General features: G+C 38.7%; 35 protein-coding genes, 9 tRNA genes and 1 rRNA gene. 34 read left to right on the top strand and 11 right to left on the bottom strand.

What is annotated here, in order from left to right:
- The first annotated feature begins 273 nt into the window (after positions 1 to 273).
- The 18 genes from rrf to GH754_RS18935 all read left to right on the top strand — a co-directional run bounded on the left by rrf (position 274) and on the right by GH754_RS18935 (position 11,398).
- Positions 274 to 389: ribosomal RNA gene (gene rrf / locus GH754_RS19020) — 5S ribosomal RNA — on the top strand.
- 103 nt (positions 390 to 492) lie between these two features.
- Positions 493 to 567 (top strand) — tRNA-Asn (locus tag GH754_RS19015).
- A gap of 3 nt (positions 568 to 570) precedes the next feature.
- Positions 571 to 643: transfer RNA gene (locus GH754_RS19010), tRNA-Thr, on the top strand.
- A gap of 22 nt (positions 644 to 665) precedes the next feature.
- A tRNA-Glu gene (locus tag GH754_RS19005) sits at positions 666 to 737 on the top strand.
- A 35-nt stretch (positions 738 to 772) separates the two neighbouring features.
- Positions 773 to 848: transfer RNA gene (locus GH754_RS19000), tRNA-Val, on the top strand.
- 15 nt (positions 849 to 863) lie between these two features.
- Positions 864 to 948, top strand: a tRNA-Tyr gene (locus GH754_RS18995).
- Positions 949 to 955: 7 nt separating this feature from the next.
- A tRNA-Gln gene (locus tag GH754_RS18990) sits at positions 956 to 1,030 on the top strand.
- Between the two features lie 41 nt (positions 1,031 to 1,071).
- Positions 1,072 to 1,144: transfer RNA gene (locus GH754_RS18985), tRNA-Lys, on the top strand.
- Positions 1,145 to 1,155: 11 nt separating this feature from the next.
- Positions 1,156 to 1,230 (top strand) — tRNA-Gly (locus GH754_RS18980).
- A gap of 16 nt (positions 1,231 to 1,246) precedes the next feature.
- A tRNA-Ala gene (locus GH754_RS18975) sits at positions 1,247 to 1,322 on the top strand.
- A gap of 438 nt (positions 1,323 to 1,760) precedes the next feature.
- Positions 1,761 to 2,663 (top strand): arginase, encoded by a 903-nt coding sequence (gene rocF / locus GH754_RS18970; protein ID WP_153730232.1) that lies wholly within the window; start codon positions 1,761 to 1,763, stop codon positions 2,661 to 2,663.
- Positions 2,664 to 2,967: 304 nt separating this feature from the next.
- Entirely contained in the window at positions 2,968 to 3,531 is a 564-nt protein-coding gene (gene sigW / locus GH754_RS18965; RefSeq protein WP_153730231.1) for an RNA polymerase sigma factor SigW, read from the top strand.
- 198 nt (positions 3,532 to 3,729) lie between these two features.
- A complete protein-coding gene (locus tag GH754_RS18960) occupies positions 3,730 to 4,350 on the top strand; it encodes a zf-HC2 domain-containing protein (protein ID WP_153730230.1) in 621 nt (206 codons plus the stop codon).
- A gap of 179 nt (positions 4,351 to 4,529) precedes the next feature.
- Positions 4,530 to 5,348, top strand: coding sequence for a diadenylate cyclase CdaA (gene cdaA / locus GH754_RS18955; RefSeq protein ID WP_153730229.1), 819 nt, complete (start codon positions 4,530 to 4,532; stop codon positions 5,346 to 5,348).
- Positions 5,341 to 6,576 carry a CdaR family protein gene (locus GH754_RS18950; protein ID WP_153730228.1) on the top strand — a complete coding sequence of 412 codons (1,236 nt, stop codon included), beginning with the start codon at positions 5,341 to 5,343 and terminating at the stop codon, positions 6,574 to 6,576. Before cdaA ends, GH754_RS18950 begins: the two co-directional genes overlap by 8 nt.
- Before the next feature lie 165 nt (positions 6,577 to 6,741).
- Complete coding sequence (glmM, locus tag GH754_RS18945; protein ID WP_153730227.1) at positions 6,742 to 8,097, top strand: phosphoglucosamine mutase; 1,356 nt, start codon at positions 6,742 to 6,744, stop codon at positions 8,095 to 8,097.
- A gap of 456 nt (positions 8,098 to 8,553) precedes the next feature.
- Positions 8,554 to 10,359: a glutamine--fructose-6-phosphate transaminase (isomerizing) gene (gene glmS / locus GH754_RS18940; protein ID WP_153730226.1), complete on the top strand. Its 1,806-nt coding sequence runs from the start codon at positions 8,554 to 8,556 to the stop codon at positions 10,357 to 10,359.
- A gap of 673 nt (positions 10,360 to 11,032) precedes the next feature.
- The gene (locus GH754_RS18935; RefSeq protein ID WP_153730225.1) at positions 11,033 to 11,398 is read left to right on the top strand and encodes a hypothetical protein; all 366 of its coding nucleotides are present in this window, start codon (positions 11,033 to 11,035) and stop codon (positions 11,396 to 11,398) included.
- Between the two features lie 148 nt (positions 11,399 to 11,546).
- On the opposite strand, the gene GH754_RS20020 is transcribed toward GH754_RS18935, so the two are convergent.
- Together GH754_RS20020 and GH754_RS18925 are read right to left on the bottom strand one after the other, a co-directional pair.
- A complete protein-coding gene (locus GH754_RS20020) occupies positions 11,547 to 12,485 on the bottom strand; it encodes a DMT family transporter (RefSeq protein ID WP_323742116.1) in 939 nt (312 codons plus the stop codon).
- 89 nt (positions 12,486 to 12,574) lie between these two features.
- The gene (locus GH754_RS18925) at positions 12,575 to 13,129 is read right to left on the bottom strand and encodes a prolyl-tRNA synthetase associated domain-containing protein (RefSeq protein WP_153730224.1); all 555 of its coding nucleotides are present in this window, start codon (positions 13,127 to 13,129) and stop codon (positions 12,575 to 12,577) included.
- Positions 13,130 to 13,257: 128 nt separating this feature from the next.
- Here GH754_RS18925 and GH754_RS18920 point away from each other — a divergent pair, with 128 nt between their 5' ends.
- Positions 13,258 to 14,127, top strand: a complete 870-nt coding sequence (locus GH754_RS18920) for a LysR family transcriptional regulator (RefSeq protein WP_153730223.1) — start codon at positions 13,258 to 13,260, stop codon at positions 14,125 to 14,127.
- 552 nt (positions 14,128 to 14,679) lie between these two features.
- The gene (locus tag GH754_RS18915; RefSeq protein ID WP_153730222.1) at positions 14,680 to 14,880 is read left to right on the top strand and encodes a hypothetical protein; all 201 of its coding nucleotides are present in this window, start codon (positions 14,680 to 14,682) and stop codon (positions 14,878 to 14,880) included.
- A 1,323-nt stretch (positions 14,881 to 16,203) separates the two neighbouring features.
- Here GH754_RS18915 and GH754_RS18910 read toward each other — a convergent pair.
- Together GH754_RS18910 and GH754_RS18905 are read right to left on the bottom strand one after the other, a co-directional pair.
- Entirely contained in the window at positions 16,204 to 16,500 is a 297-nt protein-coding gene (locus GH754_RS18910; protein WP_153730221.1) for a nuclease-related domain-containing protein, read from the bottom strand.
- A 147-nt stretch (positions 16,501 to 16,647) separates the two neighbouring features.
- Complete coding sequence (locus GH754_RS18905; protein WP_153730220.1) at positions 16,648 to 18,000, bottom strand: N-acetylmuramoyl-L-alanine amidase; 1,353 nt, start codon at positions 17,998 to 18,000, stop codon at positions 16,648 to 16,650.
- A 313-nt stretch (positions 18,001 to 18,313) separates the two neighbouring features.
- On the opposite strand from GH754_RS18905, the gene GH754_RS18900 reads away from it, so the two are divergent.
- The 14 genes from GH754_RS18900 to GH754_RS18835 all read left to right on the top strand — a co-directional run bounded on the left by GH754_RS18900 (position 18,314) and on the right by GH754_RS18835 (position 32,633).
- Positions 18,314 to 19,663, top strand: coding sequence for a sodium-dependent transporter (locus GH754_RS18900; protein WP_153730219.1), 1,350 nt, complete (start codon positions 18,314 to 18,316; stop codon positions 19,661 to 19,663).
- Between the two features lie 13 nt (positions 19,664 to 19,676).
- Positions 19,677 to 21,071, top strand: coding sequence for an MFS transporter (locus GH754_RS18895; protein WP_153730218.1), 1,395 nt, complete (start codon positions 19,677 to 19,679; stop codon positions 21,069 to 21,071).
- 123 nt (positions 21,072 to 21,194) lie between these two features.
- Complete coding sequence (locus tag GH754_RS18890; RefSeq protein WP_153730217.1) at positions 21,195 to 21,770, top strand: sigma-70 family RNA polymerase sigma factor; 576 nt, start codon at positions 21,195 to 21,197, stop codon at positions 21,768 to 21,770.
- On the top strand, positions 21,763 to 22,827 hold the full coding sequence (locus tag GH754_RS18885) for a DUF4030 domain-containing protein (RefSeq protein WP_153730216.1): 1,065 nt from the start codon (positions 21,763 to 21,765) through the stop codon (positions 22,825 to 22,827). The genes GH754_RS18890 and GH754_RS18885 overlap by 8 nt, the downstream gene beginning before the upstream one ends.
- 81 nt (positions 22,828 to 22,908) lie before the next feature.
- Positions 22,909 to 23,316 carry a secondary thiamine-phosphate synthase enzyme YjbQ gene (locus tag GH754_RS18880; RefSeq protein ID WP_153730215.1) on the top strand — a complete coding sequence of 136 codons (408 nt, stop codon included), beginning with the start codon at positions 22,909 to 22,911 and terminating at the stop codon, positions 23,314 to 23,316.
- A gap of 188 nt (positions 23,317 to 23,504) precedes the next feature.
- Complete coding sequence (locus tag GH754_RS18875; protein WP_153730214.1) at positions 23,505 to 23,951, top strand: MarR family winged helix-turn-helix transcriptional regulator; 447 nt, start codon at positions 23,505 to 23,507, stop codon at positions 23,949 to 23,951.
- A 118-nt stretch (positions 23,952 to 24,069) separates the two neighbouring features.
- Complete coding sequence (locus GH754_RS18870) at positions 24,070 to 24,927, top strand: VOC family protein (protein ID WP_153730213.1); 858 nt, start codon at positions 24,070 to 24,072, stop codon at positions 24,925 to 24,927.
- 116 nt (positions 24,928 to 25,043) lie between these two features.
- The gene (gene yfkAB, locus GH754_RS18865) at positions 25,044 to 26,177 is read left to right on the top strand and encodes a radical SAM/CxCxxxxC motif protein YfkAB (protein ID WP_153730212.1); all 1,134 of its coding nucleotides are present in this window, start codon (positions 25,044 to 25,046) and stop codon (positions 26,175 to 26,177) included.
- A gap of 517 nt (positions 26,178 to 26,694) precedes the next feature.
- Positions 26,695 to 27,711 (top strand): GTP 3',8-cyclase MoaA, encoded by a 1,017-nt coding sequence (gene moaA, locus GH754_RS18860; RefSeq protein WP_153730211.1) that lies wholly within the window; start codon positions 26,695 to 26,697, stop codon positions 27,709 to 27,711.
- 155 nt (positions 27,712 to 27,866) lie between these two features.
- Entirely contained in the window at positions 27,867 to 28,928 is a 1,062-nt protein-coding gene (locus GH754_RS18855; RefSeq protein ID WP_153730210.1) for an NAD(P)/FAD-dependent oxidoreductase, read from the top strand.
- 553 nt (positions 28,929 to 29,481) lie between these two features.
- On the top strand, positions 29,482 to 30,534 hold the full coding sequence (locus tag GH754_RS18850; protein ID WP_153730209.1) for a fatty acid desaturase: 1,053 nt from the start codon (positions 29,482 to 29,484) through the stop codon (positions 30,532 to 30,534).
- Positions 30,535 to 30,605: 71 nt separating this feature from the next.
- A complete protein-coding gene (locus GH754_RS18845; RefSeq protein WP_153730208.1) occupies positions 30,606 to 31,730 on the top strand; it encodes a sensor histidine kinase in 1,125 nt (374 codons plus the stop codon).
- Between the two features lie 12 nt (positions 31,731 to 31,742).
- Positions 31,743 to 32,342, top strand: a complete 600-nt coding sequence (locus GH754_RS18840; protein ID WP_153730207.1) for a response regulator transcription factor — start codon at positions 31,743 to 31,745, stop codon at positions 32,340 to 32,342.
- Between the two features lie 72 nt (positions 32,343 to 32,414).
- Positions 32,415 to 32,633: a hypothetical protein gene (locus GH754_RS18835; protein WP_153730206.1), complete on the top strand. Its 219-nt coding sequence runs from the start codon at positions 32,415 to 32,417 to the stop codon at positions 32,631 to 32,633.
- A 44-nt stretch (positions 32,634 to 32,677) separates the two neighbouring features.
- On the opposite strand, the gene GH754_RS18830 is transcribed toward GH754_RS18835, so the two are convergent.
- The 7 genes from GH754_RS18830 to qoxA all read right to left on the bottom strand — a co-directional run bounded on the left by GH754_RS18830 (position 32,678) and on the right by qoxA (position 40,222).
- Positions 32,678 to 34,579 (bottom strand): PTS fructose transporter subunit IIABC, encoded by a 1,902-nt coding sequence (locus GH754_RS18830; RefSeq protein WP_153730205.1) that lies wholly within the window; start codon positions 34,577 to 34,579, stop codon positions 32,678 to 32,680.
- An 11-nt stretch (positions 34,580 to 34,590) separates the two neighbouring features.
- Positions 34,591 to 35,508, bottom strand: a complete 918-nt coding sequence (gene pfkB, locus GH754_RS18825; protein ID WP_153730204.1) for a 1-phosphofructokinase — start codon at positions 35,506 to 35,508, stop codon at positions 34,591 to 34,593.
- Positions 35,505 to 36,257 carry a DeoR/GlpR family DNA-binding transcription regulator gene (locus GH754_RS18820; RefSeq protein ID WP_153730203.1) on the bottom strand — a complete coding sequence of 251 codons (753 nt, stop codon included), beginning with the start codon at positions 36,255 to 36,257 and terminating at the stop codon, positions 35,505 to 35,507. The genes pfkB and GH754_RS18820 overlap by 4 nt, the downstream gene beginning before the upstream one ends.
- Positions 36,258 to 36,430: 173 nt before the next feature.
- Entirely contained in the window at positions 36,431 to 36,715 is a 285-nt protein-coding gene (gene qoxD / locus GH754_RS18815; RefSeq protein WP_153730202.1) for a cytochrome aa3 quinol oxidase subunit IV, read from the bottom strand.
- A 1-nt stretch (position 36,716) separates the two neighbouring features.
- Positions 36,717 to 37,313 carry a cytochrome (ubi)quinol oxidase subunit III gene (locus tag GH754_RS18810; protein WP_153730201.1) on the bottom strand — a complete coding sequence of 199 codons (597 nt, stop codon included), beginning with the start codon at positions 37,311 to 37,313 and terminating at the stop codon, positions 36,717 to 36,719.
- Positions 37,310 to 39,259 carry a cytochrome aa3 quinol oxidase subunit I gene (gene qoxB, locus GH754_RS18805; protein WP_153730200.1) on the bottom strand — a complete coding sequence of 650 codons (1,950 nt, stop codon included), beginning with the start codon at positions 39,257 to 39,259 and terminating at the stop codon, positions 37,310 to 37,312. The genes GH754_RS18810 and qoxB overlap by 4 nt, the downstream gene beginning before the upstream one ends.
- Positions 39,260 to 39,328: 69 nt before the next feature.
- Positions 39,329 to 40,222: a cytochrome aa3 quinol oxidase subunit II gene (gene qoxA / locus GH754_RS18800; RefSeq protein WP_153730199.1), complete on the bottom strand. Its 894-nt coding sequence runs from the start codon at positions 40,220 to 40,222 to the stop codon at positions 39,329 to 39,331.
- Between the last annotated feature and the right edge of the window lie 665 nt (positions 40,223 to 40,887).

The raw sequence follows: 40,887 nt of genomic DNA, 5'->3' as shown, positions 1-40,887 counted from the left end.
TGAGGTAGATAGGTCCGAGGTGGAAGCGTGGTGACACGTGCAGCTGACGGATACTAATCAATCGAGGACTTAACTTAAAACCAAAAGCGGAGACGACCGGTTAGGTCCGACCGCATAAGCAGAATACCTGTAGTGGCGGTCTATGCCACGGAAGGGATTATGCTTATGACGGCGAGGACCTGGGAGTCGGAGCTAGCCGCACAAACGCAAACGTCATCTTGATTCACTTCTTATCTAGTTTTGAAGTTACTAAAAAAACTTCAAAAACATATGTCCAGTAGCAATAGCGGAGAGGTCACACCTGTTCCCATTCCGAACACAGAAGTTAAGCTCTCCAGCGCCGATGGTAGTTGGGGTTTTTCCCCTGCGAGAGTAGGACGCTGCTGGGCTAGATATTATAAGTTATGACAACTTAGGTGTGAGTCAAGCACATTACAACTTGAGTTTTACAGCTATAACTATGAATTGCTAGTACCATATTTTTGAGATTATTCCACCGTAGCTCAGTGGTAGAGCAATCGGCTGTTAACCGATCGGTCGTAGGTTCGAATCCTACCGGTGGAGCCATATGCTTCCATAGCTCAGTCGGTAGAGCGCTTCCATGGTAAGGAAGAGGTCGTCGGTTCAAGTCCGGCTGGAAGCTCTCAAAATTTCATTTTAAGAATGGCCCGTTGGTCAAGTGGTTAAGACACCGCCCTTTCACGGCGGTAACACGGGTTCGAATCCCGTACGGGTCATCAAAACATTAATAGGATTATATATCCTATTTTTCGGAGGATTAGCTCAGCTGGGAGAGCACCTGCCTTACAAGCAGGGGGTCGGTGGTTCGAGCCCGCCATCCTCCACCATTAATTTAAATAGTTGGAGGGGTAGCGAAGTGGCTAAACGCGGCGGACTGTAAATCCGCTCCCTCTGGGTTCGTAGGTTCGAATCCTACCCCCTCCACCATTTATATTGGGCCATAGCCAAGCGGTAAGGCATCGGGTTTTGATCCCGTGATGCGCTGGTTCGAATCCAGCTGGCCCAGCCATTTTTATTTTTGTAAAGCAATTGTTCCACTATATTAAATACGAGCCATTAGCTCAGTTGGTAGAGCATCTGACTTTTAATCAGAGGGTCGGAGGTTCGAATCCTCCATGGCTCATCACATCACCTGCGGAAGTAGTTCAGTGGTAGAACACCACCTTGCCAAGGTGGGGGTCGCGGGTTCGAATCCCGTCTTCCGCTCCAGAGTATACATAATTATGGGGCCTTAGCTCAGCTGGGAGAGCGCCTGCCTTGCACGCAGGAGGTCAGCGGTTCGATCCCGCTAGGCTCCACCAATACATATAATAGAACAAACTGACACGATTCTTAAACCGTGTCAGTTTTTTTATATTTATACCGCGGATGTTAAAGTGACATTAGATACATTCCTATTTCAGCATTTATCCACCGCTTTTTAGTTAATAAAAATCTGACTTTGGTAAAATACCGCATATTTTTAGCATAAAACTACACATCTTTAGCTGAAATTCAACTCTTCAGCAAACTATCTATTATCTTTAGCGATAGTCTTATGATGTTTAGCACATGTCACTCCCGCCACTCCCCTGTCCCACACCACAACCCATTCTCCCTCACCACGACCACCTCGCAACCGCAAGCGCTCCAACCTAATAGCATCACGCACGCCGTATATATATACAAAATCCTGTCCAGTTGAATCATTCCACCAAGTCTATCTAAAATAAGAGTAGAACATAGTAGGAGGAGTTTTTATGAAAAAACATATTTCAATTATTGGGGTACCTATGGATTTAGGACAAAATCGACGAGGAGTCGATATGGGACCAAGCGCAATTCGGTATGCTGGAGTGATTGATCGATTAGAGCGTTTAAAATACAAGGTAGAAGACCTAGGAGATATTCCAAGTCCCACCCCAGGACGGAATCAAAAAGATGATGAAAGTAACTTGAGGAATTTAAATGAAGTGGCTGAAGGAAATATCAACTTGGCTAAGACTGTAAGCGATTCCTTTTCAAAGGGGCATTTTCCACTTGTGCTAGGTGGCGACCATAGTATAGCTATTGGTACACTTGCGGGTGTTTCAAAGCACGCAGATCAATTAGGGGTCATATGGTACGATGCCCATGGTGATTTAAATACTGGTGAAACCTCACCATCAGGTAATATTCATGGCATGCCTTTAGCTGTAAGTTTAGGCATCGGGCATGAAAAGCTTACTCAAATTGGGGAGTCAGGTCCAAAAATTCGTCCGGAAAACATTGTTATTGTTGGGGCACGCTCTTTAGATGAAGGAGAGAAAGAATTAATCAAAGAAAAAGGCATTAAAGTTTATACGATGCATGAGGTTGATAGACTGGGAATGTCTCAGGTTATGAGTGAAACGATTGATTATTTAAAGGAAAGAGTACAACATGTTCACCTCAGTTTAGATTTGGATGGATTAGACCCAGAGGAAGCACCTGGTGTCGGTACACCAGTTGTGGGTGGCCTTAGCTATCGTGAAAGTCATTTAGCGATGGAGATGCTGGCAGAGGCAGATATCATTACTTCAGCTGAGTTTGTCGAGGTCAATCCAATATTAGATGAAAAAAATAAAACTGCATCCATTGCAGTTGATTTAATGGGTTCTCTATTTGGTGAAAAATTGCTATAATTGAAAATGTTAGGAAGCGCAGGGTGATGTTAATAGCCTTTGTTTTTCTTATTCATTAATCCAACTTCAGCAACTTGTGTGTACACAGGTTGCTGGTTTTTATGTTTCTACTATCGGAATATAATTTTATAATAGCAAATTGAGGGCGCATGCGTTCTCTTAATGGTATATGGTATAAAAGTATTTAAAGTTGTTATCACCTTAGGTTCAAACTTCTGGCCAAAAAGTTTTAAAAAAGTGAAACCTGATTTGTGTGGTGTTCGTACATATATAGAACCCGCAGAATCAAGCGGAGGTACAAAGGATGGAAACCATAATTAAACAAAAAATACGCCAGGTCAAACAAGGTGATCAATCTGCATTTGAGGATATTGTGAATTTTTATCAAAAGAAGGTGTTTCAGGTCTGCTACAGGATGCTAGGGAATATCCATGAAGCAGAGGATATGGCACAAGAAGCGTTTGTTAGAGCCTATACGAATATCCACTCCTTTGACGAAAAACGAAAGTTCTCCACTTGGCTATATCGAATCGCGACGAACTTGTCTATTGATCGGATTAGAAAAAAGAAACCAGATTATTTTCTTGATGCTGAAGTTAAAGGGACAGAGGGACTAACGATGTATTCTCAGCTTTCAGATCAGAATCCATTACCAGATGAGGAAATGGAAAGTTTAGAGTTACAAAGTTACATTCAGAAAAAAATACTTTCCTTACCCGAAAAGTACCGATCGATAATCACATTACGTTATGTTGATGATTTGTCATTGCAGGAGATCAGCGAGGTATTGGATATACCGATGGGAACCGTAAAAACCCGAATACATCGTGGTAGAGAAGCCTTACGCAAAAAGCTTCGCGATTTATAAAAGCTAGTATAATATTCAAGTATGTCTAGCTCCAGCGCTTACCCCTCGGGGATAAGCCAATCCTGATCACGGGCAAAGAGCGCCACGTCAGGGCTTGTCTGAGCACTAAGGAAATCTTCTTAGTGTAATCATCACAGAAAAACAAGTGAAATTCTTGTTTCGAAGGCGCTTGCGCTTTTCTTGTAAAGGAGTGAAACTATGAGCTGTCCTAAGCGTTACATTGAAATGATGCATAAATACCTCGACCATGAGATAACGAAAGAGGAAGAAACGGAGTTAAAAGACCATTTAATGAAATGTGAAGTGTGTCAGCTCCATTTTCATGAGTTAAAAAGAACGGAAACTTTGTTAGAAAGCCCTCCACATGTTCAGGTTTCTCCCAACTTTACTGAACAAGTGATGAACAAATTACCAAAAGAGAAAAAATCCATTAGCTATAAAAAGTGGCTAAAGGGTCATCCTATATTCACAGCTGCGGCCATCTTTTTTATCTTAATGTTAACCAGTGCCTTTTCACTATGGAGTCAAGATGGGCAGTTAACGGTGTCTAAACAACAGGGCATCGTGATTGAAGATGATACGGTCATCATACCTGAGGGGAAAGTGGTTACAGGTGATTTAGTTGTGAAAAACGGAGATGTCATAGTGGAAGGAAAAATTGAAGGGGATCTTGTTTTAATCAATGGAAACTTGATTAGTAGTAATGGTTTGTTGGCTTCAGCGGGAGAAGTGACCGGACAGATTGAGCAGGTGAACCAAATTTTTGAATGGGTATGGTATCATACGAAAGAGACATTTCGTAGTATCTTTTCATTTTAGGTTTGTTATCATTTAACAATCATTACCTAAAAGCCGCTATTCAAAAGCGGCTTTTATTTGCGTCCTTCTTTAATATTACATGAATAAACGTTTAAAGGCTGATAACTAAAGGTAATATGATATAATAAAGACAGTTTTAAGGATTCAAGATTAAAACAACGGCAGAAGGAAGTGTGCGCATGCTTGATGGGGGATTTGATTTCGTAGAGCTTTTACGAATTGTAATAGATGTCGCCCTAGTATGGTTCGTTTTATATAAATTATTCATGCTGATTCGGGGTACAAAAGCGGTCCAGCTTTTAAAAGGCATATTTGTCATATTGGCTATTTTTCTCCTGAGCTCATTGTTTCAACTTCAAACCGTAAGATGGTTGATGTGGCAAGTGCTCATGTGGGGGCCATTAGCTGTCATTATCCTGTTTCAGCCAGAGTTAAGGCGGTCACTGGAGCAATTAGGAAGAGGTAAATTCTTTGCTAGGAACAGCCAATCTGAAGAAGAGGAAATGAACGATTCCATCGAAGCGATTATCAAATCATGTAAATATATGGCAAAGCGTAGAATTGGTGCTTTAATCTCAATAGAACGAGAGACAGGCATGAGTGACTACGTAGAAACGGGAATTAAAGTTCACGGGAAACTTACCAACGAACTGCTAACCAATATTTTTATTCCCAATACGCCGCTACATGATGGGGCGGTCATTTTAAGAAGAGATGAAATTGTCGCTGCCGCATGTTATCTTCCGTTGTCTGAAAGTCCTTTTATCTCAAAGGAATTAGGAACTCGTCATCGGGCGGGTCTGGGTATAAGTGAAGTTACGGATGCACTTACCATTATTGTATCTGAAGAAACGGGATCCATTTCATGTACTAAAAACGGCGAGCTGCATCGTAATTTAGAGGAAGAAGCATTAAGAGAGATTTTATTCAGCGAATTAAATCCAGTATTTGCCCAAACGACAAAGAGTTGGAACTGGAGGGGGAAGAAAAATGGATAATTGGTTACGATCCCCTTGGGTCATTCGAGGTATATCATTACTATTAGCTGTTGCACTCTACATATCTGTTAGTTTGTCAGAAGATAACGCAAATGGGCTAGAAGACACACTTTTTCCAAGTGGATCAAGTGAAACAGTTACGATGAATAGTATTCCGTTACAAGTCCGAATAAATGAAGAGAAATATGTCGTAAAAGGTGTACCTCAATATGTCAATGTTTCGATTGAAGGATCTAAGAGCGCCATCACATCCACTGAAAGGGTGCGTTCGTTTGACGTCTTTATCGATCTCGAAGGACTTGAACCAGGCACCCATGAGGTTAATGTGCAGCATGCTGGATTTTCAAATAATTTATCTGTTTTTATTGAACCCGAAACCGTTGAAGTTGAGATTGAAGAAAGATTAACGAAGGAATACAAAGTGGATACCGAGTTGATGAATCGGGATCAAATAAATGAAGGGTATATCCTTGGCGAACCAACCGTTAAACCCGCAACGGTGAAGGTTACAGGTGGGAAGTCAGAGGTTGACAAAACGGCAATGGTTAAAGCGATTGTAGACTTAACAGGGGTGGAGGATGAAATTGATATAGACAATGCTCCTGTCAAGGTTTATGACCAGCAAGGAAATGAGTTAAATGTTTATGTAGACCCATCAACAGTTGGTGTTGAAATCCCTGTAGAGGTTGGACGAAAAGAGGTACCACTTCAAGTCAGCACGGAAGGTGAACTTCCTGAAGGTTTAAGTCTACAATCCATTACAGCAAACCCAGAAGTAGTGGCTGTTTTTGGACAAGAGTCGGTATTAAACTCGATTGAGAATATTTCAAATTTAAGCGTCAACCTAGCGGCAATTTCAGAGGATAAAACGGTAGAATTAGAGGTGCCAATTCCACCAGGAGCAACTAAAGTAGAACCATCCACTGTAGAGGTTGAGGTAAACGTTGAAGAAACACAGGAAAAAATCATTGACGAAATTCCAATCCAGGTGGAAAATCTAGAGGATGGACGAGATGTTACGTTTATCTCGCCTGAAAACGGGACAATCAATCTAAAGGTATCAGGAACAGCGGAACAGCTGGAGGAAATTACCGCTGAGAACTTTGTGGCGACTATTGATGTAGAAGGATTTTATGAAGGTGAATTTGAAACAGAAATTAAGATCAGCAATCCTGAAGAATATGTGATAACATCAAACTACAATAATGCACGAGTTCGCATAGAGTAAATACAATGTAAAAGGAACTAGTCTGGTAACAGGGCCCAGCCACTCGGGACCTAAGTCATGCCTTTAAGTGGTACCATCCACCATTTTTAAGGTGAGACCTATTAAAACCGTGGCTGAGTAAGGCCCTTCCACTTTTTTAAACAAGGACGAAGGAGCGATCATAATATGGGAAAATATTTTGGTACGGACGGTGTCAGAGGCGTCGCAAACAAAGAATTAACACCAGAATTAGCATTTAAAGTTGGCCGTTTTGGAGGATATGTTTTAACCAAAAATACGGATAGCCAACCTAAAGTTTTAATTGGCCGTGACACCCGTATCTCTGGCCATATGCTGGAAGGTGCATTAGTAGCAGGCCTACTTTCCATTGGAGCCGAAGTCATGCGAATGGGCGTAATCTCAACACCAGGAGTAGCATACCTAACAAAAGCGCTTGGAGCAGATGCTGGTGTTATGATTTCAGCTTCTCATAACCCTGTTGAAGATAATGGTATTAAATTTTTTGGTCCAGATGGCTTTAAGCTAACAGATGAGCAAGAGAATGAAATTGAAGCGCTCATGGACCGTGAAGAAGATGATCTTCCTCGTCCTATTGGCGGAGAAGTGGGTCAAGTGAATGACTATTTTGAAGGTGGACAAAAATATCTTCAACATTTAAAACAAACAGTAGATTTTGATTTTGATGAGCTTCATGTGGCTTTAGACTGTGCACACGGTGCCACATCATCCTTAGCACCACATTTGTTTGCTGATTTGGAGGCTGAGATCACAACTATAGGTTCTTCACCAGATGGGTTAAATATTAATGACGGTGTCGGTTCTACCCACCCAGAAGCATTACGGGAGGTTGTCATCGAAAAAGGCGCTGACGTTGGTCTTGCTTTTGATGGTGATGGGGACCGACTTATTGCTATAGATGAAAAAGGCAATATTATTGATGGCGATAAAATCATGTATATTTGTGGTAAGTACTATAAGGAAACAGGCCGACTTAAACAGGATACAGTTGTTTCCACAATCATGAGTAATATTGGTTTTTATAAAGCAATCGAACAACAAGGTATGTCTAGTGTGAAGACAGCTGTCGGAGATCGTTATGTGATGGAAGAGATGCGTAAGAGCGGCTATAATCTTGGTGGGGAACAATCAGGCCATATCATTTTCCTTGATTACACGACAACTGGTGATGGTATGCTTTCTGCCCTACAGCTTGTGAATGTTATGAAGGATACGGGCAAACCATTATCAGAGCTAGCTGCTGAAATGGAAAAGTTTCCACAAGTATTGAAAAATATTAAAGTAGTCGATAAACACCAAATCCATACGAATAAAATAATTCAAGAAGAAATCAATAAAGTCGAGGAAACGTTAGGTGATGATGGAAGAGTGCTTGTTCGTCCATCAGGTACAGAGCCCCTCGTTCGGGTAATGGTTGAAGCTCCTACAAAAGAAGATTGTGAGAAATATGTAGAACAGGTTGCCAAAGTTGTTCAACAGCAACTAGGCATGACGGAAGTATAAGAAATGCGCAGGTATCACAATGGATGATGCCTGCGCATATTGTATATTATTGAAATCAAAAAAATTATTGACTAGTACTCTCCCATTCGGATAAAATTGTAATTGCATCTCGCGAGTTATTGTGACTTTTTAACAAACAATACTAGGCAGGTGTTATTTTGGAATGGAAAAGGAGGATTGTTGAAAAAGTTCTTTATAAAGCGCCAGGACTAAACCACATCGTTAAATGGTTTAGTTGACGAGGAGGAGGTTCATCGAGTCTTCGGCGGATGCCTCCCGGTTGTTTACATCTCAACCGTTATGTTTTGAACGAAAACAAAGAGGTGACTCTTTGCACAAACGTTTGAAACAAGATGAACGATATAAATAAAAAACGCGAGAAAGGGGCAAACGACGCCCCTATTGAACCAAATAGTACTTTGTTTGCCCCTTTCAAAAGAGGGAGGAAACACAACTATGTGTGGAATTGTAGGTTATATAGGACATCAAGATACGAAAGAGGTACTATTAAATGGTTTAGAAAAGCTTGAATACCGTGGATATGATTCAGCGGGTATTTCAGTTTTAAATGATCATGGAGTTCACGTCTTTAAAGTAAAAGGACGAATTGCAGCATTACGTGAAGAAGTAAATGAAGACGTTTCTTCAACAATGGGAATCGGCCATACACGTTGGGCTACACATGGAGCGCCTAGTGTAGAAAATGCCCATCCGCATCAAAGTACGTCTGGTCGTTTTACCCTTGTTCATAACGGTGTCATTGAAAATTATATGGACTTACGTAATGAGTTTTTAAAAGACGTTGAACTAAAAAGTGAAACCGACACGGAAGTCATTGTTCAGTTAATCGAAAAATTTGTTGAGCAAACAAATGACGTAGCAGAGGCCTTCCGTAAGACAGTTGGTATGCTTCATGGTTCATATGCCATTGCCTTAATTGACGAGAACAACGAAGACCAAATCTTTGTGGCAAAAAATAAAAGTCCACTATTAGTAGGGCTAGGCGAAGAAGGATTCAATGTAGTTTCAAGTGATTCATTAGCCATGCTACAAGTGACCAATCAATTTGTTGAGTTAATGGACCAAGAGGTTGTCATTGTCGAGCGTAATCAAGTAGAAATTCAAAAGCTTGACGGTACTGTTGTGGAAAGAGAACCATTTGTAGCGGAAGTTGATGCGAGTGCTATTGAAAAAGGAACATATCCACACTTTATGCTAAAAGAAATCGATGAACAGCCACTCGTCATTCGTAACATTGTTCAAGAATATAGAAATGAAAATGATGATATAAAATTAGATGCTGATATTCGTAAAGCCATGACGGATACGGATCGTGTGTATATTATTGCCGCCGGAACTAGCTATCACGCTGGTTTAGTTGGGAAACAATTCATTGAAAAGCTTGCAAATGTTCCTGTAGAGGTTCATGTTGCCAGTGAGTTTTCTTATAATATGCCATTACTGTCTGAAAAACCACTATTTATCTTTATCTCCCAAAGCGGGGAAACAGCAGATAGTCGTTCTGTACTCGTGCAAATTAAGGAAATGGGTCATCCAGCCCTTACAATTACGAATGTTCCAGGATCAACCCTTTCTCGTGAAGCAGATTACACCTTGCATCTTCATGCAGGGCCAGAGATTGCCGTTGCATCAACAAAAGCCTATACAGCTCAAATTTCAGTCTTAGCTATACTGGCCGTTGATACAGCCAAAGCAAAAGGTATAAAACTTGATTTTGATCCACTTCAAGAGCTTGCTATTGTATCATCCGCAATGGAAGCTTTATGTGATCAAAAAGAAGAGTTTGAAAAAATTGTTTCTGAGTTCCTTGAGACAACACGAAATGCGTTCTTTATTGGCCGCGGAGTCGATTATTTTGTCGGCCAGGAAGGTGCGTTGAAATTAAAAGAGATTTCTTACATTCAAGCTGAAGGCTTTGCAGGAGGAGAACTAAAACACGGAACCATTGCATTGATTGAAGAAGGAACACCAGTCATTGCGCTTGCCACGCAAGCAAACGTGAACTACTCCATTCGCGCAAACGTCCAAGAGGTAGTTGCGCGTGGTGCCAATGCCTGCATCATCAGCATGGAAGACCTAGCAGAGGAAGGCGATACCTTTGTCGTTCCTTCTGTTCATGAATTACTAACACCACTGGTTTCTGTGGTACCACTACAATTAATCGCGTATTATGCAGCATTGCATCGTGATTGTGATGTGGATAAACCAAGGAACTTGGCTAAGAGTGTGACAGTTGAGTAAAGAGTAGTTTGATTAGATTATGTGTGTAAAAGTACAATTAAGATGGCAAATGACAAATAAAGATGGTAAATAGCGAATAAAGATGGTAAGTTACGAATAAAGATGGTAACTGTAAACTGAATAACCTAAAATGCGTTGTCTAAATATAGACAGCGTATTTTTTTATGTGTAAGAGCTTATGTCAATAATCCAAAAATTTGATTGCTTTTCTGTAAGATCATTCTTCAGAAAACGGGACAAGATTGTGGAGAAACTCTTGTATTACGTAGTAGACGCTTACTGTGACATTACATTTCGTTTTTTGAATGGATGTACTTTAAAGTAAAGAGACTTATTTATAAGTTAAGTAGTTCCGTTTCGGTGGAGAAACATACGAAATAGCATATAAATTAGCAGACCAAATCACATATGATTTGGTCTTGTCTTTTTCCCTTGTATTTCAACGATTATTGGTTTTTAACGCTTGAATTAGCATACAAAATCGCTCCCCAAATAGCATAATGTCAATAGCTGTTGTCAATGTACTTTTTCCTATGCGAATTTGTATGTAATTTTCAATGCTGTTTTTTAAAACCAAGAGGATAATTGTTATTTTATGTTAAAATGAATATAGAGTTTGTGAAAGAACGTACTTAAACTAACGAAGCAGTAATGTTCAACAAGGGGATTTTCATTGAAGAAAATTATATTAGGAATAGCAATAACGCATATTATACTTAACTTAATTGGCTGTTCAAAAAAAGATGACCTTCCTTTAGCTTTGCCAGGTGAACAATATAAAATCATTTATGTTACTTTAGATAATTCGCCAGGTAACGAATACCATGGAGAGAATCATCAATGGCTACTGGAATTTACTAAAAATAAGGGCGATGATTTAAGCCTTATTGTAAATGGTTTAGAAGGAGTACAAGATATTGCACCTACTCTAAATGCCAAACAAGCACCTTATGTGTATATTCTAAGTAGTAAGGAAATGGTTTTAGAAACATCTGATTTTGAAGAAGCAAAGAGTTTCCTTGAAAAAAATGCTTACTAAGTTGTTCAACTATTGGGAGCGTTAGTTCAAGAAGAGGTCATTAAATTCATAATAAAAGGAGCTTGAATTATATCCAAGCTCCCTTTTAATTGTGGTATTTTCGCTGTTTTTTGGTGTTTTGTACTCCAAAACCGAACCCGTTAGTATATTATCCTATACTCTTTTTTGTTTTGTTTATCCGATTATGCTTTTTTGCCCATAGTTTTTCAATATAACCTGTCCCAAATAGAACTCCAGCTACAATAAACACAAATCCAATTAATTGTGAAGCTGTAATGGTTTCATTTAAGAAAAGTACGGAGAATACAAGACCAAAAAAAGGAACAAAGTTATTAAATATGGCTGTTTTACCTGCTCCTATCTGCTGGATCGCTGCATAAAAAACTATATACCCCACACCTGTTGCCAATACCCCTGACACAATAAATAAAAAGTAAACAAATAAAGAGGCTGAAGTCATTTCATGGAATCCTTTAGGTTCAGTTATTAAACTAATAATCAACAAACCTATTGAGCCTAATAAATACATTATTGTTGTTATCTGTTTTGAATCAAGAGTTGCTGTTGCCTTTTTTACAAAAATAAAACTAATGGCTTGGACGAACATAGCAATAAATAAAAGCAGTTCTCCTTTAGATAATTGCATATTATTGAATGAGCCACCTTGAATAAAAAAGACTCCAGTTAATGCGAGGATAAATCCTATGATTCGCAATTTTGTTAATTGTTCACCTAAAAAGAGGACGGCAAGTATTGCTGTTGTAAGTGGTACTAATGATAGAATTAAAGAAGCATTCGAAGCATCAATCATTGTTAAGCCTATTGCTATAAGCGAGTGATGTAGAATGACACCAAAAACACACCCGAGTAGTGTATAAATCCATTCCTTTTTCGATAAACGACGAATTGATTTTCCAAGAATAATTATGATTAATGCAGTAATTCCAGCCATCATAATTCGAAATGCCGTCATTGTTTGAGGAGGTAAATCTTCTACCAAAACCTTAATTAAAACCATATTAAGTCCCCAAATAGCTGTGACAAAAAATACTAAACCATAAATTAAAAATAATCGCTTTTGATCCACAAACTTACCTCCTTTGAACCTTAATAAATCTGAACAGATTATATTTCACAGATTATTAACCTGTTATTAAAACAAAGTATTTATCACCATTATTTTTCTGAATTTTCCATTTCAATCACAGTCGGAATGTGGTTTGTATAGGGTAGGAAATTATGAACAATCTCCTTTGTTTTGACCTTCATATATCCGGTTGTAGTCCCATCGCTACATCCATACCATTCTTCCAAAAGTACGTCCTTATCAAAAACAACTTGCACAAGATTCTTTTTGTCCATTAACACACCAAATACAGTAGCAGCACCGATTTTTACGCCCAAAATCTTTTCCATCTGTTCCGCTGGGGCCAAGGATACGCGAGAAATACCAAGTGCATTGCTGAAATCTTTTGATTTGAATGGCTTATTTGCGGTAGTTATAAATAAATAGAATTCTGTCTTTTTCCTATTGCAGAGTAACAGCGTTTTTACCATTTTCATATCCAATTTCTGATTGATCTCGATACAGTCCTCCATTGAAATGGCTTCATCTGTATTCACTCGTTCAAATGAAATCTTTAACTTTGTCAATGTTTCATAGACCATTTCTTGAAGCAGAGACTTATAGTTGTCTGGAACAGTTTTCATAACTTCACTCACAAATAGCATCTTTATTTACCTCTTCCTTTCCAAACTTGAATCTTTAATAGTAATAACATATCATGTTCTCATGTATTACAAAAACGAATGTTTGTCATGATGCGCATGACAAAATCAAATGGGAAAGGAAAAGTGAAATGAATATCCAAAAATATATGGCATTTGTAAAAGCAGCAGAATATGGTAGTTTCACAAAAGCTGCTCAAAGCTTGGACTATACACAGTCTGGGGTAAGCCGTATGGTTAATGATTTAGAAAAAGAATGGGGGGTTTTCCTTTTTGAAAGAGGACGTGCCGGTATCAGTTTAACCTCAGATGGCTTAAAGTTACTACCTCAATTAAAGCGAATCTGTAATGAGCATGGAATCTTAACGACACAGATTGAAGAGTTACACGATATGCAGTCTGGTATGATTCGTATTGGTACATTTTCCAGCGTAGCATCCCACTGGCTCCCTAACATGATTAAGATTTTTAAGAAGGACTATCCAAAGATTGATTTTGAGCTTCTGCTTGGTGACTATACTGAAATTGAAAGTTGGATTTTAGATGGACGTGTTGATTTCGGATTTGTGAGGATCCCTTCAAAAAAAGAACTTGAAACAATCTTTTTGGAGAAAGATCGTTTGTTGGTAGTGATTCCACGAAATCATCCGCTTGCTAATTGTGAAAAATTCCCTATTAATGATTTATTAAACAATCCATTTATGTTATTGGAAAAGGGAGCAAAAGCAGAAATCTCTGAAATTTTTGAGATGCACGATATTTCACCGCAAGTTCATTTTACAACGTGGGACGACTATGCAATTATGTCTATGGTGGAAAATGGGCTAGGAATCAGTATATTACCAGAATTGATTTTACAGCGAATACCTTACAAAATTATAGCGAAAGAGCTTGAAGTTCCTGCATACAGAAATATTGGTATTGCTATGAGAGAGCAAAAATCACTTTCACTTGCATCCAAGAGATTTTTAAGATATTTACCATATAGAAACAGGGAGTAATAAAGTTGCTAAACACTTCATTTTTTAAGCCTGATTTCTGTTATCACTTACTTAAACACTTACAGTCTGTTTGAAATGTATCAAATCAGTGTTCTCACATATACTTAATAACCTTATATTACGAACGGGGTCTTATTTTTTTGAGGAAGATAAACTAACAAGAGGAAGTCACATGCTGCGCAGTACAAATAAACTGAGCATTAAAACCAAATCTATTGTGCTAAATATTTTTGAAAGAATGTACTTAAAGTAACGGGTGCGTATGTTGAGTAAAGGATTGTCAATTATTTAATGGCAATCCTTTACTTTTTGGTGAATCTTAAGGAAAATTGGAATTTTATGTTAGAATATAAATACGGTAACACAGAAATTACAGAAGGGGCATAACCTAATTAGTTATGTCCCTTTTGTAGAAGTTGTTACTATTCCTATTCTAAATAACCAGATTAAATGAAAATAAGTTAGGTGGAATTAAATGATTGATTTAGACTTTACGAAAATAAGGAACCATGACGGAAGCCAAGATAACGGTTTTGAAAGTTGGTTTGTCAATTGGCTCACCTGACCCCGCCTGAAGATGTAGATTACTTTGCGAGAAAGGAAGGGGCTGGTGGTGATGCTGGTGTTGAGTGTTATTGGAAGCTAAAAGACGGCACAGAACATGCATGGCAAGCTAAATATTTCACCGATAACCTATCAACAAGCTTTGTGGATAAGGAGAGCCATCTTCAAAATCATTTTCATATATATTGATAAGTATGAACCCTTGTTTAAAAGTCATGATTTTTTGGAATTAGCATGCATTAGTTGTGGAATAAGACCTGGAGATTATAGAACTGATAAAAATAAACCGGTCTGTGAAGAATGTTTAACCAGCTTCGAAGTTTGTACAGGTTGTGGAAAACTTTTTGAAATCGGCACATTACCTGGGTCTAAATGTTTGGATTGTGATGATTGATAATTGATATTATTTGAAAAGAAATCGTGTTTTTCTTGGATTGCTATGCAGCATCATTTCAGTTCTCAATTACAATGATATTTAATAATAAGATATGTGGGTAAAATCAAATAGGGAATCTCAGTTACCAACATAAATGTCATCGTTATGATATAGAAAAAATCAGGTTACCAACATTAATGTAAGTTGTAAAAACACCCATAAACCCCTAAACCCTTGGTATCAAGGGTTTCTTTAGTTACCAACATTAGTGTCCGTGAACAGAACCTTAGTGTGGATTTATTCATACTAAGGTTCTTTTTTGGATTCATGGCGAGTGAAACAGCTGAGGAAGAGAGAAAACGCCCGTCATATGAAGTTCATGACGAGCGAAACATCGGGGGAAGAGAGAAAACAACCGTCATCTGGGCCCCATGACACACAAAAAACCACTGAAATAAGAAACTCGGTCGTCATGAATCCCTCATGACGACCGACCAGCACCTTCTCTACAGTTTTCTTCATCATTAACATAATAGGAAAACCTACCGTGACCCAAAACCTTAAAATGGTTTCTAAGAACTCGGCTAATTGTATACTTTGAGGGTATAACGCTACACCATTCATAAATAAAATTGGTTGTTACCTATCTTTCAGGAAATAAAAGTTGATATTATTCCCGGACAGATCTTAATATAGAAGAATCAACTTTTTCAATATGACCGGAATGATTAAACACTAGTTGTCTGCTTTTGAAAGAAGATAAAGGGGTGTTGCACGATAAACAAGCGATTCCTTTATTTAATTGATCAAAGTCATAACTGGGTAATCGATCAAATGGGGAGTTCTTTATATGAATTGATACTAGCTTTTTTGCGAGTTGAGTATGTTTTTTATTAATCTTGGTTGAAGATAATTGGAGCTGATTCATAAAACGATTAACTTGTGTAGGTAAGATAATGGGTAGATTTAGAGGTGCATGAAATAAAGTGAACTCAGGGTTGATAAAAATGATGTATGATTTAATTTGAATGTCAATGCTATAAACTTTGAAGTAATTGTCGAAGCATGGATTCACATCTTTTCAATTGAAGCACAGGATTCTTTATTTCCCTTCCAGAAGATGTGTGCCATTTTTCTTAATTAATATAATAATCTCCTTCATAATTTTTTACTTCAAAGAGATATATTTTGTTCTGAGAGAATAGGAGAGTATCAATTTGAAAGACGGTGTGATTATGTTCCAGTAGCAGGTCATGAATAATGACTTTTTCACAGGGTAGACTTTCTAACCTATCAGCAAATATCTTCTCTCCTTTATACCCTTTCTGAAGGTATAAATAATGTTGCTTTTCCTTTGTGGATAACTCCATTCTTGAATTTAATAATCGTAAAAGCTGTAATTCTCTGTTTTCATGGTAAGGTTTGATAACCATTAGACACTTCCTTTCGTTTAAATAAATCTGCTAGATGTTAATATTTGTATTCGTTAGATTCATATTATGTAAAATTAACCATTTCTTCAAGTCCCATCTCAAAATGAAAGAGACAGCCAAAGGCTATCTCTCTAAAAATCTTTATTGTCAGTTTTTGATTTCCTGCATGACCCCTTCTAATTGTTCCAGCGAGGAGTCCAACATCCTCTCATATAAATTCAAAATCATTTGCCCGTAATTATCCCCCGGTACAGCCCATTTTCCATTTAAAGCGGTCCATGTTGTAGCTGAACCTCTAGTCACTAAATCGTACCGCGGGTCTACTAGTGGGTCGCTATTGGGTAATGAATCAGTGGAGGCATAGGCATATAAATGCTGGATATGTGCGAGCACTCCTTCCTTAGCTGTTTGAAAGCTCGCTCCTGGGTTGTTAGGGCCTGTTGCTCCTAATCCGCAGAAGTTGTTTTGCTCTGGCTGCACAACACCTGTGAACCGAAGAAAATCGGTTTCATGCATGGCCTGGGCAAAGGCCACATCGCCTCTTATTCCATACCTTTCACCATAGGTCAGATAGTAGCTAGCAATCTCGATTGCTTGTGGATTGATGGTTTTAACGTACTGATTCATTAGTTCCGGTGATAGATAAGTCTCACCTAGGATAGCGTAACCAGTGTCTCCTGGAGAAGGTTCTTGGTCCTCATTGCTATCCGTCACGATAAAGGCATCTGATATGCCAGCATCTCTCACTTCATCTAAACGTCTTTCAGCATTTTCCCGGTTAGAAAAGGCACCTGCCTGTACACGATACCAGAGCTGACCCGAAATGGTAACGGTCGTAATAAAGGAATCGATTCCTTGTGACTGCAAATAAGCTACCCGTTCCTCAGCATTATCACGAGATTGGAAGGAACCAGCAATTACCTTATAAAGTGTGCCTGATGGATCTTCACTTTTACGCTCGAGCTGAAAGGCCCTTGCTAATCCATTTACATGCCCTTGGGCCACATCCTGCCTCCAGGAAGGGTCACTAATAAGGGCAGCATCCTGGCGATTATCGATAAATCCATTCTCGGTCAGTAAGGCAGACATGGTTGTTTCGCGCAACACGTGAAAATTCGCCTTTTTTTGTCCACGATCGCTAAGTCGGTTCACCCTCATAATTTCTTCATGCATGATGTCCTGATAGTTTGCCGTATCTGAAGAGTTCGGTAAGCTTGAATGTATATAGTCCTCATAGCCACTTGCACTTCCATTAAACGCGTTGCAATGGATTGACAAATAATAATCTGCCCCCCAATTATTAGCCTCATTGGTTCGTGCACTTAAGCTTTTTGTACGATCAGTAGTACGACTCATAAGAACTTCGACCTTATTGTAGTTTTCTAGTAGTAGTCTACGGATTCTTAGGGCAATATCTAAATTTATATTTTTTTCAAGTAGCCCATTGCCTGTAGCACCACTATCTGTCCCGCCATGCCCTGGGTCTAAATATAGTTTCATTTTCCTAATCTCCTCTCTATTATAGATATATTTTTCGATAATATTGTATGTCGAATAGTAAAAGGGAAGTGGGCAAATTGGTCAGATTTTGCCGAATCAGGTATTTATCTGATAAAAATGGTGACTAATCTAAATTATGTATCCTCTAAATGAATACTAAAATGGTGGGAATAACTAATAATGCCTTTATGCAAAAATTGTCGATTGACAGCATCTTAATAAAAACTCTATATTAGAGGATGTTGCTTTTTTCATAATTGACTGTCCCATTAACAGTGATAAGTCAAGTCACTTTAAATTTGGAGGATATATAATGGATAATGAAAATAAAAACCGTGAGCATTGGGGCTCACGGCTTGGATTTATATTGGCCTGTTTGGGTTCAGCTGTAGGACTCGGTAATGTATGGCGTTTTTCCACAACTGCAGGTGAAAATGGTGGTGGAGCCTTTTTAATCGTATACCTATTAATCGTTCTGATCATTGGTTTACCTGTTGTTTTAGCTGAATTTACGATAGGACGGAAAGCGCAAAGTGATGTTGTTGGAGCTTTTGAAAAACTAGCACCAGGAAAGCCTTGGAAAATCATGGGCTATATGGGGGTTGCGACAGGATTTATTATATTATCATTTTATAGTGTTATAGCTGGTTGGGTAATGAAGTATTTTTTCGGTTATGTAACAGGGGCGATTGCTAATGTTCCTGGCCAAGATTTTACCAGCTATTTCACTTCTTTTATCGGACAGAGGTATGAGCCTGTTATTTGGCAGTTTATCTTTATGACGTTAACCATAGGAGTAGTCATTGCAGGGGTAAAAAAAGGGATTGAAGCGGCTAACAAACTACTGATGCCATTGTTAGGTGTTTTATTAGTTGTACTGTCTATATACAGTTTAACCCTTGGTGGAGCAAAGGAAGGATTAACGTTTCTCTTTTATCCGGACTGGGATAAGCTATTTGACCCTCAAGTAATACTTGCGGCACTGGGGCAGGCTTTCTTTTCTTTGAGTTTAGGAATGGGGACCTTGATTACTTTCGGTGGATATTTAAGCCGTGAACATAAGCTGCCAAGTGCAGCGCTAAGTGTTGGTCTTTTAGATTCATCGGTAGCTATTATTTCTGGTGTTCTCATTTTTCCGGCGGTTTTTGCTTTCGGACAGGATCCATCTAGTGGACCTGGGCTTGTCTTTATGACGCTGCCAAATGTGTTCGAACAAATATCAGCTGGCATGCTAGTAGGAGCTTTATTTTTCTTCTTATTATTTGCAGCTGCCTTATCATCTTCAGTATCCTTATTAGAGGTTACGGTAGCGTATTTTATGCGTAAGCTACAATGGAGTCGTAAACAAACGGTGGTTCTTATTGGAGGAATTATCTTTTTATTAGGTATCCCATCTTCCCTAGCACAAGGGGCTATACCTATAACAGTGATGGGCAGGGACTTTTTGACCTTTATGGATCAACTATCAGGTAATGTTCTGCTACCATTAGGGGGAGTCATTATCGCACTCTTTATGGGTTGGGCATGGAAAAAAGAGGAGGCCCTGCGCGACTCTGACCTTGGGAACACTTGGGTCGGCAATGTATGGATATGGATTGTGCGCATTATTGCACCATTAGCCATTTTAATTATTTTCTTAAATAAAATAGGAATCATAGAATAGTGGTGAGGTAAGTATGGTCAATAAAGCAGGCAGTACTGCTTATGATAATAAATTAGGTGATGCTTTTACGGACAAGCTCCAAAAGCCCTGGTTGCTTGTTTTAACAATTGGCTTAGGGACATTACTAAATCCTTTGAACTCTTCCATGATTTCGGTCGCTTTAACGAGACTGCAATTTGAGTTTGAATTAACCTTTGCAGATGCCTCCTGGTTGATTTCTATCTTTTATTTAGCCAGTGCAGTAGGGCAGCCTGTTATGGGGAAATTGAGCGATATGTTTGGGGCTAAGAGGTTATTCATGGTTGGATTAGTTCTTGTCGCCGTTTCCTGTTTATTGGCCCCTTTCTCGCCTAATTTCATCTTTTTATTAGGCTGTCGTGCATTACAGGCCATTGGGAGTTCGACCTTATTTCCAAGTGGTATGAGTATGGTGAGAACGAGTATAAGCAAGAATCAAGCCAAGGCATTAGCAATCCTATCCATTTTCGCCAATGTTTCAGCAGCGTTTGGACCCTCTGTGGGAGGTTTTCTAATTGCAGCTTGGGATTGGCCTTCAATCTTCATGATTAACTTCCCATTTATTGTTTTGTCCTTCTTTTTAGCGATTTTTGTTTTACCTGAAAATCGGGGTGGGGTATTCCGGTTAAAGCGAATTGACCTTATAGGCATTACAATCTTTATTGGAACTGTTATAGCCATAATATTATTTCTACTTTCTATTGAACAAAATGTTAATTGGTGGGCACTAATGGTTTTTGTAGTTGGAGCTATTCTGTTTTACTTATATGAAACAAGACGTACGGAACCTTTTATTGATTTTGATGCACTAAAAAAAGACCCAACTGTTACCTTTATTTATGTACAATTCATGACCATCAACTTAGTGTACTACTGCTACTTTTTTGGCTTGCCAACATTTCTACAGCAAGCTCGAGGCTACAGTGAAGAACATACAGGGTTGATTATGTTAGCTCTTGCAGGGTTTAGTGTGATTGTGTCTCCACTTGCAGGAGGCATGATTGATAAATACGGATCAAAATTACCGATGTTTATCGGGGCTCTTTTACTTTTAATCGGGACCGCCCTTATCATAACCTATCATCAGACTTCCCCGATATTTTGGCTACTAATCATTATGGCAATTTTGGGCATGAGTAATGGGTTTAATAATATTTCCGCTCAAACTGCTCTATATGAACATGTATCAGCGGAGAATACAGGCTCTGCATCTGGATTATTTCAGACAAGTAGGTATTTAGGTGCCATACTATCAAGTAGCTTATTAGGAGTCACTTTTAATGACTTTGTCGATGTTGTGCACTTGCATCTTGTTGTCATCATCTGTTTGGTTTTCTGTTTGCTTATTGTATTTTTGTCATGGAAACTACCTGGGAAAATGATACGGTGAAAAACTATAAGAGTAGACTATCAAAGCGCTTAGGGTTATCCCTGAGCGCTTTGTTTTTAAAAAATGGTTATTTTTGAAACCAAAAATAAAAACCCAAAGTCATATAAGTAAGAAGGTGTAAGAATGGAGGGTGAAGATTTGAATGATCACTTTACTCTAGAAAATGACAACTTATTAAAAAGTAAAGATAAAGAATCCGCAGTTTATGACTTAATGAATGAGTATTCAAAACAAGTTTACTTGATAGCATACTCCTACGTTAAAGATCAGGGCCTGGCAGAGGATATTGCACAAGAAGTCTTTTTAAAATGCTACAAACATTTACATAAATATCGAGGCGATGCGTCAATCAAGTCCTGGATATATCGAATTACAATAAATACGTCTAAAGATTTTATTATGAAAAGGAGTTTTAATGTTTTTAAGTATTCAAAAGAGCTCTTTGACAGTTTACGACAGAGTAAAAGCGTAGAGCAGATTATGTTGGAAAAAGAGGAATCGGCAGATGTTTTGCAAAAGGTTCTATCTTTGCCTGCAAAATATCGTGAAGTGATGATCCTATATTACTTTCAGGATCTTAAAATTGAAGAGATAAAAGATGTTATTAAATTAAAAGCAAACACGGTGAAAACAAGATTATCTAGAGGTAGGGCCTTGTTAAAAGAAAAACTCTCCGATCGGGGTGAATGCGATGGATAAAAAGTTAAAAAAGGCTAAAAAGTATTATGAAGAACATTACTATAATCAAGAGATAGAAGATAATATCAAAGAAAAAGTTGAACAGAACATGAGGGTGCAGAAGAATCCTATGAGCTTTGGTAAAAAAATAATTGTTACAAGTAGTATTATCGTACTCGTTATTTCACTGTTAGTAGGTTCAACATATGTATCTCCTACAATGGCTGAGGTTGTTGCTAAAATTCCATTTATTAGTGAATTTATGAAGACACGTGAGGATCAAAGAGAACGGATGGAATTGGTGAATACGTCACTAGGAAATAAAACAGATCACACCTTATTTGTATCTCCGAATTTTAAGGATAAAAAGGCAATAGTGCGGGTAAATGAATCAGATAAATATATTCAGACCCATAAAGAAGAGATTGTAAAAATGGTTGAAGATGAATTAACTAATCATAATTTTAATGGCTATTCGGTTAAAGTGGAAAGGGTTAGACCATCACCTAAGCCAGACATTTCTAAGGAAGACCAAGAGTTAGTAGCCGAAATTGACAAGGTCATGGCTGCTATTCGTAAAAAGCTAGAGCATTCTGATTATCATTTATCAGGTTTTGGAATCGATGCCGATAAAGAAATTAGTATGGAAGTTCCCTATAACAAGGATACGAACAAGTTACGTGAATTAATTCAGGCAGCATTAGATGAAGGTAATTATCATGATTACACCATTAACATAAAACGTATTGACCGGGACGAGATGGAGAAACGAGAGCAAGATCAAAGGTGGGCTAAAGCTCGTATTTATATTTATGAGGCTCTCAAGGAAAAAGAACACCTAGATGTAACAGGGTTCGCCTATTCAAATCATCCATTACCAATGACAATCATAATTAAAACCTCTATTCATCCATGGAGTTTTCAAAAGGATGAAAAAGTAGGGGAAATTGAAAAACTTGTTGAGGAATTTTTAAGCTCGAAACAAGCTGAACCTTATGTGAAAGATGATCCTTATAAATTGGTTATCCGTGATAAAAACCATGATGATATTTTTACAGAAGAAAAAGTAGCAGAATAAGGTTTTTATATAAACGTGATAAGCTTAAAATAGGTGTTAGGAAAATTCCTAATACCTATTTTTTAGATGAGGTGATAATCTTTGAATCAGACATTTTTCACATTTGATATTACAACAAACGAAAAACAGTCCTTTACGAATCTTGATCGTAATTTGCATCATGCTTTAGAAAGAAGCGGAGTGCACAACGGAATCATGGTAGTCTACTGCCCACATACCACAGCGGCTATCACAATAAATGAAAATGCTGACCCTGATGTGAAAACAGATTTAAAATTTGGTCTGGATGAAACCTTCCCAAATAAGCCAGAATATGTGCATATGGAAGGGAATTCTGATGGCCATATGAAATCATCTGTAGTTGGAGCGAGTGAAACCCTAATTATAACGGATGACCACCTAATTTTGGGTACATGGCAAAGTGTTTACTTTTGTGAATTTGATGGGCCGAGAACAAGAACGGTGCATGTGAAGATTATTGAGGGATAAGTGGGTTTGAGTGGATTGAGGGCAGCTTCAGCATTATAAGCCTAAATTTCGGCAAATGACGCGCGGTATTGAGCATCCGTCCGCGCCCTTCATCCTCCAATCTCAACACCCCCTTCCTTGACATGAGCCAATCGTATCACATATAATTAGTTTTAATTCGAGATATTTAGGTTAAGGGATGGATAATGATGAATTCAAAAAAAAATGAACAAGAATTATCGTTAAAGCTTTTTGTTGTGTTAAATCGTGCAGTGCAATCCATCGAATCTCATGCGATTCAAGATATTAAGAGTCATGGTTTAAACTTAACCGAGTTTTCAGTACTTGAATTGCTATTTCATAAAGGTGAGCAACCGATTCAAAAAATAGGACAAAAGGTGTTACTAGCTAGCAGCAGTATTACCTATGTTGTGGATAAATTAGAAAAAAAGAATTATATCAGAAGAAGAGCATGTCCAAGTGATCGCCGTGTAACGTATGCTGGAATAACAGAGGAAGGGAAACAACTTATGGAAGAAATTTTCCCAAAGCATTCGGAAGCTATGAATGACATTATGGGCGGACTTACTGCAGAGGAGAAGGAGCATTTAATTGAGCAAATCAAGAAGTTAGGTTTATATGCTCAGTCCTTATAAAGACAATCAGAAGTCATGAAAAAAATTTACCCAACTACCTCGAATTCATAATAATTATTTTCGGAATAAATGCTTTGTTAATGATAGCGAACAAGAATAGTGAAAAAGGAGTGAAAAAATGGAAAAGAAATTCTTTCAAGCACCAACAATTTATGTTGGCGAAGTGAATATAAACGTTACAGATTTGGGGCAATCATTAGAGTTTTATCAGCATATTTTAGGATTTAAAGTCCTTAGACAAACGGACAGTAAGGCTGTCTTAACTGCAGATGGAAAAACACCATTACTAACAATCGAGCAGCCTGAAGATGTTCTTCCTAAACAGGCAAGAACAACAGGGTTGTTTCACTTTGCTATTTTACTTCCAAGTAGATCAGATCTTTCAGCCTTCCTAAGACATATTGTACAAACTAAATTCCGTTATGGACTAGGGGCTTCTGATCATTATGTAAGTGAAGCAATCTATCTGTCAGATCCAGATGGAAACGGAATTGAAGTATATCGAGATCGTCCTTCCTCAGAATGGAATTGGTCCAATGGGGAAGTAGAAATGGCAACAGTAGAATTAGATGCACAGGGGTTATTGGCTGAGAGTACGGATGAATGGAAAGGCATGCCGAATGGAACGATTATGGGGCACATTCATTTACATGTATCGGATTTGAAAACAACTGAGGACTTCTATGTCAATGGGCTAGGCTTTGATATTATAACAACTTATCCAGGGGCTCTCTTTGCCTCAACTGGTGGATATCACCATCATCTTGGGCTCAATGTTTGGAATGGTACAGGGATACCTGCACCTCCTGAAAATAGTGTAGGTCTAAATTGGTATACGTTAATTTTCCCAGACGAAGAGTCTAGAGCAAAAGTCGTGACACAATTAAAGCAAAAGGGTATGACAGTAAACGAACAGCAAGATAGATACGCTGTTAAAGATCCATCAGGAAATCTCATTCATTTAAACCTATCTTAATTACGTTATGCATCATTTCCAATAGGGAATGGTGCTTTTTTCTTTGACTATGGTGTTATCTGGAAAGCAAATCTTGTAAAATAGAAAGAAAGCGTATGAAGGGAGATTGTTGTTTTATGACAACAAAGGAGCGACATCAAATCATCTCTCCATCCAATGACCCGTGGGAGGTATATATGGATGTTGAAGAGCACGGGAGCATGACACTGTCCAATATTGAATTTACCACAACTACTCTATGTAATATGCGTTGTGCACATTGTGCGGTTGGCTATATGCTTCAAAGTCGTGATCCTGAGGCACTTCCAGCTGATCTATTGATCCAGCGGTTGGAGGAAATCCCTCATCTACGTACGTTAAGCATTACAGGTGGGGAGCCGATGTTATCAAAAAAATCGGTTAGGAATTATGTTGTCCCCCTTCTAAAGTATGCACACGAACGCGGAGTAAAAACACAGATAAACTCCAATCTAACGTTGCCATATAATCGGTACGAACAAATCATTCCTTACTTAGATGTTTTACATATATCACATAACTGGGGAACTATGGAGGAGTTTGTAGAAACAGGATTTGCTCGAATGGACCGTAAACCAATGGCTGAAAATCGGAAAATGTTTTTTGATCGTATGGTGGAAAATTCAAAGGCATTATCAAAGGAAGGTGTCATGGTATCGGCTGAGACTATGCTAAATAAGCGGACGTATCCATACTTAGAAAAAATACATGATCATGTCTTGGAAATGGGTTGTACTAGACATGAAATTCATCCCATGTACCCGGTGGACTTTGCCAGTAATTTAGAAACACTCAACCTAGAAGAGATGCAGATGGCCATCAAACGTCTTCTTGATCATCGTGATCAAAATACATGGATCCTGTTTGGGACGCTTCCTTTTTATCCATGCAGTTCATCAAAAGATGAGCAGAATTTTCTGAAGCGGTTATACCAGGAGCCCAATGTCACGGTAAGAAATGATCCGGATGGACGCTCACGTTTAAACGTAAATATTTTTACCGGTGAAATCATTGTCACAGATTTTGGTGATGAGCCATCATTAGGGAATATTAAGTCATCTACACTTCCTGAGGCTTATGATCGGTGGATGGTTACAGATACCGCGAAGGGCTTAAATTGCCATTGTCCTGCTGTTAAATGCCTAGGGCCAAATTTATTGGTCAAAAACACTTATTATCAACAAGTGGACTTCCAAAAAAGAAAGGCTCAATTCTCTATAAATGAACAGTGAATTTGGGAGTATCGTTTCGCTTTCATTCATCAAAATATAGACTAAGGGGGGATAGCCTTGGTAACATTCACAGGATCAGCACTCACAAAAATTAAAGAAGAAGTACAAGAGGTAATGGAAAAGGGAAAAACACCATTCATCCGTTTAAAAATGGCAATTGGTTGAGGTGGTCCTCAGTTACGTCTGGCTCTGGAGGAGTCAGCTTTAGAGAATGATGAAGTATTAGAAGAGGAAGGAATTAAAATTTTAGTCAATGAACGAGACAAAGCCTATTTTAATCAGGTGAAAATTGACTACACAAAGACGCTGCTCGGTGGCGGACAGTTTAACGTTTTACGTGTTTAGGTATTTAAGTTGGGTGGTATCGTGTTTTGAAGGATACCACCCCTTTACATATAATTGTCGATAATTTGTAATGAAGATATAAGGACAAAAGGAAATAAATGATTTAATTAAAAGGAGGGTGAACAGCATAGATATAAAGTAAAGGATAGTAGGCCCTGAAAGGAGAATGTAAATGAATATATCTCCACTTCAAGATAAGTTCGGTCGTCCCCTACAGGATCTCCGGATTTCTGTAACAGACCGTTGTAATTTTAGATGTACGTATTGCATGCCGAAAGAAATTTTCGGGACGGATTTTGCATTTATGCCAAAAGATCAGCTCCTATCTTTTGAGGAAATAGAGAGATTAGCAAGGATTTTCGTCCAGCTAGGTGTGAAAAAAATCCGGTTAACAGGTGGGGAACCCCTTTTACGAAAGGATATACACCTTTTAATTGAAAAACTCGTCGCCATTGATGGTGTTGAGGACATTGGGCTAACTACCAACGCATTTTTATTAGAGAAACAGGCACAGCGTTTAAAAGATGCAGGGTTAATGCGAGTAAATGTAAGCTTAGATGCTTTGAATCAAGAGACATTTGCATCCATTAATGATGTAGGAGCAAGTGTAGAACGGGTGTTAAAAGGGATTGAGAAGGCTAAGGAAGTGGGTCTCGAGGTTAAAGTCAATATGGTTGTCAAAAAGGAAATGAACGATCATGAGGTCATCCCAATGGCCAAATACTTTAAAGAAAAGGGAATTACACTACGTTATATTGAGTTTATGGATGTTGGTCAAACGAATGGCTGGGATTTTAGTCAAGTTGTCACGAAAAAGGATTTGTTTAAAGAACTCGATAAACATTTTGAGCTTGAGCCAGTTGATCCTGCTTATTTAGGAGAAGTAGCTAAAAGATACCGGTACGTTGGAACAGATACAGAGGTTGGATTTATTACATCAGTTTCCGAATCATTCTGTTCCACCTGTACACGAGGTAGATTGTCAGCAGACGGTAAGTTTTATACATGTCTGTTTGCGACTAGTGGTTTTGATCTTAGAAAAATGGTCCGATCAGATGCGACGGATGAAGAGCTTATAGCTGCATTCACACCTACATGGACCCAAAGACAGGACCGTTACTCTGATGAACGAACAGAGGAAACAGTGCGAAATAAACCAAAAATTGAGATGTCTTACATTGGTGGGTGAACGTCTATTTAATGGTAAAAATGAAAAAAAGAAGTAGAATTATTTAAAATTTGTTCGACAAATTATACTAACCTTTGATAGTCTATATTAGGAGAAAACGGTTTCTGAGCGTTGTATGCTTTTTACATCAATTGTCAAAGGATAGGGAGTTTGTTATGAGAAAATTAGTCATACTAGGCGGCGGTTATGGAGGGATGAATATCCTCCATCAGTTATTGGAAAAAGGTTTACCTGAAGATTTGGAGGTTACGTTAGTAGATCGTAATCCATATCACTCTTTAAAAACGGAATTTTATGCAATTGCAGCAGGAACAACGGCAGATAAAGATGTAAGGATTCAATTCCCTACTCATGAACAGGTGAAAACAGCTTATGGGGAAATTCAACAAATCGATGTGGAAAACCAAACCATTGTCATTCGGGAAATTGAAGAGCCAATCCCTTATGATTATTTGGTGATTGGAATTGGCTGTGAGGATAATTATCACGGAATTGAAGGGGCACAGGAATTTACTCACAGTGTTCAAACCATTGCGAAGGCAAGAAGAGCAGGTACGGCTATTAGTAATCTAGACGCCCACAGTAAAGTGACGATTGTTGGAGCAGGGTTAAGTGGAATTGAAGTGGCCTCTGAAATCAGAGAAAGCAGACCTGACCTAACAGTTCGCTTACTAGACCGTGGCGCAACAGTACTAAAAGCTTTTGACAGTAAAATTCAAGACTATGTTGAAGATTGGTTTGCTAAAAATAATGTGGATGTCATTCATAATGCTAATGTGGAATATGTAGAGGAGCATGCTGTTTGTAACAATGGATCTTGCTTCGATAGTGATGTCACCATTTGGACAGCAGGTGTAAAGCCAAATTATTTAATCGAGACCTTGCCTTTTGAAAAAGATGACCAGGGCAAAGTTAAGCTAAACGACTTTTTCCAAGTGCCATCACAAACCAACGTATATGTGGTAGGTGATTGTGCTTCCTCTGTTCATTCACCAAGTGCACAGCTTGCAGGTCAACAGGGTGAAAAAATTGCAGAGGTACTGAATGCCGTACTTAAAGGAAAAGAACCTGATATGCCTAAAGAGATTAAGCTAAAAGGAGCATTAGGCTCTCTTGGTAAAACTGATGGGTTCGGCAATATGTTTAACCAACCATTCACAGGGTTGTTGCCCCGATTGGCTAAAACAGGTGTACTTTGGTTGAGTAAACGTCATTAAGTAAATATCATATGGAAAAACCACCCTAGAATGGGTGGTTTTTTGTTTGGTTTGGGGAATAATAAGCGAAAGGGGCGACTGGGTTTAGCAATTGAAGAAGCACCCTCAGCATATTATGCCTAAACTTTAGCCACGCCTCCATGAACTATAGAAATGTCACTGCCGCCTTTAGCAAAACTCGGCGTGTTCAGCAAAATCCGAGTTAACTTCAGCATCTACGTGTATAGGTTTAGCATTTGAAAAGCGTCAAGGTGACTTCAGCCAAATGGGTGGCACCTTCAGCACCCTAAACGGAATTCTTAGCACAAACCACGTAACCTTTAGCAAAAAGCCCAATCTTCAGCAGGAAAATGTGTATTTTCAGCACAACGCACCTGTTGTTCAGCATCGTCGAAAGAAGCACAGCCGCGACATCAGCAAACCTGCCTAAACCTAGCCATCCAATCCATATGACACTTGTCATATAAACTAGTGACGTTTATGACTATTTCTCAAGTAGCTGTTATCTTATTATGATATAAGAGAACATGCCTTAATTTTACGGGAGGTAATCATGAGCAAACAAAAACAAGCACAATTGAGAAAAAAAGTGAAACCATTTGAAAAAACTGATACGAAATCGAGTGTGGTACAACTCTTTAATACGATTATTCCTTTCTTGGGGCTGTGGTTCTTAGCTTACCATAGCTTATCCATATCCATTTGGTTGACGTTATTGTTAGCAACCATAGCATCAGGCTTTGTCGTAAGAATCTTTATTATTTTTCATGATTGTACACACCTATCCTTTTTTAAAAATAATAAGGCTAATCGGATTGTCGGAACCATTACCGGGATCCTCACACATTTTGCCTATGATAAATGGAAAAGAAGTCATACCATCCATCACGCAACAAGTGGAAATTTAGATAAACGAGGAACTGGGGATGTATGGGTCATGACTGTGGATGAATACGTAAATGCATCAGTATGGGGAAGATTGGCCTATCGTTTATACCGGAATCCAATTGTGATGTTTGGCTTTGGACCTCTTTATCTTTTCTTAATATCTAATCGATTTAATCGAAAAGGAGCAAAGCGTAAAGAGCGTTTTAACACTTATTTGATTAACCTTTCTATCGCAGCAATCTATTCTATGCTCATTTGGGCTATAGGCTGGCAGGCATTTTTGATCGTACAAGCACCAATTCTCTTTATTTCAGGTTCACTAGGGATCTGGTTATTTTATGTGCAGCATCAGTTTGAGGATTCTTACTTTGAAAATGAAGACGAATGGGACTATGTTAAAGCCGCTGTAGATGGGAGCTCCTATTATAAGCTTCCTAAAATCCTGCAATGGATATCTGGCAACATTGGCTTTCACCATGTGCACCACCTAAATCCAAGAGTACCGAACTATAACTTGGAAAAGGCCCATGAATCCACTCCGCCTCTTCAGAAGGCAACAACAATTACACTTGCGACAAGCTTACAGTCCATACGCTTTCGTCTGTATGATGAGGAAAGTAAGACATTTGTAAGCTTTAAGGAAGTAAAGGAAATTCTAAAGAAACCAAAACCTAGTGTTCAGCTCAACAGAAAAGGACCACAGTTTCAGGAAGAATAGTGTTAAAACCCTTCGAACTTTACGTCGAAGGGTTTTTTGGTGTTTAATAAATACATATGAAGGAGGTTTATATGAAAAAGAAAAATTGGTATCACATTTTCCCAAGAAATACTGGACTTAGCTCATATATTTGGATTATCTTTTGTATCTTACCCTTTTATTTTATTTTCAGGTCCTCCTCGTTTATGGAAGTTATTTTTGGGATCTTTATGATTCTTTTATTTTTTAGCTCCTATCGCTTGTCCTTTCTCACGAATAGTTCACTAGCCTATTTATGGATAAGCATTGATATGATTATTAATATTGTGATGACATTGTTGTTCGGATATGTTTACTTTTCACTTTTTTTGGCCTTTTTTATTGGGAATATACAAAACAAAATTGGCTTTATCATCCTTTATATTGTTCATCTTCTTACAACCATTGCAGCCATTACGATTGGCTTCTTTATCAAGAGCGATGCATTTTTCTCTCAACTGCCGTTTATCATTATTAGTGTAATTGGTGTCATTCTACTTCCGTTTAACATGTATAATCGCTATAAACAGGAAATCCTGGAGGGGCAGCTAGAGGACGCTAACCAGAAGATTTCGCAACTGATGGTTATAGAAGAACGTCAACGAATTGCACGTGACCTACATGATACGCTCGGTCAAAAGCTTTCTCTGATTGGGTTAAAAAGTGACTTGGCTAAGAAACTGCTTACCGTTAAGCCTGAGAAAGCTACAAAAGAAATCAACGATATCCAGCAAACTGCAAGGACGGCCTTAAATGAGGTGCGCGAATTAGTATCAGATATGCGTGGAATAAAGTTAATTGATGAGGTGAAGCGGGTACGTCAAATTTTAGCCGCAGCGGAAATCGATTTTCAAATAGAGGGAGATTCGAACTTAAAGGATACTCCATTGTTGGTCGAAAATGTCCTCTCAATGTGTTTGAAAGAGGCTGTCAATAATATTATCAAGCATAGTCAGGCCACCTCCTGCCATGTTGTGATTAACCAGTATCCAAATGAGGTGAGCATTACCATCCAAGATAATGGCATGGGAATACCGGATAAGCAATCTCCAAAAGGCCATGGGCTACAAGGTATGGAGGAAAGATTAGAATTCGTGAATGGGTCGTTAAAAATCGAAACCAATGAGGGAACGAAACTGACAGTCCAAGTACCGAAAGTTATTCAAGTAACAAAATAGGGGGCTATAATAATGATTCGCATTGTAATTGCTGAGGATCAAGGCTTACTTCTTGGAGCACTCGGCTCGCTATTAGATATGGAAGAGGATATGGAAGTGGTCGGAAAAGCAAAAAATGGGGAAGAAGCCCTAGAGTTAGTGCAGCAACACCAGCCTGATGTATGTATTATGGATATAGAAATGCCGTTAAAAAGCGGTTTGGATACTGCAGAAGGGTTAAAGGATACATCCTGCAAGGTTATCATATTAACTACTTTCGCACGCCCAGGATATTTTGACAGGGCTAGGAAAGCTGGGGTGAGTGGATATTTATTAAAGGACAGTCCAAGTGATGAGCTAGCCAATTCCATCCGGACGATCATGGAAGGTAAGAAAATATATGCTCCAGAACTCGTGGATATGGCCTTTAGTGAAGAAAACCCCCTCACAGAGCGGGAGGAGCAGCTTATGAAGTTAATGGCTGACGGGAAAAGCACAAAACAAATTGCCAGTGAGCTTTATCTAACCAATGGGACGGTTCGGAATTACATATCCGTTATTCTTGATAAACTTGAGGTAAGCAATCGAATAGAGGCTATATCGCTTTTTAAAGAAAAAGGTTGGGATAAATAAAACTGAACACCCTCTTAATAAATTTGACAATTTTGTGAACTCGTTGAATAATATAGTTAAGAGGGTGATGATATGGAAAATAATGCGAAAATGTTAAGTGCTGTTCGTTACATTGGCAGTACAGTATTATCTATCGGCATTTTACTTTTTTTATTTGGTGTTTATGACAGCGGTTTCGGCACATTAGCTTCAATTGGAATCGGCACAGTGATGGGAGCTATTTTTATATTTCTTATGGGTGTGTTTTTTGTGGCAACAGAGGAAGTGTTAGAAAAAACAGAACGACCATAAAGAAAACCAGTGGAGAGAAAATTCCCACTGGTTGTTTTTTTGCTCTATATATTTTTTACATTTCGTTTTAACATACCGGCAACGACAGCAGTTACAAAGGAACCAATAATAATTGCTATGGCATATAAAAAGGCTTTGGCCAATCCGCCATCAACAAGCCCTATGACGAAGATTCCGCCATGTGGGGCAGGAAGACCGATGTTAAATAACATGGATAGCCCACCTGTTACGGCCGCACCTACAACTGTTGATGGAATGACACGCGCTGGGTCTGCTGCCGCAAATGGAATGACCCCTTCCGTGACAAAGCATAAGCCAAGTGGATAAGCGGTTTTACCTGCTTCCCGTTCTTCTTTTGTGAATCGTTTTTTAAACAATGTAGTAGATAGAGCCATACCAAGTGGTGGCACCATACCAGCTGCCATAATGGCTGCAATAAATGTGTAATTATTTGCATCTAGCATCGCAATACCAAACGTATAGGCTGCCTTATTAACGGGTCCACCCATATCAAATGCCATCATCGCTCCTAAAATAATCCCAACGATGACTTGGTTTGTACCTCCCATACTTTCTAAGAAGGTGGAAATCCCTGTATATACTTTCGTTAATGGAGGATTGATCAACATCATAATTAAGCCGGTTGCTGCTATGCTTAGTACAGGATAAAATAGTACCGGCTTTAAGCCCTCTAGTGCCTGTGGTAAACCAGATAATATTTTCTTAAATAATAAAGTAATATAACCAGCTAGAAAACCTGCAATTAAACCACCCAGAAAGCCTGAGCCACCGTCAGCCCCTTCAACACCAGTGACAGTAATCGCAATTAAACCACCAACCATACCTGGTGCAAATCCGGGACGTTCCGCAATACTAGAAGCAATAAATGCCGCTAGAACAGGAACCATTAAGAAAAGGGCTTTCCCGCCTCCAATGGTATTTAACATTGCCGCAAATTCATTATAATCTGCGTGAGTTGGATCACTTGAATTAATTCCCCAAAAGAATGATAGAGCGATTAATATACCGCCACCCACAACAAATGGTAGCATATTTGAAACCCCGTTCATGAGGTGTTTGTAGAATCCACTACGCTCCTCTTTTTCCCCTGATTCATCTTTTGATTCTTCGTGATGATATATAGGTGCATCTTGATTCTGAGCTCGATTTAATAGGTTTTCGGCTTCATGAATAGCTTTACCTACACCCGTTTGAATGACTGGTTTTCCGTTGAAGCGTGCCATTTCAACCTGTGTATCAGCTGCAACAATGATCACATCTGCATCTTCAATCTCTTGTTTGGTTAAGCGATTTTTGACACCACCAGATCCATTGGTTTCCACTTTTATCGAAATTCCCATGTCCTTCGCTGTTTCGTTAAGCTTTTCAGCAGCCATGTAGGTGTGAGCAATTCCAGTTGGACAAGCTGTAACAGCCAAAATCCTTTGATCCTCCTGATTTTCCTCGTTGCCATTTTCCTGTGCTTCAATTTCTGATTCCTTTTTGTTAATGGCGGTTAAGACCTCATCCTTAGATGTTGCCTCTAACAATTTTTCGCGAAAGCTTTCGTCCATTAAAAATGTAGATAAGCGTGAAAGAGCCTCTAAATGAGCGTTATTTGCTCCCTCACTTGCCGCAATCATGAAAAAGAGGTGTGCTGGCTGCCCATCTAAAGATTGATAGTCAACTCCATTTGTTGAGCGACCAAAAGCAATCGCGGGCGTTTCTACTGCCGCAGTTTTAGCATGGGGAATGGCAATCCCTTCTCCAATTCCAGTTGTACTCTGTTCTTCACGGGCCTTAATGGCTTCTAAAAAAGTTTCTTGGTCATTGAGTTTACCAGCCGAATGAAGCTGATGACTTAATTCTTGTAATACCTCTTGTTTTGAGCCTGATTGTAAATCCAAAATGATGGTGTCTTTATTTAAAAGCTCTGTAATTTTCATATTTTGTCACCCTATTCTTTGATAGATTTCAATTGTACTTGATCGATTAACGCTTCCACGTCTTCTTTTTTACATAAATCTGTTTGAAATGCTGTTGCACTTCCACTCGCAACACCATATCGGAAGGCTGTAGGAACACCCTGACCTTTAGCGTAAGATGAAATAAACCCTGATAAGAGAGAATCGCCTGCACCAACGGTATTTACGACTTTTCCTTTGGGGGCCTTTGCCTCAAGAATGGTATCATTTGAGACAAAAATGGCACCGTCCCCGCCTAAGGATACGATAATATTTTCCACACCCAATTCATTCAGCTTTTTTGCATAGTGAATGGCTTCTTCCTTACTAGAAATGGTTGTGTCAAATAGGTCCCCGAGTTCATGTTCATTTGGTTTTATTAAAAAGGGCCGTTCCTTTACTAGCTCATTAAATGCTGGACCAGATGTATCGAGGACAATTTTTATTCCTAATTGACGACAAAGGTTCGCTATCTCCTTGTAGAAGGAAAGTGGAATGGTCTCTGGAAGGCTACCAGCTAATACGAGCCAATCACCCTTTTGTAAATGCTGTAATTTAGAAAGTAATTCCTGTTGCTGATGTTCGGCAATCATAGGGCCTGGTCCGTTTAATTCCGTTTCTTGATCTGCCTTAATTTTGACATTAATACGTGTAATTTCTTCTGTATCAATAAACTCTGTTTTAATGTTCTCTTGTTCTAAAAAGTGTTTAATATATTCGCCTGTAAATCCACCGACAAATCCTAAGGCTGTATTATCTTCACCGAGCCTCTTCAAAACCCTGGAGACATTGATCCCTTTACCACCTGGATAATAATAGACTTCCTTTGTACGATTTAATTCACCAGGTAGAAAGCTTGAAAGGTACGTAGTGTAGTCAATCGATGGTGTAATGGTGCATGTATAAATCATGTTGACAGCCCCTTTATATCAGTAATTTCAGATAAAGTCTCTACTTCATTCTTAGGTAAATTGCTCGTGATTAGCCGAGCCTTTGCTAAGTCAAAAATTTTAGAAAAACTAACTTTTTTGTGTTTGGAATGGTCGGCTAAAACATACGACACTTTAGCAAGCTTGTGAGCTGTTTGCTTAATGTGTGCTTCCTCAGGATCTGGTGTGTTATAACCGAATTCATAATGAAAACCGTTGACACCTAGAAAACAGAGGTCAAAACAAAAATCATTTAAGGACTTTATGGCTTGAGGTCCAATTAAGGCACCTGTTTTAGCTTTAATTAAGCCACCAGTGACATAGGATGTAATGCCATGTTTAGTTAGTAAGTCAATATGAGGAAGTCCGTTTGTAACTACGATGACATCCTTATGCTGAAGAAAAGGAATAAGCTGTATAGTAGTAGTACCAGCATCTAGAAAAATACAATCCCCATCCTTTACTAATGAGGCGGCATATTTCGCAATCTCGATTTTTTCTTGAAGGTTTTGGCTTTCCTTCTCAGAAATGCTATATTCCTGTACTTTACGTTCATTAAACCTGGCGCCGCCATGTACTCGTTCTAAATCCCCTCGCTTTTCTAACTCTGTTAAATCACGTCTGATGGTCGATTCAGATGCATCTGTTACATCTGTAATTTCCTGTATGGTAACGATTTGCTTTTCCTTTAACAAATTAAGAATCATTTCGTGGCGTTCTGTTGTTAACATTTATATCACCAACTTGTTTGCTCTGTAGATTTATTATAAGGCAAACGTTTTCATAAATCAATCAAAATCAATCAAAAACATTCATAATCAGTCAAATTTGCAATTGTTTTAATATTTTGAAGCAAAAAAAGCCTCGACTTGTATATTTACATACAAAGTCGAGACTTATTTTCCTACATATATCCCCAAATCATCGCTAGTAACGTTCCGAAAACAGTGACGAGCGCTATGATGATTCCGTAATAAAGATTAGCGTAAATGGCGCCTTTGTCTTCTGTTTCACCTGCATGCATAAAGACCACTAGCTGAAGGGCAGCCTGTATGAAGGCTGTGACTAAAAGGATTGTCATCCCTAGAGCAAATGATAAATCAAAAAAATAAACCGAAACGGCAACTACCGTTAGGACTAGTGAAAAGACAAAGCCCATAACCTGTTTAAATGGAAATAACTCTTTCATCTTACATCATTCCTTTCAAGTAGATGAAGCTGAAAATGAAAATCCAGACAACATCTAAGAAGTGCCAGTAAAGAGAGAAAATGAATGATTTGTTTGTCGTTTCAGTTGTTATTCCACGCTTTTTCACTTGAGAGACAATGAATAAGCCCCAGAAAAGTCCAAAGGTTACGTGCGCTCCATGTGTTCCTAGTGTCGTTAATAATATGGCGGTAAAGGCACTTGTTTGAAGGCCTGCACCAACATGAACGTAATGGTAAAATTCATAGATTTCGACACCTAAAAAGGCTAAACCAAGTAAAAGCGTAATGACAAAAAAGGTTAGCATCGCTTTTTTGTTTCCTATTCTCATTGCATTCACGGTCAATCCAATCGTAAAACTACTTGTTAATAGTAGGATTGTTTCAATCATCACGGGAGTAATACCGAATATTTCACCGCCACTAGGGCCATTCCCGATTCGGTCCTCCAACGTAAAGTAAGAGGCGAATAGGGTGGCGAACAGCATAATTTCAGCCCCTAAGAAAATCCAAAACCCTAAAATATTTAACTGGTTTTGCTTGGTACTATATTCAAGAGGTTGCGTATGATCTAGTTTCATTCTTTTGCACCTCCAAATTTCGCTTCCGTTTGTTTTATCTCATCAACAGAGATGTGGTAACCGTGATCCTGTTCAAATGAACGGTGGGCCATGCAAGCAAAGATTCCAATTGCTGAAATAATGGCGACAATCCACATACTGAAAATCATGGCAAACCCAAATACAAAGAAAATAGCACTCATAATGAATGGAACACCGCTATTACTTGGCATATGAATTTCTTTGTATGGCCCTTTAAATAGAGTGTGACCTCTTTTCTTTGCATCCCATAGGCCTTCACTAGAGCTTACTTCTGGTGTGATGGCAAAATTATAATCTGGAACAGGATTGTGAGTTGCCCATTCTAGTGATCTAGCATTCCAAGGGTCATCTCCAATATCTCTGGATGCATAACGGATGCTGTAATAAATGTTATAGACGATTAACGCAAACCCGATAGCAAGTAAAATCGCTCCGAAAAAGGAAAGCATATTCCAAATCCCAAAGCCTGTAGACTCAGAATATGTGTACATACGACGTGCCTGCCCATCAAGACCTGAAATAAACATCGGGAAGAAGGCAACACAGGTACCAATTGCAATAAACCAGAACGTCCATTTTCCGATACGTTCATTAAGCATAAAGCCGAACATTTTTGGCCACCAGTAGGTTAGACCAGCAATCATGGCAAACACAACGCCAGGAATAATAACAAGGTGGAAATGTGCCACTAAGAACATTGTATTATGGTATTGATAGTCTGCCGCGGACATTCCGAGCATGACACCAGTTACTCCACCTATGGTGAAAATCGGAATAAACCCTAAGGAATACAGCATAGGAACTGTGACCTCGATTTTCCCTTTCCATAGTGTAAACAGCCAGTTAAAGATTTTAATACCTGTTGGTACGGCAATAGCCATCGTTGTGATGGAGAAAATACTATTCGTAAGTGCTCCTTGACCCATCGTGAAAAAGTGGTGAACCCATACAAAGAATGATAGAAGGGAAATGATCACCATAGATCCAACCATAGATTTATAGCCATATAGATTTCGACGTGCAAAGGCTGAGATCACTTCACTGTAAATACCAAAGGCAGGAAGAATCAAAATATATACTTCTGGATGTCCCCAAACCCAGAAAAGGTTGGCCCAAAGCATATCCATACCACCATTTGTAGTGGCAAAGAAGTGTGTGCCAAACAGTCGATCCATCGTTCCCATAGCTAAAGCTACTGTTAACACAGGGAAGGCGAACACAATGATAATATTGGTAATTAACGCCGACCATGTAAACATTGGCATTTTCATTAAAGTCATACCAGGTGCTCTCATTTTGAAAATGGTGACGATAAAGTTAATCCCAGTCATCAGCGTACCGAGTCCGGCAATCTGAATGGCAATCATATAATAGTTGGTTCCGACCGACGTACTTAACTCATTCCCGGCAAGTGGGAAGTACGAGGTCCAACCGGCATCAGGTGAGCCCCCGATGACAAAGGAAATATTAAATAGCATCGCTCCCATAAAGAAAAGCCAAAAACTTAACGCATTTAAGCGTGGGAATGCAACATCTCGTGCTCCGATTTGTAAAGGAACAACGAAGTTCATTAAAGCCATAATAAAAGGCATCGCCATAAAAATAATCATGACTACACCGTGTGTAGTAAAAATTTCATTGTAATGCTGAGCATCTAGAAGCGTGTTTTCTGGTACAGATAATTGAGCACGCATCATAATAGCATCTGCTCCACCACGGAAAAGCATGAGTAAAGCAGAGAGCAAATACATAATCCCAATTCGTTTATGATCCACGGTTGTTAACCATTCACGCCATAAATACCCCCACTTTTTGAAGTACGTCAAGCCCGCAATAATTGCAATTACCGTAAGACCGATGGCAACCATGGATGCGTATATTAATGGACTTGGATGGGGGATAGCAAATCGATCAAAGAATTCCATACTCTTTGACTCCTTTCAGGAAATAGTCTAAGTTAGTAAAAATTGTTGTATAGAAACAAAAAGTGTGTGTTAATGTTCGCTAGCTTCTTCGCTTGAATGTTGATTTTTATCATGTTCAGAATTTCCGTGTTGATGGCCACCATTCTCTCCTTCTGGTGCAGGTGAGAACTCCAAATGCGTTCCATTAAAGGTTAGTTGGCCGAGGTGGCCTGGCTCTAACAGTTCTTGAAATTTATCTTCTGTGATAGGTTCTGCCGTTTCTTTTACTTCCTCAACCCAATCTTCAAAGTCAGCTTGAGGCATTGCTTTCACATTAAAGGTGTTTTCAGCAAATCCTTTACCATTAAAGTTTGCATTACGTCCCATGTATTCTCCTGGTTCATCAGCTGCTAAGTGTAAGGTGGTGACCATGTCAGACATGGCATACTTTTGTCCACCAAGCTGTGGAATCCAAAAGCTCGTAATCGATCCATGAGAATACAGTTTAAACTCAAGAGGACGATTAGTCGGGATATATAAGTAGTTCACGGTCTCAATATCTTGTTCTGGATAGCTAAAATGCCATTTCCAATCAGAGGATGAGGCATAAACGACTAAAGGTTCTTCCTCATATCCCTCTGGAGCCGATTCAACGATATAATTGCTTCGAACCGAAACAATAGAAAGAACAACAATAATTAAAACGGGAATTCCGATAACAATGGACTCCACCCATTTGTTACCTTCAATATAAGGTGGTTCATAATCCTCACTTTGTTTCGATGCTCGATACTTAATTAGCATATAAATCAGAAGACTAAACACAGTAATCACGATAAACAACATGATGGATGCTGAAAGGATAATATCATGTGCTTGTCGTTCAGCCTGTGGTCCTTTTGGATCTAAGACTAGTAAATTACACCCTGAGAGCAGGGTTACTACAAAAAAAGATAGGGATAAGAAAGCCCACTTCAATTTCATAATGGTGCTCCTTTCTCTTTCTAGAAAATTTAGTACAAGTGGGTGTGATATTTATCACTATAACTATAGTGTTAATGATAATAACTTCGTATGGTGTTACACAATAAGTTGTTACGGGTTTCACAAATTGTTCATAATAAATGAACGAATCTATGACAATTTTGTGGAATTTGTGACAGAGGCTTGCAAAGCGGGAAAAGGATAGGGGAACCAGTATTTGAAGGATTATCCTTTTTTAGATAGTGCATTTTATTTACTAATGCTCTTTTCTGAGAGGGTGTTGTTTTTAATTAAAAAGGTATAAACTGCGACATATTCGGTAAAATGAGTGAAAAACGTGTTATAGTGTGCTCATGACAAGCGAAGGGTCAGTGGAAGCAGAAAAACGCCCGTCATGAACCACTCATGACAAGCGAAACATCATCAGAAACAAAAAATCGCTCGTCATGAACCATTCATGACAAGCGAAACATCATCAGAAATAGAAAATCACTTGTCGTACCCCTTTCTTGACAGGTGTTTTTCGGGCTTGTCAAGTAAAGTGTGTAAGTTCAGATATATTTCAGAACTCGATCCTTTAATCGATCATCAACTAATAACTGGTTCATAGCTAAGGACCAATTCTGTATGTGTCCACCTTCCCATTTGGTCTCTAATTCTTTTAC

Source organism: Salinibacillus xinjiangensis, assembly GCF_009649735.1.
Taxonomy (GTDB): Bacteria; Bacillota; Bacilli; order Bacillales; family Alkalibacillaceae; genus Salinibacillus; species Salinibacillus xinjiangensis.
This window is presented reverse-complemented; position numbering and strand designations above follow the sequence as displayed.

Coding starts and splice junctions, on each gene's coding strand:
- GH754_RS18895 (WP_153730218.1), top strand. CDS start 19,677: ATGGTCAATAAAGCAGGCAGTACTGCTTATGATAATAAATTAGGTGAT.
- GH754_RS18905 (WP_153730220.1), bottom strand. CDS start 18,000: ATGAAACTATATTTAGACCCAGGGCATGGCGGGACAGATAGTGGTGCT.
- GH754_RS18830 (WP_153730205.1), bottom strand. CDS start 34,579: ATGAAAATTACAGAGCTTTTAAATAAAGACACCATCATTTTGGATTTA.
- GH754_RS18950 (WP_153730228.1), top strand. CDS start 5,341: ATGGATAATTGGTTACGATCCCCTTGGGTCATTCGAGGTATATCATTA.
- GH754_RS18835 (WP_153730206.1), top strand. CDS start 32,415: ATGGAAAATAATGCGAAAATGTTAAGTGCTGTTCGTTACATTGGCAGT.
- GH754_RS18850 (WP_153730209.1), top strand. CDS start 29,482: ATGAGCAAACAAAAACAAGCACAATTGAGAAAAAAAGTGAAACCATTT.
- GH754_RS18890 (WP_153730217.1), top strand. CDS start 21,195: ATGGAGGGTGAAGATTTGAATGATCACTTTACTCTAGAAAATGACAAC.
- GH754_RS18910 (WP_153730221.1), bottom strand. CDS start 16,500: ATGGTTATCAAACCTTACCATGAAAACAGAGAATTACAGCTTTTACGA.
- qoxD (WP_153730202.1), bottom strand. CDS start 36,715: ATGAAAGAGTTATTTCCATTTAAACAGGTTATGGGCTTTGTCTTTTCA.
- GH754_RS18820 (WP_153730203.1), bottom strand. CDS start 36,257: ATGTTAACAACAGAACGCCACGAAATGATTCTTAATTTGTTAAAGGAA.
- glmS (WP_153730226.1), top strand. CDS start 8,554: ATGTGTGGAATTGTAGGTTATATAGGACATCAAGATACGAAAGAGGTA.
- rocF (WP_153730232.1), top strand. CDS start 1,761: ATGAAAAAACATATTTCAATTATTGGGGTACCTATGGATTTAGGACAA.
- GH754_RS18875 (WP_153730214.1), top strand. CDS start 23,505: ATGAATTCAAAAAAAAATGAACAAGAATTATCGTTAAAGCTTTTTGTT.
- pfkB (WP_153730204.1), bottom strand. CDS start 35,508: ATGATTTATACATGCACCATTACACCATCGATTGACTACACTACGTAC.
- sigW (WP_153730231.1), top strand. CDS start 2,968: ATGGAAACCATAATTAAACAAAAAATACGCCAGGTCAAACAAGGTGAT.
- qoxB (WP_153730200.1), bottom strand. CDS start 39,259: ATGGAATTCTTTGATCGATTTGCTATCCCCCATCCAAGTCCATTAATA.
- GH754_RS18925 (WP_153730224.1), bottom strand. CDS start 13,129: ATGCTATTTGTGAGTGAAGTTATGAAAACTGTTCCAGACAACTATAAG.
- GH754_RS18960 (WP_153730230.1), top strand. CDS start 3,730: ATGAGCTGTCCTAAGCGTTACATTGAAATGATGCATAAATACCTCGAC.
- GH754_RS18810 (WP_153730201.1), bottom strand. CDS start 37,313: ATGAAACTAGATCATACGCAACCTCTTGAATATAGTACCAAGCAAAAC.
- cdaA (WP_153730229.1), top strand. CDS start 4,530: ATGCTTGATGGGGGATTTGATTTCGTAGAGCTTTTACGAATTGTAATA.
- GH754_RS18870 (WP_153730213.1), top strand. CDS start 24,070: ATGGAAAAGAAATTCTTTCAAGCACCAACAATTTATGTTGGCGAAGTG.
- GH754_RS18900 (WP_153730219.1), top strand. CDS start 18,314: ATGGATAATGAAAATAAAAACCGTGAGCATTGGGGCTCACGGCTTGGA.
- moaA (WP_153730211.1), top strand. CDS start 26,695: ATGAATATATCTCCACTTCAAGATAAGTTCGGTCGTCCCCTACAGGAT.
- GH754_RS18885 (WP_153730216.1), top strand. CDS start 21,763: ATGGATAAAAAGTTAAAAAAGGCTAAAAAGTATTATGAAGAACATTAC.
- qoxA (WP_153730199.1), bottom strand. CDS start 40,222: ATGAAATTGAAGTGGGCTTTCTTATCCCTATCTTTTTTTGTAGTAACC.
- GH754_RS18840 (WP_153730207.1), top strand. CDS start 31,743: ATGATTCGCATTGTAATTGCTGAGGATCAAGGCTTACTTCTTGGAGCA.
- GH754_RS18920 (WP_153730223.1), top strand. CDS start 13,258: ATGAATATCCAAAAATATATGGCATTTGTAAAAGCAGCAGAATATGGT.
- GH754_RS18855 (WP_153730210.1), top strand. CDS start 27,867: ATGAGAAAATTAGTCATACTAGGCGGCGGTTATGGAGGGATGAATATC.
- yfkAB (WP_153730212.1), top strand. CDS start 25,044: ATGACAACAAAGGAGCGACATCAAATCATCTCTCCATCCAATGACCCG.
- GH754_RS18845 (WP_153730208.1), top strand. CDS start 30,606: ATGAAAAAGAAAAATTGGTATCACATTTTCCCAAGAAATACTGGACTT.
- glmM (WP_153730227.1), top strand. CDS start 6,742: ATGGGAAAATATTTTGGTACGGACGGTGTCAGAGGCGTCGCAAACAAA.